Raw genomic sequence first — 57,671 nt, 5'->3', positions numbered from 1 at the left:
CCGGCGCAGCCGCCGGCGCTCAACGACGTCATCGCCGCGCTGGAGAATTCCCCGAAGCCGACGATTGCTGCGATCCACGGCACCGCGCTCGGCGGCGGTCTCGAAGTCGCGCTCGGCTGCCATTTCCGCGTCGCCGTCAAGGAAGCCAAGCTCGGTCTGCCGGAAGTCAAGCTCGGCCTCTTGCCGGGCGCCGGCGGTACGCAGCGCCTGCCGCGCGCGGTCGGTCCTGAGCTCGCCGTGCAGATGATCGTCGGCGGCAGCCCGATCGGCGCCGCTGAAGCGCTCAAGCACGGGCTGGTCGAAGAGATCGTCGAGAATCTGGTCGCGGGCGCGGTGGCGTTCGCCAAGAAGGTGGTGGCCGAGAAGCGCCCGCTGCCTCGGCTGCGCGACGATGATTCCAAGCTCGCCGCCGCCAAGGCCGATCGCTCGATCTTCACCAATGCGGTCGCGGCGATGACCAAGAAGGCGCGCGGCCTCGAAGCGCCGTTCGCCTGCGCCGACGCGATCGGCGCCGCGATCGATCTGCCGTTCGAAGAGGGGCTGAAGAAGGAGCGCGAGGGCTTCATGAAGCTCGTCGTGTCCGATCAGTCGAAGGCGCAGCGCTACGCGTTCTTCGCCGAGCGTGAAGCCGCCAAGGTCGACGGCGTGCCGGACGGCACCAAGCCGCGCCCGGTGTCGCGCGTCGCGATCATCGGCGCCGGCACCATGGGCGGCGGCATCGCGATGTCGTTCGCCAATGCGGGCATCCCGGTGACGCTGATCGAGACCGGCGAGGAGCAGCTCAAGCGCGGCATGGGCATCATGCAGAAGAACTACGAAGCCACCGCGGCGCGCGGCGGCATCCCGGCGGACGCGCCCGCCAAGCGGATGGGCCTGATCACCGGCGTGGTCGGCCTGGAGAACGTCAAGGATGCCGACCTGATCATCGAGGCGGTGTTCGAAACCATGGCGGTGAAGAAGGAAGTGTTCACCGCGATCGACGCCCACGCCAAGCCGGGCGCGGTACTGGCCTCGAACACCTCCTATCTGTCGATCGACGAGATCGCCGCCACCACCAAGCGTCCGCAGGACGTGCTCGGCATGCACTTCTTCTCGCCGGCCAACGTGATGAAGCTGTGCGAAATCGTGCGCGGCGCCAAGACCGCACCGGACGCGCTGCTCACCGCGGTGTCGATCGCCAAGAAGATCGCCAAGGTGCCCGTCGTGGTCGGCGTCTGCGACGGCTTCGTCGGCAACCGCATGCTCGCGGCCCGCTCCAAGCAGTCCGAAAAGCTGCTGTTCGAAGGCGCGCTGCCGCAGCAGGTCGACGCCGTCGTCACCAAGTTCGGCATGCCGATGGGCCCGTTCGCGATGGGCGATCTCGCCGGCCTCGATATCGGCTGGCGCTCGCGCAAGGACCGCGGCATCAAGTCGGAGATCGCGGACGCGCTGTGCGAAGCCGGCCGCTTCGGCCAGAAGACCGGCAAGGGCTACTACAAGTACGAAGCCGGCTCGCGCGCTCCGATGCCCGATCCGGAAGTCGAGACGCTGATCAACGACACGCTCGCCAAGCTCGGCCTCAAGCGCCGCGACATCACCGACGAGGAGATCCTCGAGCGGATGGTGTACCCGATGATCAACGAGGGCGCCCGCATTCTCGAAGAGAAGATCGCGGCGCGTCCGAGCGACATCGATGTGGTCTGGTTGTACGGCTACGGCTGGCCGATCTATCGCGGCGGCCCGATGCACTACGCCGACAGCGTCGGCCTCAAGCACATCGCCGAGCGGCTGTCGGCCTACGCCAAGGCCACCAACGATCCGTCGCTGGAGCCGGCTCCGCTGCTCGCCCGCCTTGCCGCCGAAGGCAAGACCTTCGCCTCGCTCACGCAGCCGTCCAAGGCCGCGGCGTGATCGCTCCTCTCCCTCTCCCGCTTGCGGGAGAGGGCCGGGGTGAGGGCGACGCGGGCACAGTGCCTGGGGACCCCACCCCCGACCCTCCCCGCAAGGGGGAGGGGATACCATGACGTAATGCTATTCCTGCCAGAGACGAAGAGCCGTTAGTTCACCCCCAAATCGCGAAGTGGCCCGCATGTCCCATCCCGGTGAGCAGTACTATCCGCCTGGCGTTCGCTGGGATGCGCCAATCGCGAGGGGGACGTTGCCGGATCTGCTGGCGCAGGCCGCGAAGGACTATGCGTCGCGGCCGGCGCTGGAGTTTCGTGATCGGCAGATCACCTACACCAAGCTCGAAGCGATGGCCGAGACCGCGGCGGCCGCGCTGCTCGCAGCAGGCTATGGCCGCGACTCCTCGGTCGCGCTGTATATCGGCAACACCCCGGACCATCCGATCAATTTTTTCGGTGCGCTGAAGGCCGGCGCCCGCGTCGTGCATCTGTCGCCGCTCGATGGCGAGCGGGCGCTGTCGCACAAGCTCAGTGACTCCGGCGCACGGGTGCTGATTACCACCGATTCTGCCGCGCTGCTGCCGATGGCCGAGAGGTTTCTCGCCAAGGGGTTGCTCGACCGCCTGATCGTGTGCAGCGATGCGAGCTGGGGCGAGTCGGCCACGCCGCTGGCGCCGCTGCCCAGCGATCCGCGGGTGATTACTTACGCCGACTTCATCAAGGGCGCCTCCAAGCCGATGGCCTGGCCGGCGATTGTGCCGGACGATATCGCGCTGTTGCAGTACACCGGTGGCACCACCGGGCTGCCGAAGGGCGCGATGCTCACCCATTCCAACCTGACCTCGGCGGTGTCGATCTACGACGTCTGGGGTCTGGTGCGCGCCAACAGCGGCGGCATTCATCGCGTGATCTGCGTGCTGCCGCTGTTCCACATCTACGCGCTCACAGTGATCCTGCTGCGCTGCCTGAAGCAGGGCGATCTGATCTCGCTGCATCAGCGCTTCGACGTCGCGGCAGTGTTCCGCGACATCGAGGAGAAGCGCGCCACCGTGTTCCCGGGCGTGCCGACAATGTGGATCGCGCTCGCCAACGATCCGTCGCTGGAGAAGCGCGATCTGTCGTCGCTGACGATGGCCGGCTCCGGCGGCGCGCCGCTGCCGGTCGAGGTTGCGCGGCTGTTCGAGCGCAAGACCAATCTGAAGCTGAAGAGCGGCTGGGGCATGACCGAGACCTGCTCGCCGGGCACCGGCCATCCGCCGGAAGGTCCGGACAAGCCGGGCTCGATCGGCCTGATGCTGCCGGGCATCGAACTCGATGTCGTGGCGCTCGATGATCCGAAGCGCGTGCTGCCGCCGGGCGAAGTCGGCGAGCTCCGCGTCCGCGGCCCGAACGTCACCAAGGGCTATTGGAACCGGCCGGAGGAGTCCGCTCACAGTTTCGTCGGCGACCGTTTTCTCACCGGCGACATCGGCTATATGGACCAGGATGGCTACTTCTTCCTGGTCGACCGCAAGAAGGACATGATCATCTCCGGCGGCTTCAACGTCTATCCGCAGATGATCGAGCAGGCGATCTACGAACACCCCGCGGTCCAGGAAGTGATCGTGATCGGCGTGCCGGACGATTACCGCGGCGAGGCGGCTAAGGCGTTCGTCAAGCTGCGCGACGGGGCGCAGCCGTTCAGCATCGACGAGCTGCGTGCCTTCCTCAACGGCAAGCTCGGCAAGCACGAGCTGCCGACCGCCGTGGAGTTTCTCGACGAACTGCCGCGCACCACGGTGGGCAAACTGTCCCGCCACGAACTGCGCAGCCAGCAGACCACCACCAAGACACAGACCAAGTAATTCGTAACAGCAACCCCGCAGGAGCCTGCATATGACCGAGGCCGTTATCGTTTCAACCGCGCGCACGCCGATCGGCAAGGCGTATCGCGGCGCCCTCAACGCCACCGAGGGCGCCACGCTGCTCGGCCACGCCATCGAGCACGCGGTGAAGCGCGCCGGCATCGACCCGAAGGAGGTCGAGGACGTGGTGATGGGCGCGGCGATGCAGCAGGGCGCCACCGGCGGCAACATCGCGCGTAAGGCGCTGCTGCGCGCCGGCCTGCCGGTGACCACCGCCGGCACCACCATCGACCGCCAGTGCGCCTCCGGCCTGCAGGCGATCGCGCTCGCCGCCCGCTCGGTGCTGTTCGACGGCGTCGAGATCGCGGTCGGCGGCGGCGGTGAGTCGATCTCGCTAGTACAGAACGACAAGATGAACAGCTTCCATGCCGTCGATCCGGCGCTGCAGGCGATCAAGGGCGACGTCTACATGGCGATGCTCGACACCGCCGAAACCGTGGCGAAGCGCTACGGCATCTCGCGCGAGCGCCAGGACGAGTACTCGCTCGAGAGCCAGCGTCGCACCGCGGCGGCGCAGCAGGGCGGAAAGTTCAACGACGAAATCGCGCCGATCTCGACCAAGATGGGCGTCGTCGACAAGGCGACCGGCGAGGTGTCGTTCAAGGACATCACGCTGTCGCAGGACGAGGGCCCGCGGCCGGAGACTACCGCTGAGGGTCTGGCTGGATTGAAGGCCGTGCGCGGCGAAGGCTTCACCATCACCGCCGGCAACGCCAGCCAGCTCTCCGACGGCGCCTCGGCCACGGTGATCATGAGCGACAAGACCGCGGCGGCGAAGGGCCTCAAGCCGCTCGGCATCTTCCGCGGCATGGTCTCCTACGGCTGCGAGCCGGACGAGATGGGCATCGGCCCGGTGTTCGCGGTGCCGCGCCTGCTCAAGCGCCATGGCCTCAGCGTCGACGACATCGGCCTGTGGGAGCTCAACGAAGCGTTCGCGGTGCAGGTGCTGTATTGCCGCGACAAGCTCGGCATCGATCCGGAGAAGCTGAACGTCAACGGCGGCGCGATCTCGGTCGGCCATCCCTACGGTATGTCGGGCGCGCGCCTCGCGGGCCACGCGCTGATTGAAGGCCGCCGCCGCAAGGTGAAGTATGCGGTGGTGACGATGTGCGTCGGCGGCGGCATGGGCTCCGCCGGCCTGTTCGAGATCGTGCAGTAAGCCTCACGGGAGTCATTCCGAGGCGCTCGCGCAGCTCGCGAACCCGGAATGACGAATGATAGTTTCGTAGACGAATTCGACCCAAGGAGGATCCGATGGATCTGAATTTCAGCAAAGAAGAGATCGCGTTCCGCGACGAGGTGCGGCAGTTCTTCAAGGACAACGTGCCGGCCAAGACGCGGCAGAAACTGATCGAAGGCCGCCACAACACCAAGGAAGAAATGGTCGAGTGGTACCGCATCCTCAATAAGAAGGGCTGGGCGGTGACGCACTGGCCGAAGGAATACGGCGGCACCGGCTGGAGCAGCGTGCAGCACTACATCTTCAATGAGGAGCTGCAGGCCGCGCCCGCGCCGCAGCCGCTCGCCTTCGGCGTCTCGATGGTCGGCCCGGTTATCTACACCTTCGGCAGCGAGGAGCAGAAGAAGCGCTTCCTGCCGCGCATTGCCAATGTCGATGATTGGTGGTGCCAGGGCTTCTCCGAGCCGGGCTCGGGCTCCGACCTCGCTTCGCTGAAGACCAAGGCGGAGAAGAAGGGCGACAAGTGGATCATCAACGGCCAGAAGACCTGGACCACGCTGGCGCAGCACGCCGACTGGATCTTCTGCCTGTGCCGCACCGATCCGGCCGCCAAGAAGCAGGAAGGCATCTCCTTCATCCTGGTCGACATGAAGACCAAGGGCATCACCGTCCGTCCGATCCAGACCATCGACGGCGGCCACGAAGTCAACGAAGTGTTCTTCGATGACGTCGAAGTGCCGTTGGAGAACCTGGTCGGCCAGGAGAACAAGGGCTGGGACTACGCCAAGTTCCTGCTCGGCAACGAGCGCACCGGCATCGCCCGCGTCGGCATGTCGAAGGAGCGCATCCGCCGCATCAAGCAGCTCGCCGCGCAGGTCGAGTCCGGCGGCAAGCCGGTGATCGAGGATCCGAAGTTCCGCGACAAGCTGGCCGCGGTCGAGATCGAGCTGAAGGCGCTCGAGCTTACCCAGCTCCGCGTCGTTGCCGATGAAGGCAAGCACGGCAAGGGCAAGCCGAACCCGGCGTCGTCGGTGCTGAAGATCAAGGGCTCCGAGATTCAGCAGGCGACCACTGAGCTGTTGATGGAAGTCATCGGCCCGTTCGCCGCGCCATACGACGTCCACGGCGACGACGACTCGAACGAGACGATGGATTGGACCGCCCAGATCGCCCCCGGTTACTTCAACAACCGCAAGGTCTCGATCTACGGCGGCTCCAACGAGATCCAGCGTAACATCATCTGCAAGGCGGTGCTCGGGCTGTAAGGCGCGACGTCCTCTCCGTCATTGCGAGCGAAGCGAAGCAATCCAGAGCCAAGCGCTCGAAGCTGGATTGCTTCGTCGCTTCGCTCCTCGCAATGACGCCCGGTCGATTTTGCTATTCAAGGAAGCATCACGATGGATTTTGATTTGTCGGAGGAGCAGCGCCTCCTCAAGGAAAGCGTCGAAGGCCTGCTGAAGGGCTCTTACGATTTCGACAGCCGCAAGAAGTACGCCAAGGAGAAGGGCGGCTGGAGCCGCGCGGTGTGGGGCAAGTTCGCCGAGCAGGGCCTGCTCGGCCTGCCGTTCGCCGAGGAAGACGGCGGCTTCGGCGCCGGCGCGGTCGAGACCATGATCGTCATGGAAGCGCTCGGCCACGCGCTGGTGCTCGAACCCTATCTGCCGACTGTGGTGATCGGCGGCGGCTTCCTGCGCCGCGCCGGTTCGGCCGCGCAGAAGGCGGCGCATCTGCCCGGCATCATCGACGGCTCCAAGACCTTCGCCTTCGCGCAGCTCGAAAAGAACTCGCGCTGGGATCTCGGCGACGTCTCCACCACCGCCAAGAAGAACGGCGACGGCTGGGTGATCGACGGGGAGAAGTTCGTGGTGCTGAACGGCGAAGCCGCCGACACCCTGATCGTCACCGCCCGCACCAAGGGCGGCCAGCGTGACCGCGCCGGCGTCGGCGTGTTCCTGGTGCCGGCAGATGCCAAGGGCATTACCCGCAAGGGCTATCCGACCCAGGACGGGCTGCACGCCGCCGACATCACCTTCACCGGCGTCCAGGTCGGCGCCGATGCGGCGATCGGCGATCCGGAGAACGCGCTCGAGCTGATCGAGGCGGTGGTCGACGATGCCCGCACTGCGCTGTGCGCCGAAGCGGTCGGCCTGATGGATGAATCGCTCACCACCACGGTCGAGTACATCAAGACTCGCAAGCAGTTCGGCGTGCCGATCGGCTCGTTCCAGGTGCTGCAGCATCGCGCCGCCGACATGTTCGTCGCCACCGAACAGGCCCGCTCGATGGCGATGTTCGCCACCATGGCGGCCGAGTTCGACGACGCCAAGGAACGTGCCGGCGCGATCGCGGCCGCGAAGGTGCAGATCGGCAAGTCCGGCAAGTTCGTCGGCCAGCAGTCGATCCAGCTGCATGGCGGCATCGGCATGACGATGGAAGCCAAGATCGGCCACTACTTCAAGCGGCTGACCATGATCGAGCAGACCTTCGGCGACACCGATCACCACCTCGCCCGCGTCAGCGCCGGCGGCGGGCTGATCTGATCTCTCCACGAGTCATTCCGGGGCGCTCACGACAGTGAGCGAACCCGGAATTTCTCACCTCCGTCATTCCGGGGCGCGCGCAGCGCGAACCCGGAATCTCGGCCGCACAAACACCCTCTGGATTCTGGGTTCGCGAGCCTCCGCTCGCGCCCCGGAATGACGACAACATCCTCATCATTGCCGGGCTCGACCCGGCAATCCATCCCAAGACGATGGATGCGCGGGTCAAGCCCGCGCATGACGTGGTCACGCGGGGCTGCCGCGTTCCGCGATAAGTAACAATCAACAACAAATCCCAGGGAGCCTCGCCATGACCGCCAATCCGTTCGACCTCACCGGCAAGGTCGCCGTCGTCACCGGTTCGTCGCGGGGCATCGGGCGGGCGTCGGCGGAGCTGCTGGCTAAGCTCGGCGCCAAGGTGGTGATCTCGAGCCGCAAGGCCGATGCCTGCGAGGAAGTTGCCGAAGGCATCCGGAAAGAGGGGGGCGATGCGCACGTCATCGCCTGCAACATCTCGCGCAAGGCCGACGTCGAGGGGCTGATCGACGGCGCCACCGCCAAATACGGCAAGGTCGACATCCTGGTCTGCAACGCCGCGGTCAACCCGTATTACGGCCCGCTGCTCGATATCGCCGACGAGGCGTTTGACAAGATCATGGCGTCGAACGTCAAGAGCAACATCTGGCTGTGCGCCCGCGCGATTCCGCAGATGGCCGAGCGCGGCTCTGGCTCGGTGGTGATTATCTCGTCGATCGGCGGCCTGCGCGGCTCCACCGTGATCGGCGCCTACGGCATCTCCAAGGCGGCCGATTTCGCGCTGTGCCGCAGCCTCGCCGGTGAATGGGGCCCGAAGGGCGTCCGCGTCAACGCCATCGCGCCGGGGCTGGTCAAGACCGACTTCGCCCGCGCGCTGTGGGAAGACGAAGCCAACCTGAAGCGCCGCACCGCCGGCACCCCGCTGCGCAGGATCGGCGAACCGCACGAAATCGCCGGCGCCGTCGCGTATCTGGGCTCCGACGCCTCGACCTTCATGACCGGCCAGACCATCGTGATCGACGGCGGCGTAACGACCGCGTCGGTGTAGGCCTCTCCATCGTCATTCCGGGGCGCTCACGAAGTGAGCGAACCCGGAATCTCTCTTCCTTGGCAACAACCTCGGGATTCCGGGTTCGCGCTGCGCGCGCCCCGGAATGACCGGTGAGGGGCAGGGTGCTTAGTACACGTCCTGCTGATAGCGTCCCTGCTTCTTCAGCTCCGACACGAACGCCGTCGCCTCCGCCGCTGAACGGGCGCCGTGCTGGGCGATGATGTCGACCAGTGCGCGTTCGACGTCCTTGGCCATGCGCTTGGCGTCGCCGCAGACGTAGAGGCTGGCGCCTTCGGTGAGCCAGCTCCACAGGTCGCGGCCGACTTCGCGCATCCGGTCCTGGACATAGATCTTCTCGCCGCTGTCGCGCGACCATGCCAGCGTCAGCCGCGTCAGCAGGCCGGCGTTCTTCATCGCCTTCAATTCGTCCTCGTAGAAGAAGTCGGAGGCCGAGCGCTGATGGCCGAAGAACAGCCAGTTCTTGCCCGGCGCCTGGATCGCCTGGCGCTCGTGCAGGAAAGCGCGGAACGGCGCGACCCCGGTGCCGGGGCCGATCATGATGATCGGCTGGCTGGAATCCGACGGCAGCGCGAAATCATGCGCCTTCTGTATGTAGGCCCGGAGCGTGTCGCCGGGCTGCACGCGCTCGGCAAGTCCGGTCGAGCAGACGCCGAGCCGCAGCCGCTTGCCGATCTTGTAGCGCACGCAATCGACCGTCAGCGACAGCCGGCCGGGCGTGGTCTTCGGCGACGACGAGATCGAGTACAGCCGCGGCTGCAGCGGATCGAGCGCTTCGATGAAGGCTTCCGGATCGGGACGGAGGCCGGGAAATTTCTCCAGCGCGGCGAGCACGTCGAGCGTTGCGGCGTCGCCGTCGGGGTCCTCGCCGCTGGCGAGCGCGCGCGCCTTCTTCCGCTTGTCGCCGCCGGTGATGTAGCTGATCAGCTGGAACAGCATGTCGGGCGCGGGCGACAGCGACACGCTGTCCAGCAGCGTCTGCCGCAGTGTCGACTGCGCAATCGGAAATTCCGCCGGCGCGCCGAGCGCGTGCAGCACCGCGTCGACCAGCGCCGGATCATTGGTTGGAAACAGCCCGAAGGAATCGCCGGCCTCGTAGCTCAGGCAATCCTCCAGCTCGAACTCGACGTGCCAAGTCTCCTTCTCCGAGCCCGGCTTGTTGAGCCGGCGCCGTGACAGCACCTTGGCGGTAGCCGGATTGTCGCGCGAGGTGCCGCGCGGCGGCAGCGCCGCGACCGGGGCCGCGTCGGCGGCGAGGGAGGGGGCGCTATCCAGCGTCGGCGCGGTACCGATCTGTTCGGCCAGCGTCTTCACCATCCGTGCGGTGTCCTTGCCGCCGGGGGCGCACAGGTTCAGCCGCGTCTCCTTGCCGTCGAAGATCGCACCCGAGTAGTTGCGGCAGTCGTAGCCGCATTGGCCGCAATCCTGCTGCGCCATTGCGGCCATCAGCTTCCAGCGCAGCGGCTTGCCCTCCGCAAGCTGCATCCGTTCGCCAATCGGCAGGCTTTGGTCGTGCCACGGCGCGCCGCCGTCGTCGTCTTCTGCGGCAGGTGCCGGGCCGCCGGCGAGCAATGCTGCGGCCTGATCGGGCGACAGGGCGGTGGCACCTTGCCCATCGAGCGACACCAGGCCGGCGAAGAAGCCGTTGAGCCAGGCGCGTTGCTCCTCGTTGAACGGCGCGGTCTCCGGCACCAGGAGCGGGATCGGCGGCGGCAGGTTCTGGCTCATGCCACGGTCTCCGGTGATGGTTCGGCTGCGAACAATTGCTGCAGCGCCGCCGCATCGTGGCGGCGGGTGAAGGCGAGGAAGGTTTCGGCAGGCGACGTGCGGCGCGCGAGATACGTCTGCAGCATCCGCGCGATCACGCGTGGGGCATCGTCCTGCTTGACGTCGCGCAGCACCTCGGTGCCGATCGCCGCGTCCGGGCCAAAGCCGCCGCCGACATGGATGTGAAAGCCTTCGACGCTGTCCTCATCCGAGATCGCCACCTTGGCGCCGATCAGGCCGATGTCGCTGATGAAGTGCTGCGCGCAGGAGTTATGACAGCCGGTGAGATGGATGTTGATCGGCGTGTCGAGCGGCACGCGGGGCTCGCAATATTGCGCGATCGTTTCCGCGGTTTCCTTGGTATGCGCGGCGGCGAAGCGGCAGCCGCTGGCGCCGGTGCAGGCGATCAGTCCGGCGCGGAGCGGCGAGGCGCTGATCGCCAGTCCCAGCGCTTCGATCGCCGCGGTAGCCTCGGTCACGCGTGCATCCGCCACGCCGGAGATCAAGAGATTCTGCCACACCGTCAGCCGCAGATCGCCGTCGCCGAAATTGCGCGCGATCGCGGCGAGGCCGCGCATCTGTGCGGACGTGAGATGGCCGGTGGCGAGCCGGACGCCGATCCAGTTCAGCCCCTCCTGCTGTTGCGGGTGCACGCCGAGATGCGCCGCACGATGCTGCGCCGGGCGCGGCGCCGCAGCTTCGGCCGGCACGCGGATCAACTTGCGGCCGAGCTTCTCCTCGACCAGCTCCAAGTACTTGTCGAAGCCGAACGCATCGAGCACGTATTTCAGCCGCGCCTTGTTGCGGTCGGTGCGGTCGCCGTGCTCGATGAACACCCGCACGATCGCATCCGCGACCTCGGTCGCCTCGTCCGGCGCGACGATGACGCCGGTGTCGCGGGCGAAGTCCTTGTGCCCGGTGATGCCGCCGAGTGCGAGGCGAAACCAGATGCCGGGTGCGACGCCGTGACCGTCCGCGATCTGCACCGCCTGGAATGCGATGTCGTTGGTGTCCTCCAGCGTCGGGATCAGTCCGCCGCCGTCGAACGCGACGTTGAACTTGCGCGGCAGCCCGAACAGCGCGCGTTCATTGAGGATGTGGAAGTGCCAGTCGCGGGCGTAGGGCCGCGTATCGATCAGTTCCTGCGGATCGATCCCGGCGGTCGCGGAGCCGGTGACGTTGCGGATGTTGTCGGCGCCGGAGCCGCGCGCCCACAGCCCGAGGCTTTCGATGCCCTGCAGGAGTTGCACGGCATTCTTCGGCGCGATCTCGCGCATCTGCAAATTGGCGCGCGTCGTCACATGCGCGTAGCCGCCGGCGAGGGTGTCGGTGAGATCGGCGAGGCCGGCCATCTGCCACGACGTCAGGATGCCGTTGGGAATACGCAGGCGGCACATATACGAGGTCTGCGCCGGGGCGACGTAGAATAGCCCGTAGTAGCGCCAGCGGAAATTGTCCGCCGGCTTCGGCGCGGCGTTGTCCTTCGCCTGCTGCTTCAGCCGGGCATAGGCATCGAATGGATGCTGTTCGCGCTTCCACTTCTCCGCATCGTTGAGCTTCTTGCCCGACGTGGTGACGCGGTCCTGCGCCTGGAGGTGGATCGCGTCCGGGCCGCTCGGCTGCGCGGCACCGCCAGCCGGCAGGCTGCCACGCGCGGCGCGCGCTGCGGTGACACCGGTGGCGAAGCCTTCGAGATAGCGCTTCTGATCGATTGAGAATTCGCTGCCCATCGCCGCCTCACGCCGCTTGCACGGGGAGGGGCAGGGCGTGGATCAGCTCGGCGTGGTGTCGCCGTAAGCCGCCGCCAGCATCGTCTCGGACAGCAGCGCGTAGGCGTCGCGCCAGGCTGCCGCGAGCTCCGGCGTCCAGTCGGCACCGAGCTCGCGCTCCAGCGTCCACAGCAGCGCTGCGCCGAACGGCGTGTAGTGCGCGGCGCTGACGCCGTAGGCGACGTGCAGCCGCGCCAGCCGCCCCGTGGCGGGCAGGATGGTGTCGAGCGCGGTCAGCCCGGTCACCACCACGTTCAGCGTGCTCATCAGCTTCTTGCCCTGCCGGCGCATGTCGCCGTGAAACAGTGCCCGCAGCTCCGGCGCGGTCGCGAACAGCCGCTCGTAGAACAGCGTCGCGGTCTCGTCCGAGATCGGCGTCAGCCGCGCGAAGCTCTGTTGCACCAATGCGATCGCCTGCGGCGTCATCACGATCCTTGCTTGCGATGTGGTTTCGCCGACATCCGTACACGAAGCGCTGCATCGACCAATCCCCTTTGCACGGGGCGCCTCGAACCGGCGAAAAAAAGCCGCTGCCTGGTTGCTCGCGGAGCGAGGCCAGGACAGCGGCGTTGCTGTCGGAGTTTCGATGACGCCAGGACGCCCCACCGGCATCCCGCAAAGATAGTTCAGCGAATTTCGTGCCACTCTCTGGCAAGAGGTGGATTTGTTCGGATTGTCAGGCGCTTAGCGGCTCTCGCAGCGAGTGCCAGAGCCTGCTCGAAGCCGCCCTACGCCGCTGCCCGGCTGAGCAGCGTGGCGATGAAATGTGCAGCGCAGCGGGAGCCACCGTTTCCGGGCGTCGTGATTCCGGGGCGCTCGCGCCAGCGAGCGAGCCCGGAATCCAGAGATTGTCAGGCACCGGCAAGATTTCGGGTCCGCGCTGGCGCGCGCCCCGGAATGACCAACCTGGTCCCTTGTCAGCGTTTGATCTGCAGCTTCTGCAGATAGCCGGCGATGTCGTCGGGATCGAACGGCGCACCGGTGCATTCGCCGATCCCGTCGGCGGGCGCGGTCGGCAAAGCCGGAGCCGTGCCGACCGCTGCGTCATACAGGTCCGGCCGGAACACCGCCTTGGCGGCGGCAAGCAGATCGGCCGACAGCGGCGCCTGTCCCCAGCGCACCATCTGGGCGTAGTTCCACGCGCCCTGCACCGGGTCAGGCCGCGCCGCGGCCTCGCGCCCGACCAGCAGATAGCGGTCGCTGGTGCGTAGCGTGCCGTCGGCCGCAACCTTCAGCCGGCCGTCGAGCGTGCGGCGGATCAGCTCCGGCGTCACCTCGATCCGGCCCGGCGAGGCGAGCAGGGCGCAAACCTCGTCGCGGTTGGCGACGTCTTCGATGTAGTCGGCGGCGCGGACATGGGCGCGGATCAGCGCTTGCAGCACCTCGGGGTGCTGCGCGGCCCAGTTCGCCCGCACCGTCAGCATCTTCTCGGCGGCGCGCTGGAACAGCTCGCTGGTGAAATGCAGGATGGTGCCGATGCCGAGATCGATCGCCACCGAATTCCACGGCGCGCCGACGCAGAAGCCGTCGAGATGCTTGCTGGCGAGACTCTCCACCATGAACGGCGGCGGCAGCACCACCAGCCGCACATCCTCGTCCGGATCGACACCGCCGGCGCCCATCCAGAACCGCAGATCGTAGTTGTGGCTGGAGAACGGGAAGGTCATCCCAAGGGTCAGCGGCTCCTGGCCCTTGGCGCGGCGCTCGGCGACGACGCGGGCCAGCGCGCGGGCCGAGACGACCGGATCGGCGACATCGCCGTCGGCCATCGCGACGATCGCGGCGTGCAGGTCCGGCGACACCGTGATGGCGTTGCCGTTGACGCCCAGTCCGAAGCCGGAAATCACCGGCACCTTGACGTGGCCGATGCCGAGGCTGGAAGCGACCGCCAGCGGCGCCAGCAGATGCGCGGCGTCGAACAGGCCGATGTTGAATTTATCGCGGACGTTGGCCCAGGAGATCTCGCGCACCAGCTCGACGTCGAGCCCTTCGGCGGCGCAGAAGCCTTTGTCGGCGGCGACGATCAGCGCGGCGGCGTCGACCAGCGGGATGAATCCGATGCGCAGCCGCTCGCTCATTTCAGGCGCTCCAGCTTTCCACTCGTCATGCCCGGCCTTGTGCCGGGCATCCACGCCTTGCTGATGGCAACGCGAGAAAGGCGTGGATGGCCGGGACGAGCCCGGCCATGACGCGCGGAGAGGATGGTGTTGATGGCGCGACGCATCATTTCAGCATCTCCGAAGCCGTGATCACCGACTGGGCGATCTCGGCGATCTTCTTCTTCTCGTTCATCGCGGTGGTCCGCAGCAGCACGTAGGCCTGCTCCTCGGTCAGGCCCTTGGCCTTCATCAGGATGCCCTTGGCGCGGTCGATCACCTTCCGGTCCTCCAGCGCCGAGCGGGCGTTGCTCAGCTCGGTCTCGAGCTTGGCGAAGGCGTTGAAGCGCGAGATGCACAGATCGAGGATGTGCTTCATCCGCTCCTTCTTCAGCCCGTCGACGATGTAGGCGGACACGCCGGCATCGACCGAAGCCTGGATCGAGGCGGTGTCGCTCTGGTCGACGAACATCGCGATCGGCCGCTTCACGATGCGGCTGACCTGGAACATCTGCTCCAGCATGTCGCGGCTCGGGTTCTCGAGGTCGATCAGGATCACGTCCGGATCGATCTGGTAGATCCGCGCCAACAGGTTGGTGGTGCCTTCGAGATGGGTGATTTCTGTCATCCCGGCTTCGCGCAGGCCCTCGGTGAGAATCGCGGCGCGCACCGGGTTCTCATCGACGATGACGATGTTGAGCGAATGGTCCATCAGTCGAGGCGGTACCTATGGAGGGTTGATGGCAGCACAAACCACATCCCGGTCGGCAATTGAAGCAGATTGATTGTGCACCGCCGGCGCTCCCAGGTTCAAACCCGGCAGCGGTCCCGGACCGGTTTTCGGCCGATATTGACGGCGAAACCGCGATCGGGTGGGGTGGGCAAAACCGTTCCGTCATCATCTCCGGGAAGAACGCTGATGCCTTTCGTCATGGCCATCGATCAGGGCACCACCTCGTCGCGGGCGATTCTGTTCCGCTCCGACATTTCGATCGCAGCCTCCGCGCAGCAGGAATTCCCGCAGCATTTCCCGGCGTCGGGCTGGGTCGAGCACGAGCCCGAGGATATCTGGGCGACGACCATCGCCACCTGCCGCGCCGCGATGGACAAGGCCGGCGCGACCGCCGCAGACATCGCCGCGATCGGCATCACCAACCAGCGCGAAACCGTGGTGGTGTGGGATGCCGTCTCTGGCCAGGCGATCCACCGCGCCATCGTCTGGCAGGACCGCCGCACCGCGGAGTTCTGCACCCGGCTGAAGGCCGAGGGGCTGGAGCCGATGGTCACCGCCAAGACCGGGCTGATCATCGATCCGTATTTCTCCGGCACAAAGGTTGCCTGGCTGCTCGACAACGTGCCCGGCGCGCGGGCTCGCGCCGAACGCGGCGAGCTGAAGTTCGGCACCGTCGATTGCTATCTGCTGTGGCGGCTCACCGGCGGCAAGGTCCACGCCACCGACGCCACCAATGCGTCGCGCACGCTGCTGTTCAATATCCATGACGGCGCGTGGGACGACGAACTGCTCAAGCTGCTCGGAGTGCCGCGCTCGATGCTGCCGGAGGTGAAGGACTCCTCGGCGCATTTCGGCGACAGCGTGCCGGAGCTGTTCGGCGGTTCGATCACCATCCGCGGCATCGCTGGCGACCAGCAGGCGGCGACCATCGGCCAGGCTTGCTTCACCCCGGGCATGATCAAGTCGACCTACGGCACTGGCTGCTTCGCGCTGCTCAACACCGGTGCGACGCCGGTGAAGTCGAACAACAAGCTGCTCACCACGGTCGCCTATCAGCTCGATGGCAAACGCACCTACGCGCTGGAAGGCTCGATCTTCGTCGCCGGCAGCGCGGTACAATGGCTGCGCGATGGCCTCGGCGTCATCAAGCATGCCTCCGAGACCGGGCCGCTCGCCGACAAGTCGGATTCGGCGCAGAGCGTGTATCTGGTGCCGGCGTTCGTCGGCATGGGCGCGCCGTATTGGAATCCGCGCGTGCGCGGCGCGCTGTTCGGCTTGACGCGCAACACCGGCCCAGCCGAGCTTGCCCACGCGGCGCTGGAGAGCGTGTGCTACCAGACCTTCGACCTGTGGGCGGCGATGCGCGCCGACTGGCCGGATGCCGATGCTGCCACCACCGTGCTCCGCGTCGACGGCGGCATGACCGCTTCGGACTGGACCATGCAGCGCCTCGCCGATCTGCTCGACGCCCCGGTCGACCGCCCGGTGATCCAGGAAACCACCGCGCTCGGCGCCGCCTACCTCGCCGGCCTTAGCGCCGGCGTTTTCCCCGAACCGCAAAAATTCGCCGACAACTGGCGCCTCGACCACCGCTTCCGCCCTGCCATGAGCGCAGCGACGCGCGAACGCAAATTGGCGGGCTGGGCGAGGGCGGTGAAGGGACTGCTGGCGACGGATGAGGGGGAGTGAGCTCAGGGGCTACGTAAGCCTTAAATTCAAGGGCGCTGATCGAGGCGATGGGTTCGCCGGATTCAGCCTTTGCGATGCTCCGGTGACCGCGTCGCAGGCCTCTCGTTCGTCATTCCGGGGCGCGCGTAGCGCGAGCCCGGAATCCATAACCCCCGTGCTTGGTGCAGATCGAGGCCCTTCCTCTGCGCATCACCGTAACCGAGAGCGCACGGCGTATGGATTCCGGACTTGCGCGCAAGAGCGCGCAATCCGGAATGACGAGAGAGGAACCGTGTGTAACACTCCATCGTGACCTGCGTTGTCTCGGTATGACGTGGTGCGACGCCGTCGCGCTCCGTGCTAACTGCAAATTCCCGGATAAAGATCGACCCAGTCCGGGTTCTGGTCTTCGATCAGTCTGATCTTCCAATCACGCCGCCACTTCTTGAGCTGTTTCTCCCGCGGGATCGCGGCAATGGCGTCGTCATAGATCTCGAACCACACCAGCCGATCGATGCCGTAACGCTCCGAGAATCCCGGCGCTGTCTTGCTGCGATGTTCGTGTACGCGTCGCACCAGATCGTTGGTCACGCCAAGATACAGCGTGCCATGCTTTCCGTTGGCGAGCAGATAGACGTAGTAAGGCATCGAAGCCCACCTGGATGCTGTTCGGTGCCCCTCGTTCGTCATTCCGGATTGCGCGCATTTGCGCGCAAGTCCGGAATCCATAAGCCGTGTCGTCTCGGCTTCGATGATGCGCGGAACGGGATTCTCGGTCCATCATGAATGCGGTGGTTATGGATTCCGGGCTCGCGCTGCGCGCGCCCCGGAATGATGAACGAGAGGGGATACACCCTCGTCATGCGCGGGCTTGACCCGCGCATCCATCTTGCAATCAGGCGTGACGTTGCCATCGCCGCATCGATCGCGATCCGCGCCGTCCGGCGTCGAAGCCGCTGGCATCACGTATTGACAATATTCCTATAAGGACTATAGTCCGTGTCGTCCTGTCCGTGAGGGGCGCTTCTCGAGGGCGCTTGGAAGCGGGACAGATCGTCGGCCGGGAGACCGGCCGGTGAGTTCGGTGGCGGCTGACGTGTCAGCCGAAGCCGGATGACGCGGCGTCCTGCGCGAGGTGGTTCGCACCCACTTCTTCCGGGAGGCAAGAGGTCGCCGTCCGCCGCTACTATGAGCGGCTGCCCATCGCGTGGCTGGACGGGACGGAACGAGGCGGGAGAAATCCCCGTGCTCCCCGCGCCCGGAAGAACGGTCCCGACGCCAAAAGATCGCCGCTGGTGGGCGCGCCGTGAAGGCGATGCGCGATGGATCGCAAGCCATCGCGACCAACCACCAACTCTGCGCCAAGCGGCGCGCCCCCGCCCCTCGTCGTGATGACGACGGGCGCATAGCTCGGGCTCGGCAGAGCCGCGAGATCGCGACGCCGTGGCTGTTTGACAGGCTGAATCGGAACAACGCAGTTCGAGCCGAAGCTCGCGACAAGCCTCGCGATCACGTACGCGCTCGCCCCACTCTCAGCTGTCATCGCCCGGCTCGTCCGGGCGAACCAGTATCCGAGCGCGTTCGTTTCATCGGCCGGTGCCGACCACGCGCTCTCTGCAATACTGGGTCCCCCGCCTGCGCGGGGGACGACGGAGGTGGGGACGGCGGCTTGCGCAGGCGATCACGACTGCAAGAAGTCCGCCGCTGTTACTTCGCCGCCACCTTCTGCTTGCGCCAGGCGAGGTGCAGCGCGCAGGTGCAGCCCTGCGGGTGCGAGGCCAGCGCTGCGTCGTCGGCCGACAGCGGAGCATCGGCTTGCGGCGCCAGCGGCGGCATGCCGGTTTCATCCGTGGCGCCCGTGCTGCGCGATGGGATGTAGTTCAGCACCGGTGCCAGCCAACGTTCGGCGGTGGCGACGTCCCAGCCCTTGCGGGAGGCGTAGTCTTCGACCTGGTCGCGTTCGATCTTGCCGACGCCGAAATAGGCGCTCTGCGGATGGCTGAAATACAGTCCCGACACCGACGAGCCCGGCCACATCGCAAAGCTCTCGGTCAGCGTCACGCCGGCGGAGGCTTCGGCGTCGAGCAGCTCGAACAGTGTCGCCTTCTCGGTGTGGTCGGGCTGCGCCGGGTAGCCAGGCGCGGGGCGGATGCCTTGATACTTCTCCAGGATCAGATCGTCGGCCGACAGCGCCTCGTCCGGCGCATAGCCCCAGAACTCGCGGCGGACGCGGGCGTGCATCCGCTCGGCGAAGGCTTCGGCGAGACGATCGGCCAGCGCCTTGACCATGATCGACGAGTAGTCGTCGCGCTCGGCCTTGAACTTGTCGGCGATCACGTCCTCGCCGATGCCGGCGGTGACCACGAAGCCGCCGATATAGTCGGCGACGCCGCTCGCAACCGGCGCGATGAAGTCGCTGAGCGCGGCGTTGGCGCGGCCTTCGCGCTTGTCGAGCTGCTGGCGCAGGCTGTGCAGCGTGGCGATCGGCGTGGTGCGCGCTTCATCCGCATAGACCAAGATGTCGTCGCCTTGCGCATTCGCCGGCCAGAAGCCGATCGTCGCGTTAGCGGTGAACCAGTTCTCGGTGACGATGCGGTCCAGCATCTTGCGGGCGTCGGCATACAGCGACCGCGCCGCTTCGCCGACCACACCATCCTCGAGGATCGCAGGGAAGCGTCCGGCGAGCTCCCAGGCCTGGAAGAACGGCGTCCAGTCGATGTAGTCGACCAGTTCGGCGAGTGAATAGCTGCTGAAGCTCCGGGTGCCGATGAAGGAGGGCTTCACCGGCTGGGTCGCGGCCCAATCGATCTTGGTGGAATTGGCGCGGGCGGCGGTGAGCGTCAGCCGCTTCTTGTCGGCCTGGGCGCGGTGATGCGCCGCCGAGATCTTGGCGTAGTCGGCACGCACCTCTGCCGCATAGGCGGCGCCCTTGTCCTTCGACAGCAACGAAGAGGCGACGCCGACCGCACGGCTGGCGTCGTTGACGTGCACCACGCTGCCGGCCGGATAAGCCGGGTCGATCTTCACCGCGGTGTGGACACGGCTCGTCGTCGCGCCGCCGATCAGCAGCGGAATGTCAAAGCCGCTCCGCTGCAGCTCGCCGGCGAGGAAGCTCATCTCGTCGAGCGACGGCGTGATCAGCCCGGACAGGCCGATGATATCGGCGTTCTCGGCCTTCGCGGTCTCGATGATCTTGGCGGCCGGCACCATCACGCCGAGGTCGATCACCTCGAAGTTGTTGCACTGGAGCACGATGCCGACGATGTTCTTGCCGATATCGTGGACGTCGCCCTTGACGGTGGCGAGCACGATCTTGCCGGCGGAGGAGCGCTCCCCGGAGTCCTTGCCCGCGGCGAGGTTGGCCGCCTTCTCGGCTTCCATGAACGGCATCAGATAGGCGACTGCCTGCTTCATCACGCGGGCGGATTTCACCACCTGCGGCAGGAACATCTTGCCGTCGCCGAACAGGTCGCCGACCACGTTCATGCCGGCCATCAGCGGGCCTTCGATCACGTGCAGGGGCCGCTCGGCCTTGGCACGCGCTTCCTCGGTGTCGGCTTCGATGAACTCGGTGATGCCGTGCACCAGCGCGTGGCTGAGCCGCTGCTCGACCGGCCACGAACGCCAGGCGAGGTCCTGTTCCTTCTGCTGCTTGCCCTGGCCGCGATATTTGTCGGCGAGCGCCAGCAGGCGTTCGGAGGCGCTCGCGTCACGGTTGAGGATGACGTCCTCGCACACCTGGCGCAGCTCGGGATCGATGTCGTCATACACGATCATCTGCCCGGCATTGACGATGCCCATGTCCATGCCGGCCTTGATGGCGTGATACAGGAACACCGAGTGCATCGCCTCGCGCACCGGCTCGTTGCCGCGGAACGAGAACGACAGGTTGGAGACGCCGCCGGAGACATGCGCGTGCGGCAGGTTTTGGCGGATCCAGCGAGTCGCCTCGATGAAGTCGACGCCGTAATTGTTGTGCTCTTCGAGGCCCGTCGCGATCGCGAAGATGTTCGGATCGAAGATGATGTCTTCGGGCGGGAAGCCGATGCGGTTGACGAGAATGTCGTAAGCACGGGCGCAGATCTCGGTCTTGCGCGCGTAGGTGTCGGCCTGGCCGGTCTCGTCGAACGCCATCACCACCACGGCGGCGCCGTGACGCTTGGCGATGCCCGCCTCGTGGATGAACTTGTCCTCGCCTTCTTTTAGCGAGATCGAGTTCACTACCGGCTTGCCCTGCAGGCACTTCAGCCCGGCCTCGATCACGTTGAACTTCGAGGAGTCGACCATCACCGGCACCTTGGCGATGTCCGGCTCGGCGGCAACGAGGTTGAGGAAGGTGACCATCGCGGCTTCGGAATCGAGAAGCCCTTCGTCCATGTTGACGTCGATGATCTGGGCGCCGTTCTCGACCTGGTCGCGCGCCACCTGCAGCGCGGCGGCGTAGTCGCCGGCGGTGATCAGCTTGCGGAATTTCGCCGAGCCGGTGACGTTGGTGCGTTCGCCGACGTTGACGAACGGAATGTCCTTGGTCAGTTCGAACGGCTCGAGGCCGGAGAGCCGCAGCCGCGGCTCGATCGTCGGGATCACGCGTGGCTTATGCGGCGCGACCGCTTCGGCGATCGCCTTGATGTGGGCCGGCGTAGTGCCGCAGCAGCCGCCGACGATGTTGACGAGGCCGGCTTCGGCGAACTCGCCGACGAGACCAGCCATGTATTCCGGGCTCTCGTCGTACTGGCCGAATTCGTTGGGCAGGCCGGCGTTGGGATAGGCGCAGACCAGCGTATCGGCGACGCGGCTGATATCGGCGATGTGGGCGCGCAGATCCTTGGCGCCGAGCGCGCAGTTGAAGCCGATGGTGATCGGGCGGGCGTGCCGCACCGAATTCCAGAACGCTTCCGGCATCTGGCCCGACAGCAGGCGGCCGGATTTGTCGGTGATGGTGCCGGAGATCATCACCGGCACGTCGATGCCGCGGGCGTCGACGATCTCGGCGATCGCGTACAGTGCCGCCTTGGCGTTCAGCGTATCGAAGATGGTTTCGAGCAGCAGGATGTCCGCGCCGCCGTCGAGCAGGCCGTTGATCTGCTCGCTATAGGCGATGCGCAGATCATCGAACGTCACCGCGCGGTAGCCGGGGTTGGCGACGTCCGGCGAGATCGAGGCGGTGCGGTTGGTCGGGCCGATCGCGCCGGCGACGAAGCGCGGCTTGCCGTCTTCGGCTTCGACCTTGGCGGCGGCGTTGCGGGCGAGGCGGGCGCCGTCGCGGCTCATCTCGTAGGCGAGGTCCGACATGTCGTAGTCGGCCTGCGCGATCGAGGTCGAGGAGAAGGTGTTGGTCGCGACGATGTCGGCACCGGCGCGCAAATACTGCGCGTGGATGTCCTCGATCGCCTGCGGCTGGGTCAGGATCAACAGGTCGTTGTTGCCGCGCAGGTCGCGGTGGAAATCCTTGAACCGCTCGCCGCGGAACGCAGCTTCGTCGAGCTGCAGCTGCTGGATCATCGTCCCCATCGCGCCGTCGAGCACGAGGATCCGCTGCGCGGCGAGGGCCAAAAGTCGAGTGCGGGCTGCGGAAATGGGCTTGGTCATATCGGACACTGCTTACGCGGCCTTCTGCTTGGCGATCGGCCGGAAGCCCAGCAGATGGCTGATGGCGAACACCAGGTCCGCGCGGTTCATGGTGTAGAAGTGGAAGTTGTTGACGCCGTGCTTGGCGAGCTTGTGCACTTGGCCGGCGGCGACCGTGGCAGCCACCAGCTTGCGGGTGTCAGGATCGTCGTCGAGGCCTTCGAACTGCTTGGCTAGCCAGTCCGGCACGCTGGCGCCGGCGCGGGCGGCGAAGCCGGCGGCCTGCTTGAAGTTCTGCACCGGCAGGATGCCCGGCACGATCGGGATGTCGATGCCGCGGGCGCGGACGCGGTCGAGGTAGCGGAAGTACAGGTCGTTATCGAAGAAGAACTGGGTGATGGCGCGCGTCGCGCCGGCATCGACCTTGGCCTTCAGGATGTCGAGGTCGGCATCGAAGCCGGTGCTCTCCGGATGCTTCTCCGGATAGGCCGACACCGTGACGTCGATGTCCGGATAGCGGCGCTTGATCGAGGCGACGAGATCGGCCGAGCTGCGATAGCCCTGCGGATGCGGCGTGTAGGTGCCGCCGAGACCGGTGGTCGGATCGCCGCGAAGCGCCACGATGTGGCGGACGCCGATGTCGTGATACCGCGCCACGACGTCGTCGACGTCGGCACAGGGGGCATCGACGCAGGTCAGATGCGCCGCCGGGGTCAGATCGGTTTCTTTGAGAATACGCGCGATCGTGGCGTGGGTCCGCTCCCGGGTGGAGCCCCCGGCCCCATAGGTGACCGAGACGAAGCTCGGATGCAGCGGCGCCAGCCGGCTGATCGCCTGCCACAAATTGCGCTCCATCTCTTCGGTCTTCGGTGGGAAGAACTCGAAGGAAATCGCCGGAAGCTGCTGCGGCAGGTCGCTCATCTGATGGTCATCCAGTTTGAAAGGGCGGTTCGGGCGTCCACAGGCGCGTGCGGCTGCCCAACGGTCAGGAACCTCCACGAACCGCGTTAAATTAGGCCGAACTGGCTTCGGCGGCCAGCCCACTTTGGGCGATATCAGTTTGGGAAGTTGCCCAAAATAGTCCGTTTTGTGCGTTGGACGGAGCTGGGAGGTGTCCGGGGGTGGGCAAGGCGTATCCCGCGCCTGTTTCGAAAATCAACCGATCTGTCTGATGGTTGTGTGCGGTGCAGCGATTCTGGCGGAACCAGATGAGCCAGACCTTCCCAAGCAGACGGTCATTCTGCCCACTCCGAAAGAAACGGGCAGGGGATCGTCGAATTGCCTAGCCCAATACCTTTGCGCCCGCCTCGGTCGCGCACTAGGTTAGGCAAATGCTGCCACTCTCGATCCTCGATCTGTCCGTCGTCACCACCGGCACACCGCCGGCTGCGGCGTTGCGCAACTCGATCGACCTTGCGCGCCATGCGGATGTGCTGGGCTATGTGCGCTATTGGCTGGCCGAGCATCACAATCTTCCTTCAGTCGCGAGTCCGGCGCCGGACATCATGATTGGGCAGATCGCGGCGGTGACCGAACGCATCCATGTCGGCTCCGGTGGGGTGATGCTGCCCAACCACGCGCCGCTGGTCGTGGCGGAGCGCTTCAAGATGCTCGAAGCACTGTTCCCTGGCCGGATCGATCTCGGCATCGGCCGCGCGCCGGGCACCGATCAGGCGACGATGCACGCGCTACGCCGACGGCTCGACGGCCGCGAGGGCGATGATTTTCTGGAGCGGCTGCAGGAGCTGACGCTGTGGGAGACGCGCGGCTTTCCGCCCGGCCATCCCTACAACAACGTCGTCGCGATGCCCGACGATACGCCACTGCCGCCGATCTGGCTGCTCGGCTCCAGCGACTACAGTTCCGAGCTCGCCGCGCAGGTCGGCATGGGCTTCGCCTTCGCGCATCATTTCGCGTCACACGACGCGGTCGAGGCGCTGACGCATTATCGCAGCAACTTCCGCCCGACGCGTTGGCGGTCGACGCCGCACGGCATTTTGGCCGTCGCCGCCGTTGTCGCCGACACCGATGAGGAAGCGGAGCGGCTCGCGAGTTCGATGGATCTCAGTCGCCTGCTACGCGATCGCGGCCGCTATGTGCCGCTGCCGAGTGTCGAAGAAGCTCTGTCTTATTCGTACACCGACGCAGACCGCGCCTCGATCGCGCGTAATCGCTCGCGGCTGTTCGTCGGCAGTCCGGCGACGGTGCGGCAGGCGTTGCAGCCGCTGATCTCCGCAAGCCACGCCGACGAGCTGATGGTGATTACCGCGGTGTACGATCACGAAGCGCGCAAGCGCAGCTACAGCCTGCTGGCCGATGCCTTCGAGCTGCAGCGCGCGGCGGCGTAGTTCAACAAAGCAGCTTTCGTCATTGCGAGGAGCGCAGCGACGAAGCAATCCAGAGGCTCAGTGCACCGAGCTGGATTGCTTCGCTTCCCTCGCAATGACGTGGCAGGGCTCTCGCCTACCGCTCGCTGAACGTGTCGCGGAACGGGTGGCCCGGATAGACGCCGACGATGCGGAATTCGCGGGAGAAGAACTTCAGTTCGTCGAGCGCGAAGGCGAGGTTGCGGTCCTCGGGATGGCCTTCGACGTCGGCGTAAAACTGCGTGGCGAAGAAGTTGCCGTCGACCATGTAGCTTTCCAGCTTGGTCATGTTGACGCCGTTGGTGGCGAAGCCGCCGAGCGCCTTGTAGAGCGCGGCCGGCAGGTTGCGCACCCGGAACACAAACGTGGTGACGAGCTTGCCCGAACCCTGCGCTGCCCAGCGCGGCTCGCGTGCCAGCACCACGAAGCGGGTAGTGTTATGCGCTTCGTCTTCGATGTCCTCGGCCAGGATGTCGAGACCATAGATCTTCGCCGCCAGCCGCGACGAGATCGCCGCGCAGGTCTTGTCGCCGCGTTCGGCGATGATCCGTGCCGAGCCGGCAGTGTCGCCGGCGACGATCGGCTTCAGTCCGAATTTGCGGATGATGCGGCGGCATTGGCCGAGTGCGTGGACGTGGCTTTCGACCGTCTTGATGTCTTCGAGCTTGGCGCCGGGCACCGCGACGAGCTGATGCCGGATCGGCAGGAACCACTCGCCGACGATGAACAGCTTGGAGGTCGGCAGCAGGTGGTGAATGTCGGCAACGCGGCCGGCGACCGAATTCTCGATCGGGATCATGCCGAGATCGGCTTCACCCGAGGATATCGCGCTCAGCGCGTCCTCGAAGGTGGCGCAAGGCATCGCCTCGGCGGTGGGATAGGCGTCGCTGATCGCGATGTGGGAATTGGCGCCGGGTTCGCCCTGGAATGCGATTTTCATGGTCTGATCTTAGCGTCCTGTGTCTGGCGCGCGTTCTAGCAGCCGCAGCGGTTTTCGCCAGGGGGCGGGGTCAGCCGCCGAGCACCCGCCGTGCGGTCTCGAGATCGGCCGCCGTGTCGACCCCGCGCGGCACGGTATCCACGATGCCGACGTCGATCCGCATGCCGGCCTCCAATGCACGGAGCTGTTCGAGCTTTTCGCGCACCTCGAGCGGCGAAGGGGGCAGCGCCACGAACCGCTCCAGGGCGGCGCGGCGGTAGCCGTACAGGCCGATGTGGTGGTAGCGCGGCCCGTCGCCCCAGGGAGCGGTGGCGCGGGTAAAGTACAGCGCCCGCAGCCGGTCCGCGGCCAGCGGAGAGCCGATCACCTTGACCACGTTCGGGTTGGTGGCCTCTTCCTCGGTATGGATCTCGGCTGCCAGCGTGGCGATGTCGACGGCCGGGTCGGCGAGCGGATCCAGCACCGCGCCGATCTGCTCGGGGCGGATGGTGGGGAAATCGCCCTGCAGGTTGATGACGGTGTCGATCTTCCGCTCCGGATCCAGCGTCTGCAGCGCCTCGAAGATGCGGTCCGATCCGGAAGGATGATCGGCGCGGGTCATCACCACCTCGCCGCCATGGGCGGTCACGGCGGCAGCGATCTCCGGCGTATCGGTCGCCACCGCCACCCGGCCGATCTCCGCCGCCTGCGCCCGGCGCAGCACCTGCACCACCATCGGCAGCCCGGCGATGTCGAGCAGCGGTTTGCCCGGCAGCCGCGTCGCGGCCATCCGGGCGGGGATCAGAACCAGAGTGGCAGGAGATGTCATGGAAGGATCGCTTGCGGCGGATGATGCGCCGCAGCGAATGCCGGAACTGGTATCAGGCTGCCCGAAGCGACGCGTGTGAGGCGTTTATACGGGTTGCCAGCGCAGGGGCAAACCGATATCTCATCCCGACTATAGTCGAGTTGAGAATGCCTCCGATGAACAAGTCCGGACGCGGGCTGGTTTGGAAACGCGAGCGAAAATGGATACTTTCGAACTCAACAAAATTGTCGGCGCGATCTTCGGGACCTTGCTGATCCTGTTGCTATCCAACTTCGCCGCCCAGGCGATCTTTTCCCCGACCAAGCCCGAAAAGCAGGGCTACGCCATCGCCGTGAAGGAAGCCGAGCCGGCTCAGGCTAAGGATGCTGCGCCGAAGGTGGACGAGCCGATCGAGAAGCTGCTGCAGACCGCCTCGGTCGACCAGGGCTCCAAGGTCGCCAAGAAGTGCGCCGCCTGCCACACCTTCGAAAAAGACGGCCCGAACCGCGTCGGCCCGAATCTCTACGGCATCGTCGGCGACCATCGCGGCGAAGGCCGCAACGGTTTCAATTTCTCGGCTGCGATGAAGGCCAAGGGCGGCGCCTGGACGTTCGACGAGCTCAACAAGTTCCTCGCCAATCCGAAGGGCTATATCCCCGGCACCGCGATGAGCTTCGCCGGCATTCCGAACGACAAGGAGCGGGCCGACCTGATCGCCTATCTCAACAAGAATTCCGACAAGCCCGAAGCGCTGCCGGCGACGGCAGAGAAGTAACGGTTTTCCAAGATTGGAATGTTGAACGGCCGGGATTTTCCCGGCCGTTTTGTTTTGCGAAACCGGTGCGGATTAAACATCGGTAACCGGGACCTTTCGCCGCAAGTCGGCCGTGCGTGGGGTGTTATCCTCCGCCAAAATCGCCATAATCGGACGAATCCTCGGACAGTCCGGTCTGGGCGAAGACCGCAGCGAACAGGGATTTCAGTATCGTGACGTTGACCCGACGACATCTTCTGCAGGGCGGCTTGTTGGCCGCAGCGACTCCGGTTCTGAGCTTCAGCCCCGGTCCGTTTGGGGCGAGCGCGGCGCGCGCCGAAACCGCCGTCGATGGTGCGGCCTGGCGCCACGGCCTGTCGCTGTTCGGGGACCTCAAATATCCGGCCGGCTTCGCGCAGTTTGATTATGTGAATCCGAAAGCGCCGAAGGGCGGTATCGCCCGGCAGATCGCGCTCGGCACCTTCGACAATTTCAATCTCGCGGTCGCCGGTGTGAAGGGCAACATCGCCGGTCCTGCGGGGTACCTCTACGAAACCCTGATGACGCCGTCGCAGGATGAGGTCGGCACCGAGTACGGTCTGCTCGCCGAGGGCGCCGCGCATCCCGACGATTTTTCCTGGGTGATCTATCGATTGCGCAAGGAAGCGCGCTGGAACGACGGCAAGCCGGTCACCGCCGACGACGTGGTGTTTTCGTTCGACGCGCTGAAGAAGTATAGCCCGCGCTACGCCTCGTATTATCGGCATGTCGTCAAAGCCGAGAAGGTCGGCGAGCGCGACATCCGTTTCACCTTCGATGCGCCGGGCAATCGCGAACTGCCGACCATCGTCGGAGAATTGATGGTGCTGCCGAAGCACTGGTGGGAAGGCACCGACGCGCAGGGACGCAAGCGCGACATCTCGGCGACGACGCTGGAGCCGCCGCTCGGCTCCGCCCCCTATAAGATCAAGGAATTCGTCGCCGGCCGCTCGGTCGTGCTGGAGCGCGTGAAGGACTATTGGGGCGAGAAGCTGCCGGTGCGGATCGGCCAGAACAATTTCGACGAACTGCGGTTCGAGTACTTCCGCGACAACACGGTGGCGCTGGAAGCCTTCAAGGCCGATCAGGCCGACTGGATCATGGAGAACTCCGCCAAGCAGTGGGCGACCGCCTACGACTTCCCGGCGGTGAATGACAAGCGCGTCGTCAAAGAAGAATTCCCGATCAACGACTCCGGCCGGATGCAGGCCTTCGTGCTGAACACGCGCCGCGAGATGTTCAAGGACCCGCGAGTGCGGCGTGCCTTCAACTACGCGTTCGACTTCGAGGAAATGAACAAGCAACTGTTCTACGGACAGTACAAGCGGATCGCGAGCTTCTTCGAAGGCACCGAGCTCGCCTCCAGCGGGTTGCCTGAAGGGCAGGAGCTGGCGTTCCTCGAAACGGTGCGCGACAAGGTGCCGGCCGAGCTGTTCACGCAGCCCTACACCAATCCAGTCGGCGGCAATCCGGAGGCGGTGCGCGCGAACTTGCGCGAGGCCATCAAGCTGGTGAAAGAAGCGGGCTTCGACATCAAGGATCGCAAGCTGGTCGATCCGTCCGGCAAGCCGGTGGCGGTCGAGATCCTGGTGCAGGACCCGTCGTCGGAACGTATCGCGTTGTTCTACAAGCCGTCGCTGGAGCGGCTGGGCGTTGCCGTCTCGATCCGCGTGGTCGACGATGCGCAGTATCAGAACCGAATTCGCGCGTTCGATTTCGACATCATCACCGATCTGTGGGGCCAGTCGCTGTCGCCCGGTAACGAGCAGCGCGACTATTGGGGATCGCAGGCGGCCAATGAACAGGGCTCGCACAACACCATTGGCATCAAGAATCCGGCCATCGATGAGCTGATCGAGAAGGTGATCTACGCCAAGGACCGGGCCACGCTGGTTGCCGCCACGCGGGCGCTCGACCGCGTGCTGCTGTGGAACTTCTACGTTGTGCCGCAATTCACCTACGGTTTCATGCGCTACGCGCGCTGGGATCGGTTTGGGCACGCGCCGCTGCCGAAATACGCCCGCTCCGGTCTGCCGGCGCTGTGGTGGTACGACGCCGACAAGGCCGCCAACCTCGGCAAGCGCTCTTGAGGATTGCTTCGCGTATGGCGCAGCTCAATCGTCGCAACGTGCTCGCTCTCGGCGTCGGCGCGCTCGCCGCCGCGCAGATGCGGGGCACCGCCGTCGCGGCCGACGGTGAAACGGTCTCCCACGGCATCTCGGCGTTCGGTGATCTGAAGTATCCGGCCGATTTCGTGCAGTTCGACTACGTCGATGCGAAGGCTCCCAAGGGCGGCCTGTTCTCGACCATTCCGTCGGTACGCGCCTTCAATCAGTCGTTCCAGACCTTCAATTCGCTCAACGCCTTCATCCTCAAGGGTGACGGCGCGCAGGGGATGGGCCTGACCTTTGCGACGCTGATGGCGCGGGCGGGCGACGAGCCGGATGCGATGTACGGCTTTGCCGCGTCCAAGGTGGCGATCTCCGCCGATGGGCTGACCTATCGCTTCACGATGCGGCCCGAGGCGCGATTTCACGACGGCAGCAAGCTGACCGCGCGTGACGCCGCGTTCTCGCTCAACATTCTGAAGGCCAAAGGCCATCCGTTGATCACGCAGCAACTGCGCGACTTCATTGAGGCGACGGCCGACGGCGACGCGACCTTGATCGTCACCTTTAAGCCGAAGCGCGGGCGGGACGTGCCGCTGTTCGTCGCCGCGCTGCCGCTGTTCTCGGAAGCATACTACGCCAAGCAGTCGTTCGATGAATCGACCATGGAAGTGCCGCTCGGCAGTGGCCCCTACAAGGTCGGCCGGATGGAATCGGGCCGCTATATCGAATTCGATCGGGTCAAGGATTGGTGGGGCGCCAAGCTACCGGTGAATGTCGGATCGTACAATTTCGACACGGTGCGGTTCGAATTCTATCGCGATCGCGACGTCGCCTTCGAGGGCTTCACCGGGCGCAGCTACCTGTTTCGCGAGGAATTCACCTCGCGGATCTGGAATACCCGCTACGATTTTCCCGCGATCCACGACGGCCGCGTCAAGCGCGAGATGCTGCCGGACGATACGCCGTCGGGCGCGCAGGGCTGGTTCATCAACACCCGCCGCGACAAATTCAAGAATCCGCGGGTACGCGAAGCGCTCGGCTGCGCGTTCGATTTCGAGTGGACCAACAAGACCATCATGTACGGCACCTATGCGCGCACGGTGTCGCCGTTCCAGAATTCGGACATGATGGCGGTGGGCGCGCCGTCGCCGGAAGAATTGGCGCTGCTCGAGCCGTTTCGCGGCAAGGTGCCGGACGAGGTGTTCGGTGCGCCGTTCGTGCCGCCGGCGTCCGACGGCTCCGGGCAGGACCGCGCGCTGCTGCGGCACGGCGCGCAGCTCCTCAACGACGCGGGTTTCCCGATCAAGAACGGCAAACGCCTGACGCCGTCCGGTGAGCCTTTCCGCGTTGAATTCCTGCTCGAAGAGCCGGCATTCCAGCCCCACCATATGCCGTTCATCAAGAACCTCGGCACGCTCGGCATCGAAGCAACCTTGCGGATGGTCGATCCGGTGCAGCAGCGGGCGCGGCGCGATGATTTCGATTTCGATCTGGCCATCGAGCGCTACAGCTTTTCGACAGTGCCGGGCGACGCGCTGCGCAACTTCTTCTCGTCACAGGCTGCCGCCACCAAGGGTTCGAACAACCTCGCCGGCATTTCCGATCCGGTAATCGACGCGATGATCGATCAGGTGATCGCCGCCGACACCCGCATCAAGCTGGTGGTCGCGGCGCGGGCGCTCGACCGTCTGATCCGCGCCGGGCGCTATTGGGTGCCGCAATGGTATTCGGCCTCGCACCGGCTCGCCTATTGGGACGTGTTCGGCCATCCGCCCAATCTGCCGAAATACGCCGGCGTCGGCGTGCCGGAACTGTGGTGGGCGAAGGATACGGCGGCTGCGGCCGACCGGGGGAAGAAATAGCATGGCCGCCTATATCGCTCGCCGCGTCCTGCTGATGTTTCCGACTCTGCTCGGGATTTTGTTCGTCTCTTTTGTCGTCGTGCAGTTCGCGCCCGGCGGTCCGGTTGAACGGGTGATCGCGCAGATTTCTGGCGCCGATACCGGCGCCTCGTCGCGCATCTCAGGCTCGTCCGGTGGTGACTTCGGTGCACGGCCGCAGGTCGCCGGTTCGGCGGACGCGGTGAACTCGAAATATCGTGGCGCCCAGGGGCTCGATCCGGAATTCGTCAAGAGTCTCGAAAAGCAGTTCGGCTTCGACAAGCCGGCGCCCGAGCGCTTCGCGATCATGCTGTGGAATTTTGCGCGGTTCGATTTCGGTAAGAGCTACTTCCGCGATGTCAGCGTGCTGCAGCTGATCAAGGAAAAGCTGCCGGTCTCGATGTCGCTCGGGATCTGGATGACGCTGCTGACCTATCTGATCTCGATTCCGCTCGGCATTCGCAAGGCGGTGCAGGACGGCTCGAAATTCGACACCTGGACTTCTGCGGTGATCATCGTCGGCTTCGCGATTCCGGGCTTCCTGTTCGCGATCCTGTTGATCATTCTGTTCGCCGGCGGCTCATTCTTCAGTTGGTTTCCGCTGCGCGGGCTGACCTCCGACGGGTGGAGCCAGTTTCCCTGGTACTGGAAGATCCTCGACTATTTCTGGCACCTGACGCTGCCGTTGATCTCGATGGCGCTCGGTGCGTTCGCCACCATGACGCTGCTGACCAAAAACTCGTTCCTGGACGAGATCCGTAAGCAATACGTCATGACCGCGCGCGCCAAGGGCTGCAGCGAGACTCAGGTGCTGTACGGGCACGTGTTCCGCAACGCCATGCTGATCGTGATCGCCGGCTTTCCCAGCGCCTTCATCCACGCGTTCTTCTCAGGCTCGCTGTTGATCGAGACCATTTTCTCGCTCGACGGGCTCGGCCTGCTCGGCTTCGAAAGCGTACTCAATCGCGACTATCCGGTGGTGTTCGGCACGCTCTTCATCTTTTCCCTGGTCGGCCTGGTGGTGAACCTGATTTCCGATCTCACCTATATGTGGATCGATCCCCGGATCGACTTCGAGGCGCGGGACGTCTGATGACGCTGATCGCACGCGAGCCGATCGAAACCACCACGCAGGCGCCGCTCGGCGAGGCGGTGCCGCCGACGCGCCACCGTCTGTCGCTGTCGCCACTGAACAAGCGGCGCTGGCAGAACTTCAAGGCCAACCGGCGCGGCTACTGGTCGTTCTGGATCTTTCTGGTGCTGTTCGGCATCTCGCTGTTCGCCGAATTCATCGCCAACGACCGGCCGCTGCTGATCAAGCTCGACGGTCATTATTATTTCCCGGCGGTCGTGACCTATTCCGAGACCACCTTCGGCGGCGACTTCGAAACGGCGGCGGATTATCGTGATCCGTTTCTGCAGAAGCTGATCGCCGACAAGGGCGGCACGGTGATCTGGGCGCCGATCCGCTATTCCTACGGTACTCACAATCTCGACCTGCCGACGCCGGCGCCGTCGAAACCGACCTGGCTGCTGACCGAACAGGAATGCGCCGCGGTTGTCGCCAAGAAGGGCGTCAAGAGCTGCCACGATCTCGAATACAACTGGCTCGGCACCGACGATCAGGGCCGTGACGTCGTTGCACGTCTGATCTACGGCTTCCGGATCTCGATCCTGTTCGGCCTCAGCCTGACGATCATCTCGTCGATCATCGGCGTCGCAGCCGGCGGCATCCAGGGCTATTTCGGCGGCTGGGTCGATCTCACCTTCCAGCGGCTGATCGAAGTCTGGACTGCAATCCCGTCGCTGTATTTGCTCTTGATCCTGTCGTCGGTGCTGGTGCCGGGCTTCTTCGTGCTGCTCGGCATCCTGTTGCTGTTCAGCTGGGTGTCGCTGGTCGGCCTGGTGCGGGCCGAGTTTCTGCGCGGCAGAAACTTCGAGTACATCACCGCGGCCCGGGCGCTCGGCGTGTCCAACGCCAAGATCATGGTCCGTCACCTGCTGCCAAACGCGATGGTGGCGACCATGACGTTCCTGCCGTTCATCGTGTCGTCCTCGGTGATGACCTTGACGGCGCTGGACTTCCTCGGCTTCGGCTTGCCGCCCGGCTCGCCGTCGCTGGGCGAATTGCTGGCGCAGGGCAAGGCCAACGTTCAGGCCCCATGGCTCGGCTTCACCGGCTTCTTCGCCGTCGCCATCATGCTGTCGCTGCTGATCTTCATCGGCGAAGCCGTCCGCGACGCCTTCGACCCACGCAAGACGTTCAGGTGAAGGTGTGATAAACTCTCATTCCGGAGCAGAGGCGATGAACAAGATTGTTCGAGAGTATCCGGTCGATAAGCTGCCGTCGGACCTTCAGGAAGGTCTGCCGCAGCATGGTTGGGTCGAGATCGAATTTAGGCCCAAGGCCGATCGCAAGCCGAGGATCATGCTCGCTCCGCTCGCAGGCTCCGTTCCCAATCTCCACGGCAGCGACGAAGACGTCGTTCGGCATATCCGCGAGTTGCGCGAAGATCACTGATGTGGGCGCGTTTCAAAGATCGGCCGATCTACTTGGACTCGAACATCATCATCTATGCGATCGAGCAAGGTAGCCAATGGGCCGAGACGATCCGCGCATTTTTAGGCGCGATCGATGCTGATGACGTGCGGGTGGTCACCTCCGAATTGACGATCGCCGAGGTCATGCCAAAGCCGATCTCGCTCAAAAACCCCGACTATTTGGAAAAGTACGAGTTGTTCTTTTCACCTCTTAGTCCGCTTCTGACGGTGCCGGTCAGTCGAGATATCCTCCTAGCTTCCTGTCATATCCAGGCTGAACTGGGGATCAAACCGATGGATGCGATCCACGTGGCGACTGCGCGAGCGGCGGGATGTGAGAACTTCTTGACCGAAGACCAACGGCTGGGCCGTGCGATCGCCGGCGGGCCGACATGGCTTCAACTCAGCGAGCTTGTCTGATGGACGCGATCAACCAGCCTCTGCTTGATATCAGCGACCTGTCTGTCGCCTTCCATCAGCCCAGCGGGACGACGACGGCCGTCGATCATGTGTCGTTCCGGATCAAGCGGGGCGAATGCGTTGCGCTGGTGGGCGAGTCTGGCTCGGGCAAGTCGGTCAGCGCGCTGTCTATCCTGAAGCTGCTGCCGTATCCGAGCGCGTCGCATCCGTCCGGCCAGATCCGGTTCAAGGGACGCGAACTGCTCGGGATGTCCGAGCGCGAGATCCGCGGCATTCGCGGCAACGAGATCTCGATCGTGTTTCAGGAGCCGATGACCTCGCTCAATCCGCTGCACACGATCGAGGCGCAGATCGGCGAGATCCTGCAATTACACGGCGGTGTGCGCGGCGCCAAGGCGCGGGCGCGGATCATCGAGCTGCTGACGCAGGTCGGCATTCCCGAGCCGGAGACACGTCTCGCCAGCTATCCGCATCAACTATCCGGCGGGCAGCGGCAGCGCGTGATGATCGCGATGGCGCTGGCCAACGAGCCGGATCTGTTGATCGCCGACGAGCCGACCACGGCGCTCGACGTCACCGTGCAGGCGCAGATCCTGGCGCTGCTCGCCGACATTCGCGCGCGGCTCGGGATGAGCATGCTGTTCATCACCCACGATCTCGGCATCGTCCGTCGCATCGCCGACACGGTGTGCGTGATGCACACCGGCAAGATCGTCGAGCAGGGGCCGGTCGAACAAGTGTTCACCGATCCGCAGCATCCCTACACCAAGGCACTGCTGGCGGCCGAGCCGAAGCCAGACCCGGCGCCGCCGTGTCCCGATGCGCCGGTGGTGATCTCGACCGACGATCTCAAGGTCTGGTTTCCGATCCGTCGCGGCCTGATGCGCAAGACGGTCGGGCACATCAAGGCGGTCGATGGGGTGACGCTGGCGATCCGTAAAGGCGAGACGCTCGGCGTCGTCGGCGAGTCAGGCTCGGGCAAGACGACGCTCGGATTGGCGATGCTGCGGCTGATCTCGTCCGACGGGCCGATCGTGTTTCTCGGCAACGACATCCAGGGCTTGAAGTTCAAGCAGATGCGGCCGTTCCGCCGCGATATGCAGATCGTGTTTCAGGACCCGTTCGGCGCGCTCAGCCCGCGCATGTCGGTCGGCGATATCATCGCCGAGGGGCTCAGCGTGCATCAGCCGCAACTCGGCGATGCCGAGCGCGAAGCGCGGGTGATCAAGGCGCTGAAGGAGGTCGGCCTCGATCCGGCGACCCGCTTCCGCTATCCGCACGAGTTCTCCGGCGGTCAGCGGCAGCGGATTTCGATCGCGCGCGCGGTGGTGCTGGAGCCGAACTTCGTTGTGCTCGATGAGCCGACCAGCGCGCTCGACATGCTGTTTCAGGCGCAGATGGTCGATCTGCTACGCGAACTGCAGCGCAAGCGCGATCTGACCTATATGTTCATTTCGCACGATCTGCGCGTCGTGGCCTCGCTTGCCAGTCATCTGATCGTCATGAAACAAGGCAAAGTGGTCGAGGAAGGTCCTGCGGCCGAGCTGTTCAAGTCTCCGAAGACCGACTATACGCGGGCGCTGTTCGCCGCCGCGTTCCGGCTCGAGACCGCGCCCGGCGGCGCTGCGGCCCAATAGGTGTTTGATGAGCGAGAGCGACCAAACTGACCAGCTCGCGGACCACGCGGCGGATGTCACCGTGTCGGCGCCTGAGCTGATCGGGCAGGGGTTCATGTCCTATCAGCGTTTCGAGGTGTCGATCCGGCGCGACGGCGAGCCGCCTCTGTTGCAGCGGCGGGACGTGCTGCGCGCCAGCCGCGTTGCGGCCGTGGTCCCGATCGATCTGACACGGGACTCGGTCGTCCTGATCCGGCAGTTTCGCCTTCCGGCGCATCTTGCCACCGGGCGCGGCGACATGGTCGAGATCGTCGCCGGCCGGATCGATCCGCACGAGACCGATGTGGATGCGGCGCGGCGCGAATGCATCGAGGAGATCGGCGTCGCGCCGACGCAGCTCGCCGAGCTTTATCGCGTCCTGCCGACCCCTGGCCTCACCGATGAACAGGTCATCTTCTTTGTCGGCCACGTCGATTCCAGCGCGGTGTTGCAACGCGCCGGATTGGCCGAAGAAGACGAGGACACCGAGCCGTTCGTCGTGACGATCGACGAGGCGCTGGCGGCGCTCAGCCGCGGCGCGTTCAACAACGCGCTGCTTGTCACGGCCTTGCAGTGGCTGGCGCTCAATCGTGCGCGGCTGCGCGAGTGGTTTAGCCGAGCCGCTTGATCGCAGTCAGCGTGCTGCCGGCGGCTGCAATCCGCGCGATCGCCTGCTGCGTCGGCTCGATCGCCGTTGCCATGTGATAAGCATTGGCGTGCACGATACTGATGGGGTCGCGTGCGATCGCGACGTGGCCTTTCCAGAACAACAGATCCCCGTGCTTCAGCGCAGACTGCTCATCGAGCGAAACAGACGTGCCGAGCGCGGCTTCCTGCATGTCGCTGTCGCGCGGCGCGGCGATCCCGCAGGCCGCCAGCGCGGTTTGCACCAGACCCGAACAGTCGATGCCGAGACTGCTACGCCCGCCCCACAGATACGGCGTGCCGACGAAGCGCTCGGCAACCGCGACGAAATCGGCTTCGATGTCAGCCAGCGGTGCGACGTGCCGGCGCGGCACGTGCCAGCCTTCCTGTGTCACCGCAAAACTCGCATCCTCGTGCACGATCGCCAGCCGCGCGCCGAGCGGCAGCGTCTCCGCCGGGGGCAGTTTGATCGAAGGACCGTGGAACGCGAAAGTGCGTAGCGCCGTCACCTTGTGGGTCGGCTCAGCGGCCGGCCTATACAAAGCGAGATCCGGTAGCCAGCCGACATAGCCGTCGGTCATCAATTGGCCCCAGGCCCAGCCTTCTTCGGTCCGGTCATAGACGGCGACGCGTTCGCCTTTCAGCGCCTCGGTCTCCAGCATCGCGCCGGCAAACGGCTCGCGCCGCACCGGCGCGACGCCGTAGCTGACCTCGAACACTTCACCTTCGACGAACCGCGCCGCGGTAACTTGGCCTTCGAGATGTTTGGCGGCGAGATCGGGCCGCGCCGGCGTCAGCCTGCGATCAGCCATAGCGCTCGCTCAACAGCGCGAAGATCGCGCGCGCGGCTTGGCATTCGCCGCCTTCGGGACGACCAGGCTTGGCCTTCGGCGTCCAGCCGTAGATATCGACGTGCAGCCAGCTCTTGGCGGCTTCGACGAAGCGCTGCAGGAACAGCGCGCATGTGATCGAGCCGGCAAAGCCGCCGGACGGCGCGTTGTTGATGTTCGCGACCTTGGAGTCGAGCCACGAGTCGTACGGGCCCCACAGCGGCATCCGCCACAGCGGATCGTTCTCCGCGCTCGCGTGGCGCGCGACGTCGAGCGCCAGCGCTTCGTCGTTGGTGTAGTAGGGCGGCAGATCGGGGCCGAGCGCGACGCGGGCTGCGCCGGTCAGCGTGCCGAGATCGATCAGCAGGTCCGGCGCTTCCTCGTCCGCATAGGCGAGCGCATCGGCCAGCACCAGCCGGCCTTCGGCATCGGTGTTGCCGATCTCGACGGTCGGCCCCTTGCGCGAGGGGAAGATGTCGAGCGGTCGCATTGCGTTGCCGGCGACGGAGTTCTCGACCGCAGGGATCAGCACGCGCAACCGCAGTTTCAACCCGGCGTCCATGATCATCGAGGCCAGCGCCAGGACGTTGGCCGCGCCGCCCATGTCCTTCTTCATGATCAGCATCGCACTCGATGGCTTCAGATCGAGGCCGCCGGTGTCGAAGCACACGCCCTTGCCGACCAGCGTGACCTTCGGATGGGACGGATCACCCCAGGTCAGATCGATCAGCCGCGGCGCGCGGGTCGAGGCCATGCCGACCGCGCGGATCAGCGGGAAGTTCTGGGTTGCGAGCTCGTCACCGACGATGACGCTGATGCTCGCGCCGAAGCGCGTCGCCAGTGCGTCCGCAGCGTCGGCGAGTTCAGCCGGCCCCATGTCGTTCGACGGCGTGTTGATGAGGTCGCGCGCCAGCGCCGCGGCCTCTGCGGCGCGGCTGATCGCGGCGGCATCGACGCCATCCGGCGGAACCAGACGCACGGCGGGCGGCTCGGCCTTGCGATAGCGGCCAAACTTATAGGCGCCGAGCGCGAAGGCGAGAGCGGCGAGCCGCACATCGTGAGGCGCGTTGGCGAAACGATAGACGCCGGCGGGCAGCAGCCCGGGCAGGGCGCCGGGACGGAACGGGTCGTGGCTCTTCGCGTCTGGCTCGTCGAGGCCGAATAGCACATGTCCAATCTCGCCGTCCGCCGTCGGCAGCGCGAGGTACTGACCGGGCTTGCCGCTATAGCCGCTCGCTGTTGCAAAGCGCTGAGCTGCTTCGGGCAGATCAGCCCGCACCGCATCCCAGCTCGATTTGGTGACGAACAGAATTGGCGTTGCGGACGGAGTAGGCTCGGTTTGGAAAATCGGGTGCATGCGTTGCGGCTCTTTCGAATCTTAAGGCGGCGCCGATGGCCGGGAGGATTAACCCAACATTAGGGTTAACGCTCTATTGCTGGGCCAGAATTCGTCGGCTTTGTGAGTATGGTGCCATGCGCGACCTGCCTTGTCTTGCCCGGTTTGCCGCATCCGCGGCGCTGACCGTCAGCCTGGCGGTGTCGCTCGCAGGTTGCAAGACCATGGGCATGGCCGATGTCACCGGCTCGCTCGGCAGCCGCAACGAGGCCGCCGCCGATCCGAACCGCGCCGTCGAGATCGCCGGCGATCGCTACCGGTCACGCCCCAACGATCCCGACGCCGCAATCGCTTATGGCAACGCGCTGCGCGCGATCGGCCAGCGCGCCCAGGCCGTCGCGGTGCTGGAGAAGGCCTCGCTCGCCAATCCGAGCAACAAGGCAGTGCGGGCCGCGTATGGCCGCGCGCTCGCCGATAACGGCAATTTCCAGTTGGCGTTCGACACGCTGTCACGGGCGCACAGCCCCGACAATCCCGATTGGCGCATCCTGTCGGTGCAGGGCACCGTGCTCGACCAGATGGGACGCAACGAGGAAGCGCGGCGTTACTACGCCAGCGCGCTGCGGCTTGCACCGGACGAGCCCTCGGTGTTGTCGAACCTCGGCATGTCCTACGTGCTGACCAAAGAGCTGCCGAAAGCCGAAGACACGCTGCGGCGAGCCTATGCAAGCGGCCGGGCGGACTCGCGCGTGCGTCAGAACTTGGCGCTGGTGATCGGTCTGCAGGGCCGCTACGCCGAGGCCGAGTCGATCGTCCGTGCCGACCTGCCGCCGGACGAGGCCGCCGCCAACGTCGCCTATCTCAAGGAGATGGTGAGCGGCCATGATGCCGCCCGAGCGGCGGGCCGTGGCGTGCTAGCCTCCGGCCGCTAAGCTGATCCTTTAAGCGGTCGACCTTACTGCATCGCCGCGATGCGAATGCCGGTCGGGCCCAGGATCACCACGAACAGCACCGGCAGGAAGAACACGATCATCGGCACGGTGAGCTTGGGCGGCAGTGCTGCCGCCTTCTTCTCGGCCTCGTTCATGCGCATGTCGCGATTCTCCTGCGCCATCACCCGCAGGCTCTGGCCCAGCGGCGTGCCGTAGCGTTCCGACTGCTGCAGTGCCAGGCAGACCGACTTCACGCCGTCGAGACCGGTGCGCAGCGCCAGATTCTCGTAGGCTTGCTTGCGGTCCTGCAGATAGGACAGCTCGGCGGTGGTCAGAGTGAATTCTTCGGCGAGCGGGATCGACTGCGATCCGATTTCGATCGAGACCCGGCGGAACGCGGTTTCGATCGACATGCCGGACTCGATGCAGATCAGCAGCAGATCGAGCGCGTCGGGAAACGCCCGCTTGATCGACAGTTGCCGCTTCTGGATCGCGTTTTTCAGAAACAGCATCGGCGCCTGCATGCCGAAGAAGATCGCGGCGACGCACATGCCGATCTTGACCGTCAGCGGCTGGTCGAAATTCGCGATCACGAACACGTACAGCGCCGAGGCCGCGCCGAACGCGATCGGCATCACCATCCGGAAGAACAGGAAGGTGACATATGGCGCCTGGCCGCGGTATCCGGCCATCACCAGCTTGTCGCGCGCGGATTCTTGCGCCAGCCATTTGGCGAGGTTGAAGTCTTCCACCACACGCGCGATGAATTTCTTCGGTGCTTGGCGCAGCGACACCTTCTCCGCCTTGGCGAGACGATCGCGTTCGCGCTGACGCAGGCGCTCGCGTTCGCTGCCGACTGCCTTCATTCGCTTGGCGAGCGTCTCGCCCGCAAAGAACGGAATGATGAGGGTGTAGACCGTGGCGCTGGCCGCGATCGCCGCGAGCAGCGTCGCCATGAACCGCGCGTCGTGGAACTTCTCGATTAGAAAATCCAACATGGCCGCCCTCAGAAGTCGAAGTTGATCATCTTCTTCATCACGAAGATGCCCGCCGACATCCACAGCGCCGAAGCCGCGAGGAGAATGCGACCGGTCGGATGTGTCCACAGCAGAGAGATGTAGTCCGGGGTCGTCACATAGACCAGCAACATCACGATGATCGGCAGCGAACCGATGATCGCGGCCGATGCCTTGGCTTCCATCGACATCGCCTGGATCTTCTCGGCCATCTTTTTACGATCGCGCAGCACCTTGGACAGGTTTCCGAGCGCTTCGGAAAGGTTGCCGCCCGACTTTTGCTGGATCGAGATCACGATGCCGAAGAAGTTCGCTTCGGGAATCGGCATCCGCTCATACAGCCGGGCGCAGGCCTCGCCGATCGGCATGCCGATCGCCTGGGTCTCGATGATGGCATTGAACTCGCCCCGCAGCGGCTCAGGTGAATCGGCGGCCACCATCTTGATCGAGTCGAACAATGGCAGGCCGGCCTTGATACCGCGAACGATAACGTCAACCGCGTCGGGGAGGGCAGCCAGAAACTTCTTCTCGCGGCGGCGTTTGAGATAGCCGAGCGTCCAGCGCGGCAGTCCGAAGCCGGCGGCGAAACCAAGACCGGCCGCGGCCGGTAGTCCGGCGCCTAAGATGATCGCGATGCCCAGCACGAAGATGCCGAGCGAAGCCGAAACCATGCCGAATTTGCCGGGAGTCCAATCGAGACCTGCCTGCGACAGCTTGGCGGTCAGCGGGACGTTCTTCTGCTTTTCGTTGCGGGTTTCGATCTCTTTGAGAGAGCCTTCGATCTGCTCGCGCCGTGACCGCTGCGTGCGATCGGCCTGACGCACGGTGGGCGTGGAGCGCGCGACGGAAGTCAGCCGCTGTTCGACAGTCTTCTCTCCGGACAGCAGCGGATAGACGAAAACCCATGCCACACCGCCGACGGCGATGGCAGCGAAGAAGCCGAGTGCGAGCGTTTGCATTTCTATCGCTCCGGCCTCTTATGAGTTGACCACGACCTCCGCGGCATCCAGCGCCGCGGCGAGTCGTTGCTCTTCGCCGTAATAGCGGGCGCGTTCCCAGAATCGCGGACGACCGATGCCGGTGGCGCGGTGGCGGCCGACGATGTGACCGTTAGCATCCTCGCCCAACAGGTCGTAGACGAAGATATCCTGGGTGATGATGGTGTCGCCTTCCATCCCCACCACCTCGGTGACGTGAGTAATGCGGCGGGAGCCGTCACGCAGGCGAGCCGCCTGGATGATGACGTCGATCGAGGCGCAGATCATCTCGCGGATCGTACGCGAGGGTAGCGCGAAGCCGCCCATCGTGATCATCGATTCACAACGTGACAGGGCTTCGCGCGGATTGTTGGCGTGCAGCGTGCCCATCGAGCCGTCGTGGCCAGTGTTCATCGCCTGCAACAGGTCGAACGCCTCTGGTCCGCGGACTTCGCCGACGATGATCCGCTCAGGACGCATACGCAGACAGTTGCGGACCAGATCTCGCATCGTGATCTGGCCTTCGCCTTCGATGTTCGGGGGTCGGGTTTCGAGGCGCACCACGTGCGGCTGCTGCAGCTGCAATTCGGCCGCGTCTTCGCAGGTGATGATGCGCTCGTCGTCGTCGATATAGTTTGTCAGGCAGTTCAGGAGGGTCGTTTTACCCGAGCCGGTACCGCCGGAGATCAGCACGTTGCAGCGGACCCTGCCGATGATCTGCAGAATCTGAGCGCCCTCCGGCGTGATCGCGCCGAATTTGACCAACTGGTCGAGCGTCAGCTTGTCCTTCTTGAATTTGCGGATGGTGAGGGCTGGTCCGTCGATCGCCAGCGGCGGCACAATCGCGTTGACGCGGGAGCCGTCGGCGAGGCGCGCGTCGCAAATCGGCGAGGATTCGTCGACGCGCCGACCGACTTGGCTGACGATGCGCTGGCAGATGTTGAGGAGCTGTTGGTTGTCACGAAACCGAATGCCGGTGCGTTGAATCCGGCCTGCGACTTCGATGTAAACCGTGCCGGCGCCGTTGACCATGATGTCGGAAATGTCGTCGCGCGACAGCAGCGGCTCGAGCGGACCATAGCCGAGCACGTCGTTGCAGATGTCGTCGAGCAGTTCCTCCTGCTCGGCGATCGACATCACGATGTTCTTGATCGCGATGATTTCGTTGACGATGTCGCGGATTTCTTCTCGGGCGGATTCTCCGTCGAGCTTGGCAAGCTGCGCCAGATCGATCGCTTCGATCAGCGCGCCGAAGATCGTCGCCTTGACTTGGTAGTAGTTCTCGGAACGGCGCGTCTCGACGGCCACCGGCGGCGCTGAAGGGGCGCGCGCTGGTGCCAGCGGTGGTGATGACACGACCGGCTTGGGTTCGACGGCGCGCATCGTCGGCTCCGGCGAGAAGCTCGCCGGTTTCAGGGCCCTGACTTCGTTTTCCGGTCCGCGCTTACCAAACACCTCGATACTCCAACACCAGGCTTACTTGGCCCGCAACTTCTCCAGAATCGGCCCGAGGAACGACCCCTTCGGCTTCTTGGCCTCTCCGCGCCCCGTCAGCCGCTGGGCGATCTGCAGGAACATTTCCGTTGTCTTATGGTTCGCCGCGATTTCCGCGATCATTTGGCCGTTGTTGGCGGCCGCGCCGAAGATCTGCGGCTCGAACGGGATCGAGACGATCGGTGGGCTCTCAATCGCCTTGGCGAACTCGCTCGTAGAGATTTCGGGTCGCTTCGGCACCCCGACCTGATTTAGACAGTAGAGCGGGGGACGATCGTTCGGCCGTCCCGCCTTCAAGAGGTCGATCAGGTTCTTGGTGTTGCGCAGATTGGCGAGATCGGGCGTCGCGACGATCAGGATGTCATCGGCGGTGATGAGGGAGCGCTTGGCCCATCCGGTCCATTGATGCGGCACGTCGAGCACGATGCACGGCATCGTGGTACGGAGCGTGTCGAAGACCGAGTCGAAAGCATCGGCGCCAAAATCGTAGACGCGGTCCAGCGTCGCCGGCGCAGCCAGCAGGCTGAGATGGTCGGTGCATTTCGACAGCAGTCGATCGACGAAGGCGGTATCGACGCGGTCGGGTGCAAACACCGCTTCGGCGATGCCTTGCGGCGGGTCCTGATTGTAGTCGAGGCCGGCGGTGCCGAACGCGAGATCGAGATCGGCGACGACCGAGTCCAGCGCCAGGTCACGGGCGATCGCCCAGGCGACGTTGTGGGCGACGGTGGATGCGCCAACGCCCCCTTTAGCACCGACCACTGCGATGATGCGGCCGACAGCTTTGGCTTCAGGGGCCGAGAACAGATTGCAAATTGAGCGCACGACGTCGATCGGCTGCACTGGCGCGATCGCGTAGTCGCTGACGCCGCGACGGACGAGTTCGCGATACAGCGTCACGTCGTTGACTTTGCCGATCACGATCACCCGCGTGCCCGGATCGCACACCGTCGCGAGCTGGTCGAGACCGGCCAGCACGTCGCTGCGCGCGTCGGTTTCGAGAACGATGACGTTCGGCGTCGGGGCGGAGCGATAAGCTTCGATCGCCGCGACCACGCCGCCCATCTGGATCTTCAGATGTGCCTTGGCGAGACGACGATCTTCGCCTGCAGCCTGCACGGCGGCGGCAGTCTCCACGGTCTCGCAGAATGCTTGAACCGAGACCCGGGGAGCCGGCGCGATGTGATCCTCCGGCCCCGCGTCCGGGGCCGCCGTGGCCGGTTCGTCCTGATTTTGCCGCGAGTAACTGATCATTGTCCGACGCCGCTCAACTTGCTCTTGTCGCTCGTGTCCGGTTTGGTCGTGCGATAGGTGTCGTAGGTCACAGCGCGACGTGCGGTGTAGGGCGGCGTTTCAGGGCGCGGCTGGACCAGATCGGCGGGATTTTCGACCATCGCTGCGAGATTGCGCTGATTGGCGCAGCCGAGATTCCAGTACGGACGATTGTCGTAGTAGCCCTTGTTCTTGATGCTCGGACCGAGATCCTCCGGCCACAACCCGCAGGGCCCCGCCACGGCTGTCACCCTCGGATAGATCAGGCGGATGGTCGCGAACGTGCGCGGGTCGGCCGGACGATAGTGCTTCACCGTCACGCCGCGCGGCGGCACGCCGTTGGCCGCGAGCACCGACTGAATCTCCCGGATGGTGTCGGAGGCGGCGCGGGCGTTGGGCGTGTCGGAGGGCACTTCGGCAATGATCGCGCCGGTGCCTTCTCGCAGCCAGGTCTGGCCGAGCTCGGCGACCTCCGCGCGCTGCACGGGGGTGAGACCGCCCCGGCCGTTGCCGACGAAGACTTCGACCGTGCGATCGGCCTCGCGGATCGCGATCGGATGGCGCTGCCGATAGTCGGTCGGGATGCTCTGGGTGACTTCGACTTCCCGGCTGGTGTGGGTGCAGGCCCCGAGCGACAGCGAGAAACCGATCAAAGCGGCCCCGAGACCGAGGCCGCGTGCCACTTTGGCGGAGGTAGGAGATGTCATCGTGCTGTCCTCGCTCCGCCTAGTCGGTGATGAAGCCGAACCGGCCGCGATAGGTGCGGGCGGGCTCGGTCCGGCCGGGAACGCCGTAGAGCTTGTTGATGCTGCCGAGCAGGTCAGATTGCGGATCCGAGGCGTCGGCGAAGCCGTCGTCGGGCCGCGACAGATCCTTTTGCGCCACGGCGCGCACCACGTAGGGCGTCACCAGCACCATCAGCTCGGTCTGGCGGTTGATGTAGTCGCGGCTGCGGAACAGCGTGCCGAGGATCGGCAGTTGCGCGGCGCCGGGCATGCCATTGATCGCCTGCTTGGTCTGCTCTTGGATCAGGCCGGCCATTGCCAGAGAGCCGCCCGAGGGAATTTCCACTGTGCTTTCGACGCGGCGGGTCTTGATCGACGGCACCGACATGTTGCTGATGATGACAGAGTTGTCGCTCGACACCTCCGAGACTTCGGTCATCACCTTCAGGCTGATCCGGCCTGCGGTCATCACCACCGGCGTGAAGTTGAGCAGGATACCGAACTTCTTGAACGTCACCGACGGCGTGCAGACGCCGTTGGTGCAGGTCACGCCGCTCGGCACCGGGAATTCACCGCCGGCCAGGAAGGTGGCCGGCTCGCCGGAGATCGCCGTCAGATTCGGCTCGGCGAGGGTACGCACGACGCCGGCGCTTTCCATCGCGCGCAGCGTTGCAGTGACCGACGGCAGCGATCCGAATTTGGTGGTCAGTGCATTGGTCGAAACCAGCGGACCACCCGACTGGGTGAATGGATTGGAGTTGTTGAAGTTCACCACGGCGGTGCCGTAGGCCATGTTGGCACTGAGGTCGACGCCGAGCTGCTTGACGATGTCCCGCTGCACTTCGGCAACGGTGATCTTCAGCATCACCTGATCGCGGCCGCGGACCGCGATGTTGTTGACGACCTTCTTGTCTTCACCCACCAACCGCACGGCGAGGTCGTAAGCCTGCTGCGCGTCGATCGGGGAGGTCACCCAGCCGTTCAGCATCACGCCGTCGCCAAGGCCTTCGACCTGGATTTCGGCGTTGGGCAAGGTCTGCTTGAGCGCAGTGCGAAGACCGTTGAGGTCGCGCGTGACTGCGATGTCGTAGGCGGCGATCTGCCGGCCGGCGGAATCGAAGAACACGATGTTGGTCTGGCCGACGGCGGCGCCGATGATGTAGGCGCGCTGCGCCGAACGGACTACCGCATTGGCGATCTTCGGATCCGCAACCAGCACGTCTTTGATGTCGCGCGGCAGGTCGATCACCATCGACTTGCCGATGCCGAGCGAGACCGATTGGGCGTTCAGGCCGGACGATGCCGGTGGGATAGGTGTCGCACGGTAGTCGCTGGCGTGAACCGCGGTCCAGCTCGGGATCATCGTCAGCGCCACGGCTGCGGATAGGGCGATCGCCGTGGTGCGCCAGAAGTGGGTCAATCGGGGGCCGGTATTGCGAGTCATCTCCCGTCCTCCGATCATCTCTGCAATGATGTCTGAGTGGTAATTTCGTAGCGCGCCACCTTGACGGGGCCACGCTTGGCTTCGGTGGTGTCGTTCGAGGCAGTCTGCCGCGCGTCGGCAAGGTTCGGTGCCAGCGACAGCGTTTCGCCTTGTTGTGCGTTAGCGGCGCCGGTCTCTAGGGAGATCTCGGTCGAAATGGCGCGCATGCCGGCAGGCAGGATCGCGGGCACGGAGCCGGCACCATCGGCTTTGACCAACTTCTGTTTGCGGATCGGCTCACCGGCAATGAAGGGCGCGCGGGCGATCGAGCCGCCAACATCGGTGGTGGCGCTGGGTTGAGTGTCGCGGCGGATGAAGTTCGAGCTCGCGCTTGCGGCTTGCCAAGTCTGCCATTGCAGATCGCCAGGCGTCACGGCTTGACCGAGCGGAATGTCGTTCTTGGCGACCAGGACTTCGATCGTCTGAAGCTGGGCAACCGGCGCAGCAGCGGCAGCCGGCTGCGGACCGGCGCTGCTGGCCAGATAAGCGGCGACGCCGCCGGCACCGACAGCGACGGTCAGCACGACAATGCGCGCGGGATTCATACGCTTCACTTTCCACATGACTCGGGCGGCGCACCCGCCGCAGTGAGGCGAGTTGACCAGCTATTCGTCAAAGCATGGTTAATGAGGCGTATCTAAATCGCGTTAACGGGAGGTTCCCGGGCAATCAGCCCAGAGAGAGACGGGCGATATCGACCGCCTTGATCCATTCGGTGTGCGGGTAGATCACCAGCGCGCCCATCGCCAGCGCAATGCCGTAAGGAATGCCGGTTTGCTGGTCGTGCAGCCGCAGGACCCAGCCCTGGCAGGCCAGGCGATAGGGCAGAGGCCACTGCCGGAAGCCGAGCAGCAACAGCGTCAGCGCGCCGCCGAACAGCGAAGCGTACAGCAGGTAGTCCAACAGGTGGTCGAAGCCGAACCATAGCGCCGCGGCGGCCACCACCTTGGCGTCGCCGCCGCCGATCCAGCCCATCGCAAAGCAGCCAAAGGCGACCGCAAGCACCAGCGCGCCGGCCCCGAAGTGCAGCAGGATGTCGTATGTCCCAAGCCCGGTGAGCGGCGCCAACACCAGGAAGCCGGCGACGAGCAACAGCGAAATCCGGTTGGAGATCGTCATCGTCAGCAAGTCGCTGGTTGCGGCGAAGGCCATCAACGCAGGAAACAGCGAAATGCGAAGCAGGTCGGCGATCATCTTGGCCTCGTCGGAACTCTGCGGACAATCGAACCAGCACGGGTTCGAAAGCCAAACTAGACGGCAGAAGTGAATGATCGGGAAATGCGGTCCGTCCTCACCAGACCGTTGCAGCGATCTGGACAAGAACCGCTGCGACTGCGAGCGCGAGGGCTGCGCAGACCATCTGCCGCGCGGCCGTGTCGCGTGAAGACGCAACTGCGCCATCAGGCGCCGGAATCGGTTGGATATGATCGGAACGGTGCATTGCGGTTCTGATCGTGAGACGGAGCGTGAACAAAAAAGGCCCCGGAATGCCGGGGCCTTGATTGTTCGGCCGACCCGCCGATTACTTCAGCGCGTTCTGGACGCTGGTGAAGGTCGAGTTCAGCTTGCCGGCGAGGCCCTGCACCGCGGCAATGATGGCGAGCGAGATGCCGGCGGCGATCAGGCCGTATTCAATCGCGGTGGCGCCGGATTCGTCCTTGATGAAACGCGCAACGATGTTCTTCATCGGGTAGCTCCATGTACACGTGGCTGTCGAACTCTGTTTGGTCTTGCCGGCGTTCTCAGCACCGTGACCATGGAGCTAACCCTAGGGGGGGGAAATTGCAGCGCAGTTAATTCGATTGCGTAAACATGGGGGCATCAGGTGTTTCGTTGGCACTTCCGGGGGAGGGTAAATGTGCTGTTAATTTGAAGTAATTGAGCGGCGAAGTCCTTGTTCTCGGCACGCCGATACCGTGGTCCGGACCAGCGCGACGCAAGCTGCTTCAAAATCGGACAAACTGTATCAAATTGTTCTGTTTGGATTTCAGCTTGATTCATAAATCGGCGGGCGCCTTTTCATTGTCGTGTGCCGATGCCGCTAAGAACCACGTCCGTCGGTTCGTAAACCTTCCACGGTTGAGAGCGCCGTCGATCCATTTCACACGCCATTCGGCGAGCACACTCTGTTCCTTGGGGACTGTTGCACGTGCTTTCTGCGCCTGCGAGTGCCGGTGCTGAGGGGTAATTGCTGATGGCGCGGATCAGGCGAAGCTGATCAAGCTGCCTCTCCATGTTTCTAGATCCGCTCGTTGCGGATGTGTCTCGCCAGCTTCCTAAGTGTGGCGGTCGGCTGACACCTTTGGGGCCAGAACGTCGTGGTTGACGCGCGGTTAACAGCGCGTCGCATTTCGTTTCAATACAGAGAAACACTTCCACAATGTGTTGCGATTAGGTTGCCTCGAACAGAGGTCGACTGACGGAAGAGGGTTACGGATCGATGCCGTCCATCGTTTCACCGGCGCGAGCAATGGCTTGCAAATTTCGTCGTAACCGGAAGGGCTCTGCGGCCGTCGAATTTGCGATCGTTGCCCCGATTTTCTTTGCGTTGCTGTTCGCGATCATCGAAGTGGCCATGATCTTTTTCGCCAGCCAGGTGCTGGAGACCGCGGTTCAGGATTCGTCGCGGCTGATCTTTACGCGGCAGGCTCAGAATTCCTCGATGACGCAGGATCAGTTCAAGACCGAGATCTGCAAGCGTCTCGTCTCGCTGTTCGACTGCAACGGCGTCCGCGTCGACGTGCAGAATTATGGCAGTGACTTCAGCACCGTGAACATCACCACACCGATCGATACCAACAAGAATTTCGTCGACAACATGCAGTACAACATCGGCAAGGCCGGCGACATCATTGTGGTTCGCGCCTTCTATCAATGGCCATTGTTTGTCACCGGTCTCGGCTTCGACACCTCAAATCTTGCCGGCGGTAAGCGACTTCTGTCGGCAACCGCCGCGTTCCGCAACGAGCCTTGAGCGAGTAGCGCGATGCGGTCCAGTTTCCAACGTCTTGTCTTTGTTCGATCGCTCGTGTTGCTGCGACGGCTGCAACGCGATCGCCGCGGCGTGGCCGCGATCGAGTTCGCAATCATCGTTCCGGTGATGCTGGTGATGTTTCTCGCAACCGTTGAAGTCACGTCCGGTATCGCCGTCGACCGCAAGGTGACCTTGGTGGCGCGGACGTTGTCTGATCTGGTGTCGCAGTCGACCAGCGTTACTGACAATGACCTCAAGAATGTGTTTGCCGCGAGCTACGGCGTGTTGACTCCGTATTCGGCGACGCCGGTCAAAGCGACCATCACCGAGGTCTTCGTCAACAAGAACCAGGTTGCCACGGTACAGTGGAGCAAGACGGGGGCCGTCACGCAAAGTGGTAGCTCGGCTACCGCGACGGTGACGAACTCGACCCGGCAGACGGGCGACACCATCACGATTCCGGACGGCCTCAAAGTCGCCAATACCTATCTGATCTTGAGCGAAGTCAGCTATCAGTATCAGCCGACGGTCGCGTACTTCATTCCCCAGGCTGGTATTAGCCTGACCGACCAGTCCTACACGCGGCCGCGACAATCGCTTTGCGTGTTGTACGGCACCACGGTGTGCCCGACGAACTAAGCCTCTTCCTCTTTAGTGCTCACCCGCCGGCTTTTGCTAAAGAGGCATCCCAAAATGAAAGAGGCCGCGCTGTTAACGCGGCCCCATTCGGTTCAGAACCTAAATCTGCTCAGCTTGCAGCGCGCAGATTGTCGGCCGACGACTTGCCAGAGCGGCGATCGGCGACGATTTCGTAGCTGATCTTCTGGCCCTCGCGCAGGGTGCCGAGACCGGCACGCTCGACAGCGCTGATGTGCACGAACACGTCGTTGCCGCCATCATCCGGCTGGATGAAGCCGTAGCCCTTGGTCGCGTTGAACCACTTCACGGTTCCCATGCTCACGGGTGGTAGTCCCTTCTCAATATAGACACGGTCGATGCCCACTTTGTCTCGGTGGGCTGGTGAGATCGAATTTTTGGAAGGGTCGTCAGCGTTCTGAACCGGCTGTACCGGTGGATAGCTAATGTCGTCCGGCCGAAAATCGATTAACAGATATTATGCGAAGCCTGTCCCCAAAACAATCCTGGCATGCGCGATTTTTTGAGCCGCGGAGGTTCCGGAAGTAGGGGGGCTGTCGGGCGCTTTGCCGGTCGGCAAAGCGCCTTGTTGTTAGGCAGTCTGCCTTAGCGACGGCGGAACTGACCGCGCGGCGGACCGCTGCGCGGCGGGCCACCCGGACGCTCGTCCTTATGACGGAAGATCAGCCGACCTTTTTCCAGATCGTACGGGGACATCTCGACCGTGACCCGGTCGCCAGCCAGCGTCTTGATGCGATTCTTCTTCATCTTGCCGGCGGTATAGGCAACGATTTCGTGTCCGGTATCGAGCTGCACGCGGTAGCGCGCGTCGGGGAGAATTTCGGTCACCAGTCCTTCGAACTGGATCAGCTCTTCTTTGGCCATCGGTATCTCCAGATCGGCTGTTCGTTAGCGGTGGGGGCGGTGCTGATGAGCGGTCGGTGCGGGACGGTTTTTGCGCTGCAAAAACGCGACGCCCTGCAGACCCTCACCGTTGCCACCGTGCTGGGAGCGCGGCGCTGCCTCGTGGCGGCTGGCGTCCGACTGGCGGGCAGGCCCGGCTGCGGGACCGTGGCGCCGACGATTCTTTCCCCGCGCCGGTGCATCGCCGCTGCGCGGAGAATGGCCGTGAGGCGCTTGACGGGGACCGCGATGCGGCGGCGGGGTGGGAGCGGCGTGGGCGCCCGGGGTACGACGATCTTCCTTCGGCAACGACACCTTGATCAGTTTTTCGATGTCGCGCAGATACGCCATCTCTTCGCCGGCGCAAAGCGAGATTGCAGTGCCGTCCGCTCCGGCGCGCGCGGTGCGGCCGATACGGTGGACGTAGGTCTCCGGAATGTTCGGCAGGTCGAAGTTGACCACGTGCGACACGCCGTCGACGTCGATACCGCGCGCGGCGATATCGGTCGCTACCAGGGTGCGCAATTCGCCGGTACGGAATGCCGCCAGCACGCGCTCGCGGTAGTTCTGCGACTTGTTACCGTGGATCGCGTCGGCGGTAATACCTGCCCGCGCGAGGCCCTTCACCACCTTGTCGGCACCATGCTTGGTGCGGGTGAAGACCAGTGCCTGATTGACCTTGTCGTCCTTGAGGATCTGAGCGAGCGCGGCCGGCTTGGCGGAATGGTCGAGCTGGATCACCCGCTGGTTGATCCGCTCCACCGTCGAGGACACCGGCGTCACCGCCACACGGGCGGGGTCCCGCAGCATCTGCTCGGCGAGGTCGGCGATGTCCTTCGGCATGGTGGCCGAGAAGAACAGTGTCTGCCGCTTGATCGGCAGCTTGGCGACGATTTTCCGGATGTCGTTGATGAAGCCCATGTCGAGCATGCGGTCGGCTTCGTCCAGCACCAGGAATTCGACATGCGCGAGTTTGAGCGCGTTGCCCTGGACGAGGTCGAGCAGGCGGCCCGGAGTGGCGACGAGGACGTCGACGCCGCCCATCAGGCTGCGAACCTGGCGGCCCATCGGCACGCCGCCGATCGCCAGCGCGGCGCTAAGATGGATGTGGCGGCCATAGGCGTTGAAGCTGTCGAGGATCTGGCCGGAGAGCTCGCGGGTCGGGCTCAGCACCAGCACGCGGCAGGTCTTGGAGGCCGGCTTAATCCGGTTCTGCAGCAGGCGGTGCAGGATCGGCAGCGCGAACGAGGCGGTCTTGCCGGTGCCGGTCTGGGCGATGCCGACGACGTCGCGGCCGGCGAGGGCGAGGGGGATAGTCTGCGCCTGGATCGGCGTGGGGGTGTGGTAGTTTTCTTCCTGAAGAGCGCGAGCGATCGGATCGGCGAGGCCGAATTCCTGAAATGAGGTCAAAAGGTTGGTTCTTTCCATCATGAAAGCAAACGCCCGACGGAGCCCGTCGGGAGCGCTTGGAAACTCTGAGACGCTCGCGTGTCCGGAACGTCGGCTATTATCGGATGAAAGGCGAACCAGAAACCGCTGTTCAGGACAGAACGCGGGATCAGAACACGCGGCTCGCAACGACCTGATGATTCTCTAGGTCTCTCACAGTCATATGGAACATCGCTGCACTGCTTTCAAGGTCCAATTGCTGTTCCTTCGCGATTGGCAGGAAAGTGCAATAATTAATCAGCTTGCGAACATTTGATTGTTTTCTGTGCTGAATGGCCAATGTGCGGTCATTGCTTCTGCCCATTCATTGGGCTGACGTGCTCATGGCGAACTTTGCTCAAATACGAATTGTCCCGCGCGATCATCGCCTTAGGCGCATCCGAGGGCATGGCATACTTCTTGCGATCTTCGTTGCCGCAGACGGCCGTTGGGGCCGCGCATCATGTCTGCGTCAGGGAGATGACACCTCATGCGTATTGAAACCAAGCGACTCGGAGCGACCCCGATCAGCCGCCGGAGCTGGCTGGCCGCGGCGGCCGGTCTGGCTCTGGGCCTGTCGGCGTTCGGGCCGGCCAAGGCGGCGGACGACACCATTAAGGTGGGCGTGCTGCATTCGCTGTCCGGCACCATGGCGATCAGCGAGACCACGCTGAAAGACACGGTGCTGTTTCTGATCGACGAGCAGAACAAGAAGGGCGGCGTGCTCGGCAAGAAGCTCGAGGCGGTGGTGGTCGATCCGGCGTCGAACTGGCCGCTGTTTGCGGAGAAGGCCCGCGAACTGATCACCAAGGACAAGGTCTCGGTGGTGTTCGGCTGCTGGACCTCGGTGTCGCGCAAGTCGGTGCTGCCGGTGTTCAAGGAGCTGAATTCGATCCTGTTCTACCCGGTGCAGTACGAAGGCGAGGAGAGCGAGCGCAACGTGTTCTACACCGGCGCCGCGCCGAACCAGCAGGCGATCCCGGCGGTCGACTATCTCGCCAAGGAAGAAAAGGTCGAACGCTGGGTGCTGGCCGGCACCGACTACGTCTATCCGCGCACCACCAACAAGATCCTCGAAGCCTATCTGAAGTCGAAGGGCGTCAAGTCCGAAGACATCATGATCAACTACACCCCGTTCGGTCACTCGGACTGGCAGACCATCGTCGCCGACATCAAGAAGTTCGGCTCGGCCGGCAAGAAGACCGCCGTGGTGTCCACCATCAACGGCGACGCCAACGTGCCGTTCTACAAGGAACTGGGCAACCAGGGCATCAAGGCCACGGACATTCCGGTGGTGGCGTTCTCGGTCGGCGAAGAAGAGCTCGCCGGTATCGACACCAAGCCGCTGGTCGGCCATCTCGCCGCCTGGAATTACTTCCAGTCGATCAAGACCCCCGAGAACGAGCAGTTCATCAAGGACTGGCAGGCCTACACCAAGAATCCGAAGCGCGTGACCAACGACCCGATGGAAGCGCACGTGATCGGCTTCAACATGTGGGTGAAGGCGGTCGAGAAGGCCGGCTCGGTCGATCCGGACAAGGTGATCGACGCGCTGCCGGGCACCAAGGCTCCGAACCTGACCGGCGGCATCTCTGAAATGCTGCCGAACCACCACATCACCAAGCCGGTGTTCATCGGCGAGATCAAGGCCGACGGCCAGTTCGACGTGGTGTGGAAGACCCCGGGCCTGGTGCCGGGCGACGCCTGGTCTAAGGAGCTGGAAGGCTCGAAGGACCTGATCGGTGACTGGGTGACGCTGAAGTGCGGCAACTACAACACCGTGACCAAGAAGTGCGGCGGCCAGGGCACCTGACGGTTCGCCTGATCATCCGCTGACGTCCGACAAGCGAGAGGGCGGCGACGCCGGTGCGCGCCGCCCTTTCCATCCTCCGACGCACCTTCATCCTTGCCGGGATACTTCAGTGCCTCTCATCCATCTGACGCGCATTCTGTTTGCCGCGGTCGCGATCGCGTTCGCCACATTGGGGAGCTTGCCGGCAGTGGCCGGTCCCTATGAGGACGCCATCGCGCAATTCGCCCAAGATTCCTTCTCCGACAGCGAGGACGCGATCGGCAAGCTGGTCGCCAGCGGCAATCCGCGCGCTGCGGTGATCATCACCGCGCTGCAGGACGGCAAGCTCTACGCCGATCCCGACAGCAAGGCGGCTTTCATCAAGACCGACGACGGCAAGATCGCCAATGCGGCGACCGGCGAGGCGGTCGGTGCGCTGCCGGCCAAGGCCAGCGCGGTCCGGCTCAACAACAAGCTGCGCCGCGTCGTCGCCGGCGCGATGGCCGGCCTGACTCTGCTGTCGCCGGATCTCGACAAGCGAATCCAGGCGGCGCAGTCGGTATTCAAGTCGCACGACGAGACCATGCTGCCGACCGTCGAGGCGGCGCTGAAGGCGGAAAAGAATGCCGCCGCCAAGCGCGCCTTCACTGAGGCGCGGGCGTCGATCCTGCTGTTCAAGCAGGGCGCTTCCGATGCCGACAAGCTGGATGCAATCGCCACCATCAAGGCGCGCGGCGATCAGGAGGCGATGGCGCTGCTCACCGGCGCGCCGTCGAACCAGAGCCCCGCTGTCGCCAGCGGCATCGCCAGCGCCAAGGCGTCGATCGAGCGCAATCTGGCGATCTGGTCGATGGTGCAGAACGCCTGGTACGGGCTGTCGCTCGGCTCGGTGCTGCTGCTCGCCGCGATCGGTCTCGCCATCACCTTCGGCGTGATGGGCGTGATCAACATGGCGCATGGCGAGATGGTGATGCTCGGCGCCTACACCACCTTCGTGGTGCAGGAGGCGATCCGCACCCGCTATCCGGCGCTGTTCGACTATTCGCTGCTGATCGCGGTGCCGCTCGCCTTCCTGGTCGCCGGCGCGATCGGCGTGCTGATCGAGCGCACCGTGATCCGCTTCCTCTACGGTCGTCCTTTGGAAACGCTGCTCGCCACCTGGGGCCTGTCGCTGATCCTGCAGCAGGCGGTCCGCACGCTGTTCGGCCCGACCAATCGCGAGGTCGGCAATCCGAGCTGGATGAGCGGCGCATTCGAACTCGGCGAGATGACCATCACCTACAACCGGCTGTGGATCCTGTGCTTCACGCTGGCGGTGTTCGCCCTGCTGCTGGCGATGCTGCGCTACACCTCGCTCGGCCTGGAGATGCGGGCGGTGACGCAGAACCGCCGGATGGCGGCGTCGATGGGGATTGCTACGTCGCGGGTCGATGCGCTGACCTTCGGGCTCGGCTCCGGCATCGCCGGCATTGCCGGTGTAGCGCTGTCGCAGATCGACAACGTCTCGCCGAACCTCGGCCAGAGCTACATCATCGACAGCTTCATGGTGGTGGTGTTCGGCGGCGTCGGAAACCTGTGGGGCACGCTGGTCGGCGCGTTCTCGCTCGGCATCGCCAACAAGTTCCTGGAGCCGGTCGCCGGCGCCGTGCTCGGCAAGATCGCCATCCTGGTGCTGATCATCCTGTTCATCCAAAAGCGCCCCCGCGGCCTGTTCGCGCTCAAGGGCCGGGCGGTGGAGGCATGAGGATGATTGGAATGCACCACCTCCGCTCCGCGCCGCAGCCGAACTCCCTCTCCCGCCTGTGGGAGAGGGCTGGGGTGAGGGCACTTGCCACGGGCTCAGTGCTCGCTGCTGCGGTTCACCCTCCCCTGGAGGGGGAGGGTCGCTCGCGCAGCGAGCGGGGTGGGGTGGCGAAGAGTTCATCCGCCGTGCCCGCGGTTCACCCCACCCCGGCGTGCACCGCGCTTCGCGAGCTACCCGCCGACCCTCCCCCTCTAGGGGAGGGTGAAGAAGGCTCCGGTGCGATGGCTTTCGAAGCTCTCGATGCGATCGCTTTGCGTGTATGCGTGAGGGACGTGCGTGGTGTTGCGGTGCGGGGGCTGTGCCAATGACCCCGCACATCCTCACCCGCTCGCTCGATCGCGGGGCGACGATCTTTCTGGTGCTGCTCGCCGCGATCGGAATCCTGCTGCCGCTGCTCAATCTGCTGACGCCGGAGTCGTCGGCGCTGCACGTGCCGACCTATCTGATCTCGCTGTTCGGCAAATACGTCTGCTACGCGCTGCTCGCGCTGTCGATCGACCTGATCTGGGGCTATTGCGGCATCCTCTCGCTTGGCCACGGCGCCTTCTTCGCGCTCGGCGGCTACGCGATGGGCATGTATCTGATGCGTCAGATCGGCACCCGCGGCGTCTATGCCAATCCGACCCTGCCGGACTTCATGGTGTTTCTGAACTGGAAGGAACTGCCCTGGTACTGGTACGGCTTCGACATGTTCTGGTTCGCGGCGGTGATGGTGCTGCTGGTGCCGGGCCTGCTCGCGTTCTGTTTCGGCTGGCTGGCATTCCGCTCCCGCGTCACCGGCGTGTATCTGTCGATCATCACGCAAGCGATGACCTATGCGTTGCTGCTGGCGTTCTTTCGCAACGATTTCGGTTTCGGCGGCAATAACGGCCTGACCGATTTCAAGGACATCCTAGGCTTCAACGTCCAGGCCGACGGCACCCGCGCGGCGCTGTTCATGCTGAGCTGTCTGGCGCTGGCGATTGGCTTCTTCATCTGCCGGGCGGTCGTCACCTCCAAGCTCGGCAAGGTGCTGATCGCGATCCGCGATGCCGAAAGCCGCACCCGGTTCCTCGGCTACCGTGTCGAGTCCTACAAGCTGTTCGTGTTCACGCTGTCGGCGTGCATGGCCGGCGTCGCGGGCGCGCTGTACGTGCCGCAGGTCGGCATCATCAATCCGAGCGAATTCGCCCCCGGCAATTCGATCGAGGCGGTGATCTGGGTCGCGGTCGGCGGTCGCGGCACACTGGTCGGCGCTGCGCTGGGTGCGATCGTCGTCAACTACGCCAAGACGGTGTTCACCTCCGGGCCGCTGGCGCCGTATTGGCTGTTCATGCTCGGTGCCCTGTTCGTGGCGGTGACGCTGCTGCTGCCGAAGGGCATCGTCGGCACCGTCAATGCCTGGCTGGCCTCGCGCAAGCTGCCGCCGACCGATGCCGCGGACAGCGCGGCGCGGGAAGACGGCGTGATCCAACCGAAGCCGGCGGAGTGACGTCATGAGCATGCTCGAAACCCGCTCGACCTCGGCGATGTTGTATCTCGACGGCGTCCATGTCTCGTTCGACGGCTTTCACGCCATCAACAACCTCTCGCTGACGCTGGAGCCCGGCGAGATGCGGGCGATCATCGGCCCGAACGGCGCCGGCAAGACCACGATGATGGATATCATCACCGGCAAGACCAAGCCGGACAAAGGCGAGGTGGTGTTCGACGGCACCGTCGACCTCACCAAGCTCGAC

47 protein-coding genes and 1 pseudogene (2 of these 48 cut by a window edge) are annotated in these 57,671 nt (G+C 64.7%); 24 read left to right on the top strand and 24 right to left on the bottom strand.

Annotated elements, in window-relative coordinates; genetic code table 11:
- The 6 genes from RPPS3_RS19045 to RPPS3_RS19015 form a co-directional block, all read left to right on the top strand.
- Positions 1–1,890, top strand: the 3' portion of a protein-coding gene (locus RPPS3_RS19045; RefSeq protein WP_107345464.1) for a 3-hydroxyacyl-CoA dehydrogenase NAD-binding domain-containing protein. 210 nt of this gene lie to the left of the window's left edge; 1,890 of the gene's 2,100 nt are visible here — the last part of the coding sequence; its start codon lies beyond the left edge, outside the window; the stop codon is at positions 1,888–1,890.
- Between the two features lie 178 nt (positions 1,891–2,068).
- A complete protein-coding gene (pimA, locus tag RPPS3_RS19035) occupies positions 2,069–3,727 on the top strand; it encodes a dicarboxylate--CoA ligase PimA (RefSeq protein WP_107345463.1) in 1,659 nt (552 codons plus the stop codon).
- 31 nt (positions 3,728–3,758) lie between these two features.
- The gene (locus tag RPPS3_RS19030) at positions 3,759–4,946 is read left to right on the top strand and encodes an acetyl-CoA C-acyltransferase (protein ID WP_107345462.1); all 1,188 of its coding nucleotides are present in this window, start codon (positions 3,759–3,761) and stop codon (positions 4,944–4,946) included.
- Between the two features lie 95 nt (positions 4,947–5,041).
- Positions 5,042–6,232 (top strand): pimeloyl-CoA dehydrogenase large subunit, encoded by a 1,191-nt coding sequence (gene pimC / locus RPPS3_RS19025; RefSeq protein WP_011159252.1) that lies wholly within the window; start codon positions 5,042–5,044, stop codon positions 6,230–6,232.
- 132 nt (positions 6,233–6,364) lie between these two features.
- Entirely contained in the window at positions 6,365–7,507 is a 1,143-nt protein-coding gene (gene pimD, locus RPPS3_RS19020) for a pimeloyl-CoA dehydrogenase small subunit (protein ID WP_107345461.1), read from the top strand.
- A 310-nt stretch (positions 7,508–7,817) separates the two neighbouring features.
- Complete coding sequence (locus RPPS3_RS19015) at positions 7,818–8,591, top strand: SDR family NAD(P)-dependent oxidoreductase (protein WP_107345460.1); 774 nt, start codon at positions 7,818–7,820, stop codon at positions 8,589–8,591.
- Between the two features lie 129 nt (positions 8,592–8,720).
- On the opposite strand, the gene RPPS3_RS19010 is transcribed toward RPPS3_RS19015, so the two are convergent.
- From RPPS3_RS19010 to RPPS3_RS18990, 5 genes are all read right to left on the bottom strand, one after another.
- On the bottom strand, positions 8,721–10,340 hold the full coding sequence (locus tag RPPS3_RS19010) for a sulfite reductase subunit alpha (protein WP_107345459.1): 1,620 nt from the start codon (positions 10,338–10,340) through the stop codon (positions 8,721–8,723).
- Positions 10,337–12,109: a NirA family protein gene (locus RPPS3_RS19005; RefSeq protein ID WP_107345458.1), complete on the bottom strand. Its 1,773-nt coding sequence runs from the start codon at positions 12,107–12,109 to the stop codon at positions 10,337–10,339. The genes RPPS3_RS19010 and RPPS3_RS19005 overlap by 4 nt, the downstream gene beginning before the upstream one ends.
- A gap of 42 nt (positions 12,110–12,151) precedes the next feature.
- Entirely contained in the window at positions 12,152–12,574 is a 423-nt protein-coding gene (locus RPPS3_RS19000; protein WP_107345457.1) for a globin family protein, read from the bottom strand.
- Positions 12,575–13,065: 491 nt separating this feature from the next.
- Positions 13,066–14,226 (bottom strand): CmpA/NrtA family ABC transporter substrate-binding protein, encoded by a 1,161-nt coding sequence (locus RPPS3_RS18995; RefSeq protein ID WP_107345456.1) that lies wholly within the window; start codon positions 14,224–14,226, stop codon positions 13,066–13,068.
- A 145-nt stretch (positions 14,227–14,371) separates the two neighbouring features.
- Positions 14,372–14,956 (bottom strand): ANTAR domain-containing response regulator, encoded by a 585-nt coding sequence (locus RPPS3_RS18990; protein WP_047310094.1) that lies wholly within the window; start codon positions 14,954–14,956, stop codon positions 14,372–14,374.
- A 207-nt stretch (positions 14,957–15,163) separates the two neighbouring features.
- Between RPPS3_RS18990 and glpK the strand changes: the two genes are divergently transcribed.
- Entirely contained in the window at positions 15,164–16,666 is a 1,503-nt protein-coding gene (gene glpK / locus RPPS3_RS18985; protein WP_047310093.1) for a glycerol kinase GlpK, read from the top strand.
- A 339-nt stretch (positions 16,667–17,005) separates the two neighbouring features.
- Here the strand turns inward: glpK and RPPS3_RS18980 are convergent, their stop codons facing one another.
- The 3 genes from RPPS3_RS18980 to metF all read right to left on the bottom strand — a co-directional run bounded on the left by RPPS3_RS18980 (position 17,006) and on the right by metF (position 23,134).
- The gene (locus tag RPPS3_RS18980; RefSeq protein WP_107345455.1) at positions 17,006–17,293 is read right to left on the bottom strand and encodes a GIY-YIG nuclease family protein; all 288 of its coding nucleotides are present in this window, start codon (positions 17,291–17,293) and stop codon (positions 17,006–17,008) included.
- Positions 17,294–18,352: 1,059 nt separating this feature from the next.
- On the bottom strand, positions 18,353–22,234 hold the full coding sequence (gene metH / locus RPPS3_RS18975; protein WP_107345454.1) for a methionine synthase: 3,882 nt from the start codon (positions 22,232–22,234) through the stop codon (positions 18,353–18,355).
- Between the two features lie 12 nt (positions 22,235–22,246).
- The gene (gene metF / locus RPPS3_RS18970; RefSeq protein WP_107345453.1) at positions 22,247–23,134 is read right to left on the bottom strand and encodes a methylenetetrahydrofolate reductase [NAD(P)H]; all 888 of its coding nucleotides are present in this window, start codon (positions 23,132–23,134) and stop codon (positions 22,247–22,249) included.
- Between the two features lie 410 nt (positions 23,135–23,544).
- Here metF and RPPS3_RS18965 point away from each other — a divergent pair, with 410 nt between their 5' ends.
- On the top strand, positions 23,545–24,561 hold the full coding sequence (locus RPPS3_RS18965; protein ID WP_107345452.1) for an LLM class flavin-dependent oxidoreductase: 1,017 nt from the start codon (positions 23,545–23,547) through the stop codon (positions 24,559–24,561).
- Positions 24,562–24,676: 115 nt separating this feature from the next.
- Here the strand turns inward: RPPS3_RS18965 and RPPS3_RS18960 are convergent, their stop codons facing one another.
- Both RPPS3_RS18960 and RPPS3_RS18955 read right to left on the bottom strand, forming a co-directional pair.
- The gene (locus tag RPPS3_RS18960) at positions 24,677–25,519 is read right to left on the bottom strand and encodes a prephenate dehydratase (RefSeq protein ID WP_107345451.1); all 843 of its coding nucleotides are present in this window, start codon (positions 25,517–25,519) and stop codon (positions 24,677–24,679) included.
- A 70-nt stretch (positions 25,520–25,589) separates the two neighbouring features.
- Complete coding sequence (locus tag RPPS3_RS18955) at positions 25,590–26,327, bottom strand: 3-deoxy-manno-octulosonate cytidylyltransferase (protein WP_107345450.1); 738 nt, start codon at positions 26,325–26,327, stop codon at positions 25,590–25,592.
- 199 nt (positions 26,328–26,526) lie between these two features.
- On the opposite strand from RPPS3_RS18955, the gene RPPS3_RS18950 reads away from it, so the two are divergent.
- The 9 genes from RPPS3_RS18950 to RPPS3_RS18910 all read left to right on the top strand — a co-directional run bounded on the left by RPPS3_RS18950 (position 26,527) and on the right by RPPS3_RS18910 (position 36,334).
- The gene (locus tag RPPS3_RS18950) at positions 26,527–27,081 is read left to right on the top strand and encodes a c-type cytochrome (RefSeq protein ID WP_107345449.1); all 555 of its coding nucleotides are present in this window, start codon (positions 26,527–26,529) and stop codon (positions 27,079–27,081) included.
- Positions 27,082–27,293: 212 nt separating this feature from the next.
- Positions 27,294–29,189, top strand: coding sequence for an extracellular solute-binding protein (locus RPPS3_RS18945; RefSeq protein WP_107345448.1), 1,896 nt, complete (start codon positions 27,294–27,296; stop codon positions 29,187–29,189).
- 14 nt (positions 29,190–29,203) lie between these two features.
- The gene (locus RPPS3_RS18940) at positions 29,204–31,072 is read left to right on the top strand and encodes an extracellular solute-binding protein (RefSeq protein WP_107345447.1); all 1,869 of its coding nucleotides are present in this window, start codon (positions 29,204–29,206) and stop codon (positions 31,070–31,072) included.
- Between the two features lies 1 nt (position 31,073).
- Positions 31,074–32,183: a microcin C ABC transporter permease YejB gene (locus RPPS3_RS18935; RefSeq protein ID WP_107345446.1), complete on the top strand. Its 1,110-nt coding sequence runs from the start codon at positions 31,074–31,076 to the stop codon at positions 32,181–32,183.
- A complete protein-coding gene (locus RPPS3_RS18930; protein WP_107345445.1) occupies positions 32,183–33,361 on the top strand; it encodes an ABC transporter permease in 1,179 nt (392 codons plus the stop codon). The genes RPPS3_RS18935 and RPPS3_RS18930 overlap by 1 nt, the downstream gene beginning before the upstream one ends.
- A 34-nt stretch (positions 33,362–33,395) precedes the next feature.
- Entirely contained in the window at positions 33,396–33,611 is a 216-nt protein-coding gene (locus tag RPPS3_RS18925) for a hypothetical protein (protein WP_107345444.1), read from the top strand.
- Complete coding sequence (locus RPPS3_RS18920; protein WP_107345443.1) at positions 33,611–34,051, top strand: type II toxin-antitoxin system VapC family toxin; 441 nt, start codon at positions 33,611–33,613, stop codon at positions 34,049–34,051. The genes RPPS3_RS18925 and RPPS3_RS18920 overlap by 1 nt, the downstream gene beginning before the upstream one ends.
- Positions 34,051–35,688, top strand: a complete 1,638-nt coding sequence (locus RPPS3_RS18915; protein WP_107345442.1) for an ABC transporter ATP-binding protein — start codon at positions 34,051–34,053, stop codon at positions 35,686–35,688. The genes RPPS3_RS18920 and RPPS3_RS18915 overlap by 1 nt, the downstream gene beginning before the upstream one ends.
- A gap of 7 nt (positions 35,689–35,695) precedes the next feature.
- The gene (locus RPPS3_RS18910; RefSeq protein ID WP_107345441.1) at positions 35,696–36,334 is read left to right on the top strand and encodes an NUDIX domain-containing protein; all 639 of its coding nucleotides are present in this window, start codon (positions 35,696–35,698) and stop codon (positions 36,332–36,334) included.
- Here the strand turns inward: RPPS3_RS18910 and RPPS3_RS18905 are convergent.
- Together RPPS3_RS18905 and RPPS3_RS18900 are read right to left on the bottom strand one after the other, a co-directional pair.
- Entirely contained in the window at positions 36,318–37,163 is an 846-nt protein-coding gene (locus RPPS3_RS18905) for a C40 family peptidase (RefSeq protein ID WP_107345440.1), read from the bottom strand. The genes RPPS3_RS18910 and RPPS3_RS18905 overlap by 17 nt on opposite strands.
- A complete protein-coding gene (locus tag RPPS3_RS18900; RefSeq protein ID WP_107345439.1) occupies positions 37,156–38,538 on the bottom strand; it encodes a leucyl aminopeptidase family protein in 1,383 nt (460 codons plus the stop codon). The genes RPPS3_RS18905 and RPPS3_RS18900 overlap by 8 nt, the downstream gene beginning before the upstream one ends.
- Positions 38,539–38,654: 116 nt before the next feature.
- On the opposite strand from RPPS3_RS18900, the gene RPPS3_RS18895 reads away from it, so the two are divergent.
- Positions 38,655–39,449, top strand: a complete 795-nt coding sequence (locus RPPS3_RS18895) for a tetratricopeptide repeat protein (protein WP_107345438.1) — start codon at positions 38,655–38,657, stop codon at positions 39,447–39,449.
- A 23-nt stretch (positions 39,450–39,472) separates the two neighbouring features.
- On the opposite strand, the gene RPPS3_RS18890 is transcribed toward RPPS3_RS18895, so the two are convergent.
- From RPPS3_RS18890 to RPPS3_RS18850, 9 genes and pseudogenes are all read right to left on the bottom strand, one after another.
- Positions 39,473–40,447 (bottom strand): type II secretion system F family protein, encoded by a 975-nt coding sequence (locus RPPS3_RS18890; RefSeq protein WP_107345437.1) that lies wholly within the window; start codon positions 40,445–40,447, stop codon positions 39,473–39,475.
- Positions 40,448–40,455: 8 nt separating this feature from the next.
- Positions 40,456–41,430: a type II secretion system F family protein gene (locus tag RPPS3_RS18885; RefSeq protein ID WP_107345436.1), complete on the bottom strand. Its 975-nt coding sequence runs from the start codon at positions 41,428–41,430 to the stop codon at positions 40,456–40,458.
- A gap of 12 nt (positions 41,431–41,442) precedes the next feature.
- Positions 41,443–42,897 carry a CpaF family protein gene (locus RPPS3_RS18880; protein ID WP_107345435.1) on the bottom strand — a complete coding sequence of 485 codons (1,455 nt, stop codon included), beginning with the start codon at positions 42,895–42,897 and terminating at the stop codon, positions 41,443–41,445.
- Positions 42,898–42,918: 21 nt separating this feature from the next.
- Entirely contained in the window at positions 42,919–44,190 is a 1,272-nt protein-coding gene (locus tag RPPS3_RS18875; protein ID WP_107345434.1) for an AAA family ATPase, read from the bottom strand.
- Positions 44,187–44,915, bottom strand: coding sequence for a CpaD family pilus assembly protein (locus RPPS3_RS18870; protein ID WP_107345433.1), 729 nt, complete (start codon positions 44,913–44,915; stop codon positions 44,187–44,189). Before RPPS3_RS18870 ends, RPPS3_RS18875 begins: the two co-directional genes overlap by 4 nt.
- A 19-nt stretch (positions 44,916–44,934) precedes the next feature.
- Positions 44,935–46,377: a type II and III secretion system protein family protein gene (locus RPPS3_RS18865; protein ID WP_107345432.1), complete on the bottom strand. Its 1,443-nt coding sequence runs from the start codon at positions 46,375–46,377 to the stop codon at positions 44,935–44,937.
- A gap of 164 nt (positions 46,378–46,541) precedes the next feature.
- Positions 46,542–46,961 (bottom strand): annotated as a pseudogene (gene cpaB, locus RPPS3_RS18860) (Flp pilus assembly protein CpaB); the annotation flags it as partial.
- Positions 46,962–47,085: 124 nt separating this feature from the next.
- Positions 47,086–47,610, bottom strand: coding sequence for an A24 family peptidase (locus tag RPPS3_RS18855; RefSeq protein WP_107345430.1), 525 nt, complete (start codon positions 47,608–47,610; stop codon positions 47,086–47,088).
- 328 nt (positions 47,611–47,938) lie between these two features.
- On the bottom strand, positions 47,939–48,103 hold the full coding sequence (locus RPPS3_RS18850; protein WP_011159214.1) for a Flp family type IVb pilin: 165 nt from the start codon (positions 48,101–48,103) through the stop codon (positions 47,939–47,941).
- A 753-nt stretch (positions 48,104–48,856) separates the two neighbouring features.
- Between RPPS3_RS18850 and RPPS3_RS18845 the strand changes: the two genes are divergently transcribed.
- Positions 48,857–49,390, top strand: a complete 534-nt coding sequence (locus tag RPPS3_RS18845) for a TadE/TadG family type IV pilus assembly protein (RefSeq protein ID WP_107345429.1) — start codon at positions 48,857–48,859, stop codon at positions 49,388–49,390.
- Between the two features lie 12 nt (positions 49,391–49,402).
- Positions 49,403–50,029: a TadE/TadG family type IV pilus assembly protein gene (locus RPPS3_RS18840; protein ID WP_107345428.1), complete on the top strand. Its 627-nt coding sequence runs from the start codon at positions 49,403–49,405 to the stop codon at positions 50,027–50,029.
- A 109-nt stretch (positions 50,030–50,138) separates the two neighbouring features.
- On the opposite strand, the gene RPPS3_RS18835 is transcribed toward RPPS3_RS18840, so the two are convergent.
- From RPPS3_RS18835 to RPPS3_RS18825, 3 genes are all read right to left on the bottom strand, one after another.
- Positions 50,139–50,351, bottom strand: a complete 213-nt coding sequence (locus RPPS3_RS18835; RefSeq protein WP_011440687.1) for a cold-shock protein — start codon at positions 50,349–50,351, stop codon at positions 50,139–50,141.
- 281 nt (positions 50,352–50,632) lie between these two features.
- Positions 50,633–50,911, bottom strand: coding sequence for a translation initiation factor IF-1 (gene infA / locus RPPS3_RS18830; protein WP_011159210.1), 279 nt, complete (start codon positions 50,909–50,911; stop codon positions 50,633–50,635).
- Positions 50,912–50,935: 24 nt separating this feature from the next.
- The gene (locus RPPS3_RS18825; RefSeq protein WP_199852233.1) at positions 50,936–52,357 is read right to left on the bottom strand and encodes a DEAD/DEAH box helicase; all 1,422 of its coding nucleotides are present in this window, start codon (positions 52,355–52,357) and stop codon (positions 50,936–50,938) included.
- Positions 52,358–52,847: 490 nt separating this feature from the next.
- Here RPPS3_RS18825 and urtA point away from each other — a divergent pair, with 490 nt between their 5' ends.
- The 4 genes from urtA to urtD form a co-directional block, all read left to right on the top strand.
- The gene (urtA, locus tag RPPS3_RS18820) at positions 52,848–54,170 is read left to right on the top strand and encodes an urea ABC transporter substrate-binding protein (RefSeq protein WP_107345426.1); all 1,323 of its coding nucleotides are present in this window, start codon (positions 52,848–52,850) and stop codon (positions 54,168–54,170) included.
- A gap of 109 nt (positions 54,171–54,279) precedes the next feature.
- Positions 54,280–55,893: an urea ABC transporter permease subunit UrtB gene (gene urtB / locus RPPS3_RS18815; RefSeq protein ID WP_107345425.1), complete on the top strand. Its 1,614-nt coding sequence runs from the start codon at positions 54,280–54,282 to the stop codon at positions 55,891–55,893.
- Between the two features lie 364 nt (positions 55,894–56,257).
- Complete coding sequence (gene urtC / locus RPPS3_RS18805; RefSeq protein WP_107345423.1) at positions 56,258–57,424, top strand: urea ABC transporter permease subunit UrtC; 1,167 nt, start codon at positions 56,258–56,260, stop codon at positions 57,422–57,424.
- A gap of 4 nt (positions 57,425–57,428) precedes the next feature.
- Positions 57,429–57,671: the beginning of an urea ABC transporter ATP-binding protein UrtD gene (gene urtD / locus RPPS3_RS18800; RefSeq protein ID WP_107345422.1), read on the top strand. Its footprint extends 522 nt past the window's final position; the window shows 243 of its 765 coding nt (coding positions 1–243); the start codon lies at positions 57,429–57,431; its stop codon lies beyond the right edge, outside the window.

It is taken from the genome of Rhodopseudomonas palustris (assembly GCF_003031265.1).
Lineage (GTDB): Bacteria > Pseudomonadota > Alphaproteobacteria > Rhizobiales > Xanthobacteraceae > Rhodopseudomonas > Rhodopseudomonas palustris_H.
Note: the sequence above shows the minus strand (reverse complement) of the source record. Positions and strands in the feature narration are given on the sequence as shown.

Excerpts from the sequence above, each read along its gene's own strand:
- pimA (WP_107345463.1), top strand. The coding sequence starts at position 2,069 with ATGTCCCATCCCGGTGAGCAGTACTATCCGCCTGGCGTTCGCTGGGAT.
- RPPS3_RS19030 (WP_107345462.1), top strand. The coding sequence starts at position 3,759 with ATGACCGAGGCCGTTATCGTTTCAACCGCGCGCACGCCGATCGGCAAG.
- pimC (WP_011159252.1), top strand. The coding sequence starts at position 5,042 with ATGGATCTGAATTTCAGCAAAGAAGAGATCGCGTTCCGCGACGAGGTG.
- pimD (WP_107345461.1), top strand. The coding sequence starts at position 6,365 with ATGGATTTTGATTTGTCGGAGGAGCAGCGCCTCCTCAAGGAAAGCGTC.
- RPPS3_RS19015 (WP_107345460.1), top strand. The coding sequence starts at position 7,818 with ATGACCGCCAATCCGTTCGACCTCACCGGCAAGGTCGCCGTCGTCACC.
- RPPS3_RS19010 (WP_107345459.1), bottom strand. The coding sequence starts at position 10,340 with ATGAGCCAGAACCTGCCGCCGCCGATCCCGCTCCTGGTGCCGGAGACC.
- RPPS3_RS19005 (WP_107345458.1), bottom strand. The coding sequence starts at position 12,109 with ATGGGCAGCGAATTCTCAATCGATCAGAAGCGCTATCTCGAAGGCTTC.
- RPPS3_RS19000 (WP_107345457.1), bottom strand. The coding sequence starts at position 12,574 with ATGACGCCGCAGGCGATCGCATTGGTGCAACAGAGCTTCGCGCGGCTG.
- RPPS3_RS18995 (WP_107345456.1), bottom strand. The coding sequence starts at position 14,226 with ATGAGCGAGCGGCTGCGCATCGGATTCATCCCGCTGGTCGACGCCGCC.
- RPPS3_RS18990 (WP_047310094.1), bottom strand. The coding sequence starts at position 14,956 with ATGGACCATTCGCTCAACATCGTCATCGTCGATGAGAACCCGGTGCGC.
- glpK (WP_047310093.1), top strand. The coding sequence starts at position 15,164 with ATGCCTTTCGTCATGGCCATCGATCAGGGCACCACCTCGTCGCGGGCG.
- RPPS3_RS18980 (WP_107345455.1), bottom strand. The coding sequence starts at position 17,293 with ATGCCTTACTACGTCTATCTGCTCGCCAACGGAAAGCATGGCACGCTG.
- metH (WP_107345454.1), bottom strand. The coding sequence starts at position 22,234 with ATGACCAAGCCCATTTCCGCAGCCCGCACTCGACTTTTGGCCCTCGCC.
- metF (WP_107345453.1), bottom strand. The coding sequence starts at position 23,134 with ATGAGCGACCTGCCGCAGCAGCTTCCGGCGATTTCCTTCGAGTTCTTC.
- RPPS3_RS18965 (WP_107345452.1), top strand. The coding sequence starts at position 23,545 with ATGCTGCCACTCTCGATCCTCGATCTGTCCGTCGTCACCACCGGCACA.
- RPPS3_RS18960 (WP_107345451.1), bottom strand. The coding sequence starts at position 25,519 with ATGAAAATCGCATTCCAGGGCGAACCCGGCGCCAATTCCCACATCGCG.
- RPPS3_RS18955 (WP_107345450.1), bottom strand. The coding sequence starts at position 26,327 with ATGACATCTCCTGCCACTCTGGTTCTGATCCCCGCCCGGATGGCCGCG.
- RPPS3_RS18950 (WP_107345449.1), top strand. The coding sequence starts at position 26,527 with ATGGATACTTTCGAACTCAACAAAATTGTCGGCGCGATCTTCGGGACC.
- RPPS3_RS18940 (WP_107345447.1), top strand. The coding sequence starts at position 29,204 with ATGGCGCAGCTCAATCGTCGCAACGTGCTCGCTCTCGGCGTCGGCGCG.
- RPPS3_RS18935 (WP_107345446.1), top strand. The coding sequence starts at position 31,074 with ATGGCCGCCTATATCGCTCGCCGCGTCCTGCTGATGTTTCCGACTCTG.
- RPPS3_RS18930 (WP_107345445.1), top strand. The coding sequence starts at position 32,183 with ATGACGCTGATCGCACGCGAGCCGATCGAAACCACCACGCAGGCGCCG.
- RPPS3_RS18925 (WP_107345444.1), top strand. The coding sequence starts at position 33,396 with ATGAACAAGATTGTTCGAGAGTATCCGGTCGATAAGCTGCCGTCGGAC.
- RPPS3_RS18920 (WP_107345443.1), top strand. The coding sequence starts at position 33,611 with ATGTGGGCGCGTTTCAAAGATCGGCCGATCTACTTGGACTCGAACATC.
- RPPS3_RS18915 (WP_107345442.1), top strand. The coding sequence starts at position 34,051 with ATGGACGCGATCAACCAGCCTCTGCTTGATATCAGCGACCTGTCTGTC.
- RPPS3_RS18910 (WP_107345441.1), top strand. The coding sequence starts at position 35,696 with ATGAGCGAGAGCGACCAAACTGACCAGCTCGCGGACCACGCGGCGGAT.
- RPPS3_RS18905 (WP_107345440.1), bottom strand. The coding sequence starts at position 37,163 with ATGGCTGATCGCAGGCTGACGCCGGCGCGGCCCGATCTCGCCGCCAAA.
- RPPS3_RS18900 (WP_107345439.1), bottom strand. The coding sequence starts at position 38,538 with ATGCACCCGATTTTCCAAACCGAGCCTACTCCGTCCGCAACGCCAATT.
- RPPS3_RS18895 (WP_107345438.1), top strand. The coding sequence starts at position 38,655 with ATGCGCGACCTGCCTTGTCTTGCCCGGTTTGCCGCATCCGCGGCGCTG.
- RPPS3_RS18890 (WP_107345437.1), bottom strand. The coding sequence starts at position 40,447 with ATGTTGGATTTTCTAATCGAGAAGTTCCACGACGCGCGGTTCATGGCG.
- RPPS3_RS18875 (WP_107345434.1), bottom strand. The coding sequence starts at position 44,190 with ATGATCAGTTACTCGCGGCAAAATCAGGACGAACCGGCCACGGCGGCC.
- RPPS3_RS18870 (WP_107345433.1), bottom strand. The coding sequence starts at position 44,915 with ATGACATCTCCTACCTCCGCCAAAGTGGCACGCGGCCTCGGTCTCGGG.
- RPPS3_RS18865 (WP_107345432.1), bottom strand. The coding sequence starts at position 46,377 with ATGACTCGCAATACCGGCCCCCGATTGACCCACTTCTGGCGCACCACG.
- RPPS3_RS18855 (WP_107345430.1), bottom strand. The coding sequence starts at position 47,610 with ATGATCGCCGACCTGCTTCGCATTTCGCTGTTTCCTGCGTTGATGGCC.
- RPPS3_RS18850 (WP_011159214.1), bottom strand. The coding sequence starts at position 48,103 with ATGAAGAACATCGTTGCGCGTTTCATCAAGGACGAATCCGGCGCCACC.
- RPPS3_RS18845 (WP_107345429.1), top strand. The coding sequence starts at position 48,857 with ATGCCGTCCATCGTTTCACCGGCGCGAGCAATGGCTTGCAAATTTCGT.
- RPPS3_RS18840 (WP_107345428.1), top strand. The coding sequence starts at position 49,403 with ATGCGGTCCAGTTTCCAACGTCTTGTCTTTGTTCGATCGCTCGTGTTG.
- infA (WP_011159210.1), bottom strand. The coding sequence starts at position 50,911 with ATGGCCAAAGAAGAGCTGATCCAGTTCGAAGGACTGGTGACCGAAATT.
- RPPS3_RS18825 (WP_199852233.1), bottom strand. The coding sequence starts at position 52,357 with ATGGAAAGAACCAACCTTTTGACCTCATTTCAGGAATTCGGCCTCGCC.
- urtA (WP_107345426.1), top strand. The coding sequence starts at position 52,848 with ATGCGTATTGAAACCAAGCGACTCGGAGCGACCCCGATCAGCCGCCGG.
- urtC (WP_107345423.1), top strand. The coding sequence starts at position 56,258 with ATGACCCCGCACATCCTCACCCGCTCGCTCGATCGCGGGGCGACGATC.